General features: G+C 67.7%; 61 protein-coding genes, 3 tRNA genes and 1 riboswitch (2 of these 65 cut by a window edge). Of the genes, 27 read left to right on the top strand and 37 right to left on the bottom strand.

The window, feature by feature from the left end; translation table 11 throughout:
• Positions 1 to 74: the end of a hypothetical protein gene (locus PW734_07880; protein MDE1171109.1), read on the top strand. It extends 382 nt beyond the left edge of the window; the window shows 74 of its 456 coding nt (coding positions 383-456); the start codon falls outside the window, past its left edge; its stop codon occupies positions 72 to 74.
• Between the two features lie 4 nt (positions 75 to 78).
• Here the strand turns inward: PW734_07880 and PW734_07875 are convergent, their stop codons facing one another.
• Genes PW734_07875 through PW734_07860 form a run of 4 tightly spaced genes read right to left on the bottom strand, consistent with a single transcriptional unit; the run spans position 79 to position 3394 of the window.
• A complete protein-coding gene (locus tag PW734_07875; GenBank protein ID MDE1171108.1) occupies positions 79 to 396 on the bottom strand; it encodes a divalent-cation tolerance protein CutA in 318 nt (105 codons plus the stop codon).
• Positions 393 to 1502, bottom strand: a complete 1110-nt coding sequence (gene mnmA, locus PW734_07870) for a tRNA 2-thiouridine(34) synthase MnmA (GenBank protein ID MDE1171107.1) — start codon at positions 1500 to 1502, stop codon at positions 393 to 395. Before mnmA ends, PW734_07875 begins: the two co-directional genes overlap by 4 nt.
• Before the next feature lie 18 nt (positions 1503 to 1520).
• Positions 1521 to 2450 (bottom strand): uracil-DNA glycosylase, encoded by a 930-nt coding sequence (locus PW734_07865; GenBank protein MDE1171106.1) that lies wholly within the window; start codon positions 2448 to 2450, stop codon positions 1521 to 1523.
• Entirely contained in the window at positions 2447 to 3394 is a 948-nt protein-coding gene (locus tag PW734_07860) for an RluA family pseudouridine synthase (protein MDE1171105.1), read from the bottom strand. Before PW734_07860 ends, PW734_07865 begins: the two co-directional genes overlap by 4 nt.
• Positions 3395 to 3483: 89 nt before the next feature.
• Between PW734_07860 and PW734_07855 the strand changes: the two genes are divergently transcribed.
• Positions 3484 to 4437: a protein kinase gene (locus PW734_07855; protein MDE1171104.1), complete on the top strand. Its 954-nt coding sequence runs from the start codon at positions 3484 to 3486 to the stop codon at positions 4435 to 4437.
• A 39-nt stretch (positions 4438 to 4476) separates the two neighbouring features.
• Here PW734_07855 and PW734_07850 read toward each other — a convergent pair whose 3' ends face one another.
• Positions 4477 to 4710: a ferredoxin gene (locus PW734_07850; protein ID MDE1171103.1), complete on the bottom strand. Its 234-nt coding sequence runs from the start codon at positions 4708 to 4710 to the stop codon at positions 4477 to 4479.
• Between the two features lie 104 nt (positions 4711 to 4814).
• Between PW734_07850 and PW734_07845 the strand changes: the two genes are divergently transcribed.
• Positions 4815 to 5867, top strand: a complete 1053-nt coding sequence (locus PW734_07845; protein MDE1171102.1) for a hypothetical protein — start codon at positions 4815 to 4817, stop codon at positions 5865 to 5867.
• A 7-nt stretch (positions 5868 to 5874) separates the two neighbouring features.
• Positions 5875 to 6519: a dethiobiotin synthase gene (bioD, locus tag PW734_07840; GenBank protein ID MDE1171101.1), complete on the top strand. Its 645-nt coding sequence runs from the start codon at positions 5875 to 5877 to the stop codon at positions 6517 to 6519.
• Position 6520: 1 nt separating this feature from the next.
• Here bioD and PW734_07835 read toward each other — a convergent pair whose 3' ends face one another.
• The 4 genes from PW734_07835 to PW734_07820 form a co-directional block, all read right to left on the bottom strand.
• Entirely contained in the window at positions 6521 to 6706 is a 186-nt protein-coding gene (locus PW734_07835) for a hypothetical protein (GenBank protein MDE1171100.1), read from the bottom strand.
• A gap of 93 nt (positions 6707 to 6799) precedes the next feature.
• Positions 6800 to 7837, bottom strand: a complete 1038-nt coding sequence (gene tsaD / locus PW734_07830) for a tRNA (adenosine(37)-N6)-threonylcarbamoyltransferase complex transferase subunit TsaD (GenBank protein MDE1171099.1) — start codon at positions 7835 to 7837, stop codon at positions 6800 to 6802.
• A complete protein-coding gene (locus PW734_07825) occupies positions 7837 to 9630 on the bottom strand; it encodes a S41 family peptidase (protein ID MDE1171098.1) in 1794 nt (597 codons plus the stop codon). Before PW734_07825 ends, tsaD begins: the two co-directional genes overlap by 1 nt.
• 5 nt (positions 9631 to 9635) lie before the next feature.
• Positions 9636 to 10583 (bottom strand): SDR family oxidoreductase, encoded by a 948-nt coding sequence (locus PW734_07820; GenBank protein ID MDE1171097.1) that lies wholly within the window; start codon positions 10581 to 10583, stop codon positions 9636 to 9638.
• A gap of 129 nt (positions 10584 to 10712) precedes the next feature.
• Here PW734_07820 and PW734_07815 point away from each other — a divergent pair.
• Positions 10713 to 10784: transfer RNA gene (locus tag PW734_07815), tRNA-His, on the top strand.
• Positions 10785 to 10797: 13 nt separating this feature from the next.
• Here PW734_07815 and PW734_07810 read toward each other — a convergent pair.
• From PW734_07810 to lysA, 7 genes are read right to left on the bottom strand one after another with little or no spacing between them, the layout of a single operon-like run.
• Positions 10798 to 11076 carry a hypothetical protein gene (locus tag PW734_07810; GenBank protein ID MDE1171096.1) on the bottom strand — a complete coding sequence of 93 codons (279 nt, stop codon included), beginning with the start codon at positions 11074 to 11076 and terminating at the stop codon, positions 10798 to 10800.
• Positions 11077 to 11090: 14 nt separating this feature from the next.
• Complete coding sequence (locus PW734_07805; protein ID MDE1171095.1) at positions 11091 to 11843, bottom strand: superoxide dismutase; 753 nt, start codon at positions 11841 to 11843, stop codon at positions 11091 to 11093.
• Positions 11844 to 11891: 48 nt separating this feature from the next.
• Positions 11892 to 12329, bottom strand: a complete 438-nt coding sequence (locus PW734_07800; GenBank protein MDE1171094.1) for a hypothetical protein — start codon at positions 12327 to 12329, stop codon at positions 11892 to 11894.
• A 43-nt stretch (positions 12330 to 12372) separates the two neighbouring features.
• Entirely contained in the window at positions 12373 to 13089 is a 717-nt protein-coding gene (dapB, locus tag PW734_07795) for a 4-hydroxy-tetrahydrodipicolinate reductase (GenBank protein ID MDE1171093.1), read from the bottom strand.
• Between the two features lies 1 nt (position 13090).
• The gene (gene dapA / locus PW734_07790; protein MDE1171092.1) at positions 13091 to 13975 is read right to left on the bottom strand and encodes a 4-hydroxy-tetrahydrodipicolinate synthase; all 885 of its coding nucleotides are present in this window, start codon (positions 13973 to 13975) and stop codon (positions 13091 to 13093) included.
• Positions 13966 to 14769, bottom strand: coding sequence for a diaminopimelate epimerase (dapF, locus tag PW734_07785; GenBank protein MDE1171091.1), 804 nt, complete (start codon positions 14767 to 14769; stop codon positions 13966 to 13968). The genes dapA and dapF overlap by 10 nt, the downstream gene beginning before the upstream one ends.
• Entirely contained in the window at positions 14766 to 16043 is a 1278-nt protein-coding gene (gene lysA / locus PW734_07780) for a diaminopimelate decarboxylase (protein ID MDE1171090.1), read from the bottom strand. Before lysA ends, dapF begins: the two co-directional genes overlap by 4 nt.
• Before the next feature lie 94 nt (positions 16044 to 16137).
• On the opposite strand from lysA, the gene PW734_07775 reads away from it, so the two are divergent.
• A complete protein-coding gene (locus PW734_07775) occupies positions 16138 to 17460 on the top strand; it encodes an N-acetylmuramoyl-L-alanine amidase (GenBank protein ID MDE1171089.1) in 1323 nt (440 codons plus the stop codon).
• Here PW734_07775 and PW734_07770 read toward each other — a convergent pair.
• Genes PW734_07770 through PW734_07755 form a run of 4 tightly spaced genes read right to left on the bottom strand, consistent with a single transcriptional unit; the run spans position 17403 to position 20355 of the window.
• Positions 17403 to 18563: a hypothetical protein gene (locus tag PW734_07770; protein ID MDE1171088.1), complete on the bottom strand. Its 1161-nt coding sequence runs from the start codon at positions 18561 to 18563 to the stop codon at positions 17403 to 17405. The two genes, PW734_07775 and PW734_07770, sit on opposite strands and share 58 nt — an antisense overlap.
• Positions 18564 to 18570: 7 nt before the next feature.
• On the bottom strand, positions 18571 to 19113 hold the full coding sequence (locus PW734_07765; protein ID MDE1171087.1) for a hypothetical protein: 543 nt from the start codon (positions 19111 to 19113) through the stop codon (positions 18571 to 18573).
• Positions 19114 to 19129: 16 nt separating this feature from the next.
• Complete coding sequence (locus tag PW734_07760; GenBank protein MDE1171086.1) at positions 19130 to 20020, bottom strand: HDOD domain-containing protein; 891 nt, start codon at positions 20018 to 20020, stop codon at positions 19130 to 19132.
• Positions 20017 to 20355, bottom strand: a complete 339-nt coding sequence (locus tag PW734_07755; protein MDE1171085.1) for a hypothetical protein — start codon at positions 20353 to 20355, stop codon at positions 20017 to 20019. The genes PW734_07760 and PW734_07755 overlap by 4 nt, the downstream gene beginning before the upstream one ends.
• 99 nt (positions 20356 to 20454) lie before the next feature.
• A riboswitch (SAM riboswitch) is annotated at positions 20455 to 20581 on the top strand.
• Positions 20582 to 20655: 74 nt separating this feature from the next.
• Between PW734_07755 and thrC the strand changes: the two genes are divergently transcribed.
• Genes thrC through PW734_07740 form a run of 3 tightly spaced genes read left to right on the top strand, consistent with a single transcriptional unit; the run spans position 20656 to position 22445 of the window.
• Positions 20656 to 21906, top strand: a complete 1251-nt coding sequence (gene thrC, locus PW734_07750) for a threonine synthase (protein ID MDE1171084.1) — start codon at positions 20656 to 20658, stop codon at positions 21904 to 21906.
• Positions 21907 to 21918: 12 nt separating this feature from the next.
• Positions 21919 to 22194, top strand: a complete 276-nt coding sequence (locus tag PW734_07745) for a MoaD/ThiS family protein (GenBank protein ID MDE1171083.1) — start codon at positions 21919 to 21921, stop codon at positions 22192 to 22194.
• A gap of 2 nt (positions 22195 to 22196) precedes the next feature.
• The gene (locus tag PW734_07740; GenBank protein ID MDE1171082.1) at positions 22197 to 22445 is read left to right on the top strand and encodes an NIL domain-containing protein; all 249 of its coding nucleotides are present in this window, start codon (positions 22197 to 22199) and stop codon (positions 22443 to 22445) included.
• Positions 22446 to 22449: 4 nt separating this feature from the next.
• Here the strand turns inward: PW734_07740 and cysC are convergent, their stop codons facing one another.
• Positions 22450 to 24390, bottom strand: a complete 1941-nt coding sequence (gene cysC / locus PW734_07735) for an adenylyl-sulfate kinase (protein ID MDE1171081.1) — start codon at positions 24388 to 24390, stop codon at positions 22450 to 22452.
• Positions 24387 to 25190, bottom strand: coding sequence for a sulfate adenylyltransferase subunit 2 (locus tag PW734_07730; protein ID MDE1171080.1), 804 nt, complete (start codon positions 25188 to 25190; stop codon positions 24387 to 24389). Before PW734_07730 ends, cysC begins: the two co-directional genes overlap by 4 nt.
• A gap of 94 nt (positions 25191 to 25284) precedes the next feature.
• On the opposite strand from PW734_07730, the gene PW734_07725 reads away from it, so the two are divergent.
• From PW734_07725 to PW734_07690, 8 genes are read left to right on the top strand one after another with little or no spacing between them, the layout of a single operon-like run.
• The gene (locus PW734_07725) at positions 25285 to 25983 is read left to right on the top strand and encodes a phosphoadenylyl-sulfate reductase (GenBank protein ID MDE1171079.1); all 699 of its coding nucleotides are present in this window, start codon (positions 25285 to 25287) and stop codon (positions 25981 to 25983) included.
• Positions 25984 to 27453, top strand: a complete 1470-nt coding sequence (locus tag PW734_07720; protein ID MDE1171078.1) for a menaquinone biosynthesis decarboxylase — start codon at positions 25984 to 25986, stop codon at positions 27451 to 27453.
• A 21-nt stretch (positions 27454 to 27474) separates the two neighbouring features.
• Entirely contained in the window at positions 27475 to 27867 is a 393-nt protein-coding gene (locus tag PW734_07715) for a hypothetical protein (GenBank protein ID MDE1171077.1), read from the top strand.
• Positions 27868 to 27917: 50 nt separating this feature from the next.
• Positions 27918 to 28934: an NAD-dependent epimerase gene (locus PW734_07710; GenBank protein MDE1171076.1), complete on the top strand. Its 1017-nt coding sequence runs from the start codon at positions 27918 to 27920 to the stop codon at positions 28932 to 28934.
• 41 nt (positions 28935 to 28975) lie between these two features.
• On the top strand, positions 28976 to 29164 hold the full coding sequence (locus PW734_07705) for a hypothetical protein (GenBank protein ID MDE1171075.1): 189 nt from the start codon (positions 28976 to 28978) through the stop codon (positions 29162 to 29164).
• Between the two features lie 15 nt (positions 29165 to 29179).
• Complete coding sequence (locus PW734_07700) at positions 29180 to 29746, top strand: hypothetical protein (protein ID MDE1171074.1); 567 nt, start codon at positions 29180 to 29182, stop codon at positions 29744 to 29746.
• On the top strand, positions 29733 to 30128 hold the full coding sequence (locus tag PW734_07695; GenBank protein MDE1171073.1) for a hypothetical protein: 396 nt from the start codon (positions 29733 to 29735) through the stop codon (positions 30126 to 30128). The genes PW734_07700 and PW734_07695 overlap by 14 nt, the downstream gene beginning before the upstream one ends.
• A gap of 20 nt (positions 30129 to 30148) precedes the next feature.
• The gene (locus PW734_07690) at positions 30149 to 30382 is read left to right on the top strand and encodes a hypothetical protein (GenBank protein MDE1171072.1); all 234 of its coding nucleotides are present in this window, start codon (positions 30149 to 30151) and stop codon (positions 30380 to 30382) included.
• Here PW734_07690 and PW734_07685 read toward each other — a convergent pair.
• The 5 genes from PW734_07685 to PW734_07665 are packed head-to-tail and all read right to left on the bottom strand — an operon-like array spanning position 30379 to position 37001.
• Positions 30379 to 31239: an ABC transporter permease gene (locus tag PW734_07685; GenBank protein MDE1171071.1), complete on the bottom strand. Its 861-nt coding sequence runs from the start codon at positions 31237 to 31239 to the stop codon at positions 30379 to 30381. The genes PW734_07690 and PW734_07685 overlap by 4 nt on opposite strands.
• Complete coding sequence (locus PW734_07680) at positions 31226 to 32155, bottom strand: ABC transporter permease (protein ID MDE1171070.1); 930 nt, start codon at positions 32153 to 32155, stop codon at positions 31226 to 31228. The genes PW734_07685 and PW734_07680 overlap by 14 nt, the downstream gene beginning before the upstream one ends.
• A 1-nt stretch (position 32156) precedes the next feature.
• Positions 32157 to 33788, bottom strand: coding sequence for a peptide ABC transporter substrate-binding protein (locus PW734_07675; protein MDE1171069.1), 1632 nt, complete (start codon positions 33786 to 33788; stop codon positions 32157 to 32159).
• The gene (locus tag PW734_07670) at positions 33785 to 35920 is read right to left on the bottom strand and encodes a prolyl oligopeptidase family serine peptidase (GenBank protein ID MDE1171068.1); all 2136 of its coding nucleotides are present in this window, start codon (positions 35918 to 35920) and stop codon (positions 33785 to 33787) included. The genes PW734_07675 and PW734_07670 overlap by 4 nt, the downstream gene beginning before the upstream one ends.
• Positions 35921 to 35945: 25 nt before the next feature.
• A complete protein-coding gene (locus PW734_07665; GenBank protein ID MDE1171067.1) occupies positions 35946 to 37001 on the bottom strand; it encodes an NAD-dependent epimerase/dehydratase family protein in 1056 nt (351 codons plus the stop codon).
• A gap of 406 nt (positions 37002 to 37407) precedes the next feature.
• Between PW734_07665 and PW734_07660 the strand changes: the two genes are divergently transcribed.
• Positions 37408 to 37647, top strand: coding sequence for a hypothetical protein (locus PW734_07660; GenBank protein MDE1171066.1), 240 nt, complete (start codon positions 37408 to 37410; stop codon positions 37645 to 37647).
• A 348-nt stretch (positions 37648 to 37995) separates the two neighbouring features.
• Here the strand turns inward: PW734_07660 and PW734_07655 are convergent, their stop codons facing one another.
• From PW734_07655 to PW734_07645, 3 genes are all read right to left on the bottom strand, one after another.
• The gene (locus PW734_07655) at positions 37996 to 38163 is read right to left on the bottom strand and encodes a DUF1328 domain-containing protein (GenBank protein ID MDE1171065.1); all 168 of its coding nucleotides are present in this window, start codon (positions 38161 to 38163) and stop codon (positions 37996 to 37998) included.
• 184 nt (positions 38164 to 38347) lie between these two features.
• Positions 38348 to 39646 carry a (Fe-S)-binding protein gene (locus tag PW734_07650; protein MDE1171064.1) on the bottom strand — a complete coding sequence of 433 codons (1299 nt, stop codon included), beginning with the start codon at positions 39644 to 39646 and terminating at the stop codon, positions 38348 to 38350.
• Positions 39643 to 41016, bottom strand: coding sequence for an FAD-linked oxidase C-terminal domain-containing protein (locus PW734_07645; protein ID MDE1171063.1), 1374 nt, complete (start codon positions 41014 to 41016; stop codon positions 39643 to 39645). The genes PW734_07650 and PW734_07645 overlap by 4 nt, the downstream gene beginning before the upstream one ends.
• A gap of 67 nt (positions 41017 to 41083) precedes the next feature.
• Here PW734_07645 and PW734_07640 point away from each other — a divergent pair, with 67 nt between their 5' ends.
• The 3 genes from PW734_07640 (at position 41084) to PW734_07630 (ending at position 43561) form a co-directional block, all read left to right on the top strand.
• Complete coding sequence (locus PW734_07640; protein ID MDE1171062.1) at positions 41084 to 42391, top strand: deoxyguanosinetriphosphate triphosphohydrolase; 1308 nt, start codon at positions 41084 to 41086, stop codon at positions 42389 to 42391.
• The gene (locus PW734_07635; GenBank protein MDE1171061.1) at positions 42388 to 43308 is read left to right on the top strand and encodes a hypothetical protein; all 921 of its coding nucleotides are present in this window, start codon (positions 42388 to 42390) and stop codon (positions 43306 to 43308) included. The genes PW734_07640 and PW734_07635 overlap by 4 nt, the downstream gene beginning before the upstream one ends.
• 124 nt (positions 43309 to 43432) lie before the next feature.
• Positions 43433 to 43561: a hypothetical protein gene (locus PW734_07630; protein ID MDE1171060.1), complete on the top strand. Its 129-nt coding sequence runs from the start codon at positions 43433 to 43435 to the stop codon at positions 43559 to 43561.
• 13 nt (positions 43562 to 43574) lie between these two features.
• Here the strand turns inward: PW734_07630 and PW734_07625 are convergent.
• A tRNA-Leu gene (locus tag PW734_07625) sits at positions 43575 to 43655 on the bottom strand.
• Between the two features lie 98 nt (positions 43656 to 43753).
• Here PW734_07625 and PW734_07620 point away from each other — a divergent pair.
• Positions 43754 to 44698, top strand: a complete 945-nt coding sequence (locus PW734_07620) for a VTT domain-containing protein (protein MDE1171059.1) — start codon at positions 43754 to 43756, stop codon at positions 44696 to 44698.
• 9 nt (positions 44699 to 44707) lie between these two features.
• On the opposite strand, the gene PW734_07615 is transcribed toward PW734_07620, so the two are convergent.
• A tRNA-Arg gene (locus tag PW734_07615) sits at positions 44708 to 44781 on the bottom strand.
• Positions 44782 to 44846: 65 nt separating this feature from the next.
• The gene (locus PW734_07610) at positions 44847 to 45050 is read right to left on the bottom strand and encodes a hypothetical protein (protein ID MDE1171058.1); all 204 of its coding nucleotides are present in this window, start codon (positions 45048 to 45050) and stop codon (positions 44847 to 44849) included.
• 40 nt (positions 45051 to 45090) lie between these two features.
• Between PW734_07610 and PW734_07605 the strand changes: the two genes are divergently transcribed.
• Positions 45091 to 45651, top strand: a complete 561-nt coding sequence (locus PW734_07605) for a hypothetical protein (GenBank protein ID MDE1171057.1) — start codon at positions 45091 to 45093, stop codon at positions 45649 to 45651.
• On the opposite strand, the gene rpiB is transcribed toward PW734_07605, so the two are convergent.
• Both rpiB and PW734_07595 read right to left on the bottom strand, forming a co-directional pair.
• Positions 45644 to 46090, bottom strand: a complete 447-nt coding sequence (gene rpiB / locus PW734_07600) for a ribose 5-phosphate isomerase B (GenBank protein ID MDE1171056.1) — start codon at positions 46088 to 46090, stop codon at positions 45644 to 45646. The genes PW734_07605 and rpiB overlap by 8 nt on opposite strands.
• 27 nt (positions 46091 to 46117) lie before the next feature.
• A complete protein-coding gene (locus PW734_07595; GenBank protein ID MDE1171055.1) occupies positions 46118 to 46633 on the bottom strand; it encodes a hypothetical protein in 516 nt (171 codons plus the stop codon).
• Between the two features lie 60 nt (positions 46634 to 46693).
• Between PW734_07595 and gpmI the strand changes: the two genes are divergently transcribed.
• Together gpmI and PW734_07585 are read left to right on the top strand one after the other, a co-directional pair.
• Positions 46694 to 48262, top strand: coding sequence for a 2,3-bisphosphoglycerate-independent phosphoglycerate mutase (gpmI, locus tag PW734_07590; GenBank protein MDE1171054.1), 1569 nt, complete (start codon positions 46694 to 46696; stop codon positions 48260 to 48262).
• Positions 48263 to 48294: 32 nt separating this feature from the next.
• Positions 48295 to 49245: a hypothetical protein gene (locus tag PW734_07585; protein ID MDE1171053.1), complete on the top strand. Its 951-nt coding sequence runs from the start codon at positions 48295 to 48297 to the stop codon at positions 49243 to 49245.
• A 2-nt stretch (positions 49246 to 49247) separates the two neighbouring features.
• Here PW734_07585 and PW734_07580 read toward each other — a convergent pair whose 3' ends face one another.
• Both PW734_07580 and PW734_07575 read right to left on the bottom strand, forming a co-directional pair.
• Entirely contained in the window at positions 49248 to 49664 is a 417-nt protein-coding gene (locus tag PW734_07580) for a hypothetical protein (GenBank protein ID MDE1171052.1), read from the bottom strand.
• A 12-nt stretch (positions 49665 to 49676) separates the two neighbouring features.
• A complete protein-coding gene (locus PW734_07575) occupies positions 49677 to 50747 on the bottom strand; it encodes an A/G-specific adenine glycosylase (protein MDE1171051.1) in 1071 nt (356 codons plus the stop codon).
• Between PW734_07575 and rnhC the strand changes: the two genes are divergently transcribed.
• Complete coding sequence (gene rnhC / locus PW734_07570; GenBank protein MDE1171050.1) at positions 50719 to 51657, top strand: ribonuclease HIII; 939 nt, start codon at positions 50719 to 50721, stop codon at positions 51655 to 51657. The two genes, PW734_07575 and rnhC, sit on opposite strands and share 29 nt — an antisense overlap.
• A protein-coding gene (gene recG / locus PW734_07565; GenBank protein ID MDE1171049.1) for an ATP-dependent DNA helicase RecG crosses the window boundary here: on the top strand, positions 51654 to 53342 show its 5' portion. 402 nt of this gene lie beyond the right edge of the window; only the first 1689 of its 2091 coding nucleotides appear in the window; its start codon is at positions 51654 to 51656; its stop codon lies off the right edge, out of view. Before rnhC ends, recG begins: the two co-directional genes overlap by 4 nt.

Below are 53342 nucleotides of genomic sequence, written 5' to 3'. Positions count from 1 at the left end.
ACTTCTTAAGCGGGTTCCTCCTCTTTGCCTACGCGGGGAAGATCGCCCGCTGGGCGGTGCGGATCCGGCGCTAGAAAGCTAGAAGCCGAGGCACTCCCGCCACCAGGCGGCGTAGCCTTCCCACGCGCCTTCCGCCTTGAAGGCGACGATCTCCGGCACCTCGTAGGGGTGGCGGGCGCGGATCGCCTCCTGAAGCGGCTCCCATAGTTCCTGGGCGCTCTTGATGACCAGCAGGTGCTCGGCGGCCTGCTGGATTTCTCCCTGCCAGCGGTAGATGGAGGTGATCCCGGGGACGATGCTGGCGCAGGCGGCCAGGCTTTCCTCCACCAGGGCCCGGCCGATGGCCGCGCCCAGGACGGCGTCCGGGACGGTGACGTGGACGACGATCGGCGTCATCCGACAAGGGCGGGCGCGGGGACGGCCACCTCGCTCCGCTCGATCCAGCCGCCGCCGATGACGGTGTCGCCGACGTAGCAGACCGCCGCCTGGCCGGGAGAGACGGAGCGCTGCGGCTCGGCGAAGACGAGGCGGGCCCGGTGGCCGGGGAGCGTCTCGACGCGGGCGGGGACGGCGGCCCAGTTGTAGCGGATTTTCACCGTGATCTCCGTGCCAGGGGCGGGATCGCCGCCGTGCCAGTTCGTCTGGGCGATGGTGCAGTCGGTCCGGATCAGGTCGTCATAGTCGCCGACGATGACGCGCTGGGACTCGGGATCGATGTCGACGACGTAGAGCGGCTTCCCCTGCCCGCCGGGCAGGCCTTTGCGCTGGCCGACGGTGTAAAGCTCGATCCCCTCGTGCTCGCCCAGGCGGGTGCCGTCCCGGTGGTAGATGCCGCCGGGGTGGAAGGCCTTCTCGCCCAGGTGGCTCTTGAGGAATCCGGCGTAGTCGTTGCCGGGGACGAAGCAGATCTCCTGGCTGTCCTCCTTGTCGTAGACTTTCAGGCCGAGCTGCTTGGCCACCGCGCGCACCTCGTGCTTTTCCAGGTGGCCCAGGGGGGTCAGGGACTTGGCCAGCTGGTCCTGGCGGAGGCTGAAGAGGAAGTAGGACTGGTCCTTGCGCGGATCGCGGGCGCGGCGGAGGACGGCTCCCTGCGGCGTGTGGTCGATCTGCGCGTAGTGGCCGGTGGCGACGTGGGTGGCGCCCAGAGCCAGGGCTTTTTGCTGGAGGCGGCCGAATTTGAGCTTCTCGTTGCACATGACGCACGGGTTGGGCGTGCGGCCCTGGCGGTATTCGCTGCTGAAGTAGTCGATGACGACTTTCTCGAACTCGTCGGCCTCGTCGACGACGTAGTGGGGAATGCCGAGGGCGTGGGCGACGCTGCGCGCGTCGGCGACGGCCTGCGGCCCGCAGCACTTGTCCTCCGCGCGGGAAAGGCAGTCCTGGGGCCAGACCTTCATGGTCACGCCGATGACTTCCCACCCCTGCTCTTTGAGCATGTGGGCGGCGACGCTGGAGTCGACCCCCCCGCTCATGCCGAGGAGGACGCGGCCTTTGCTATTCATGAGGGAAGCGTAGCAGGCTCAACGGCCGGCACCGAGGAAAAAGCCCCGCTGCTTCTCGTTGATCGGCATCTTCAGGGTCTCCATGACCTGGAGGAGGTCTTCCCAGACCTTCCGCTTCGTCTCGTTGGTCGGGTTATGGAGGAGGTAGGAAGGGTGGAAGGTGGGCATCATCTGGATGCCGCGGAAATCGACGAATTTCCCCCGCAGCTTGCTGATGGGGAGCTTGGTGTCCAGGAGGGATTCCAGCGCGGTGGCCCCCAGGGCGACGATGACGGTCGGCTCGATGATTTCGATCTGCGCCAGGATGTAGGGCATGCAGGTCTTCATCTCCGCCGGGGTGGGCTTGCGGTTGCCCGGCGCGCCCGCGGGCATGTCCGGGCGGCACTTGAGGATGTTGCCGATGTAGACGTCTTCCCGGGTGAGGCCCATGGCCTCGATCATCTTGTTGAGGAGCTGCCCGGCCCGGCCCACGAAGGGGCGGCCGCTCTTGTCCTCGTCCGCGCCGGGGGCTTCGCCGACGAACATGAGTTTGGCGTCGGGATTCCCCTCCCCGACGACGACGTTCGTCCGGAAGGCGGCCAGGTGCGGGCACCGCTGGCATTCCCGCGCGCGGGCGGAGATGACGGCCAGCCGCTCCGCCTTGCTCCCGGCGGGGACTGGCTCCGGCGCGATCGCCGCGGCGGGGGCGTCCGCCTCCGCGGAAAGGGGCATGGTGACGGCGGCCTTTGGCGCGGAGACGGGGGTGGAGGCCTTCGCGGGGGAAGGTACCGGCCCGCTCTCCCGGACCGGGCGCGGGGCCGGCGCGGCGGCGGGAGCCGGGGCGCGGCGGCGGCCCAGGGCCTGGCGGGCCCGGCGGTCCAGAGGCACCTGGCTCACGCCCTCCCGCTTGAGGATCTCGACGTAGCGGCCCAGGGCCTCGCGGAACCGGATCTTGGAGTCGGGATTCATAGAAAGGCCAAAAGGGAGGAAAAATCCTCGGGAAGCGGGGCCTCGAATTCAATCTCTTTCCCGGTCAGGGGATGCCGCAGGCCCAGCCGGTGGGCGTGGAGCATCTGGCGGCGGGCGATTTGGTTTTTCCACGCGGTGCGGTCCCGCCCGTAGACGATGTCGCCGATGACGGGATGGCCCAAGTGGGCCAGGTGGACGCGGATCTGGTGGGTGCGCCCGGTGTGGAGAAGGCACTCGACGAGGGCGCCCGACTTCCCCTGCTTCAGGACGCGGTATTCCGTGTGGGCTTCCCGCGCGGTGGTGGAGGGCTTCCCCTTGGGGATGACGGCCATCTTTTGCCGCTGGACGGGGTGCCGCCCGATGGAGCCGTGGCAGTGCCCGTTAGGCCGCCGGAAGTGGCCCCGGCAAAGGGCCTGGTAGACCTTCCGCACGGTGCGTGCGGCGAACTGGGAGGCCAGGCGCTCATGGGCCAGGTCGCTCTTGGCCACGACGATGACGCCGCTGGTTTCCTTGTCGAGCCGGTGGACGATGCCGAGGCGCGTCGCCCCGCCCCGGGAGGCCAAGGCCGGGCCGCAGTGGTGGACCAGCGCGTTGACCAGGGTGCCGGAATCGTGGCCCGCCGCCGGATGGACGACCAGGCCGGGCGGCTTGTCCAGGACCAGGAGGGCCTCGTCCTCGAAGAGGATGGAGAGGGGCATCGCTTCCCCCTCCGGCGGCGCCTCGGAAACGGGGCGTTCCAGGGTTTCCTCCCGCACGTCGACGGCGTCCCCCGCCCGCAGGCGGTAGGAGGCCTTCGTCCCGGGGCCCTTGCCCGGGGTGACGGTGACGCCGCCCGCCTCGATGGCGGTCTGGACGGCGGCGCGGGAACGGTTCAGAACCTCGGCCAGAAATTGGTCGAGGCGGCGGTCCCGGTGAGGGATGAGATCTTCGGCGGAAAAATGCATAGAGGCGCCCCCATTGGACCACCGCCGCGCGGCGCGGGCGAGCCTTCTTCTCTTTTGCTTTTCCCGGCCAGTCGATTAGTAATAAATCCATGGACCCTTCCGCCGCCGTCCCCGCCTGCCCCTCCTGCGGGGCGATGTCCGCGGAGGCGGTGCCGCCCGGCACGGAGATGATCTGCCCGCAATGCGGCACTTCCTTTGTCCACCGCGTCCCCTTTGGCCGTTACCTGGTGGAGCAAAAGCTGGGCGCCGGCGGCATGGCCACCGTCTACCTGGCCTTCGACCCGCCCGCCCGGCGCTGGGTGGCGCTGAAGATCATCCACCGCGGCCATCTGAACACCCCCGGCTTCCAGGAAAACCTCCTCCAGGAAGCGGAGACGCTCCTCTCCCTCCACCACCCGAACATCGTGGAATTCCTCGATTCCGGGCAGCACGACTCCCTCGTCTACCTGGCGACGGAGTTCCTCCAGGGCGGCAACCTGGAGCAGCGGATCGCCGCGCACGGGCCGATGGGGGAGGCCGAGGCGCTCGACCTGGGCCGGGGCATCGCCTCCGGGTTGAAAAAGGCCTACGCGCAAGGCCTGGTCCACCGCGACATCAAGCCCGCCAACATTCTCTTCTCCCCCGTCGGCCATCCGAAGCTGGTCGACTTCGGCCTCTGCCTCCCCTCCCTGGCCCCGCAGGAAAACGCCGGGGAGGTCTGGGGCACCGCCGGCTACCTGCCGCCGGAACGGCTGGAACGGGCGCCGGAGGGCTTCGCCAGCGACATCTACAGCCTGGGGGCGACGCTCTTTCACGCCCTGACGGGACGCGCGCCCCATTTGGAGCAGGATTTGGAAAAGGTGGCGCGGCGCTATGAAGAAGGCGGCGAAGGCCCGCCGCCGCCGCTGCGGAGCGTGGCTCCGCACGTCTCGGAAGAGACGGCGGCGATCATCGACCGGGCCCTGCAACGGCGGCCGGAAGACCGCTTCGGCTCCTATGAGGAACTATTGGAGGCGCTGGCGCTGGCGAAGATCGCCTACTGGAAAAAAGCGAAGCCCGAGTAAACACTCGGGCTTCGTCGTTTTACGGGGATGGAAGAAGGCTTAGGCGCCGTCGTCGCCGATGGCCTCGACGGGGCAGCCTTCCTTGGCCTCTTTGCAGGCGGTCTCTTCCTCGGGGGTCGAGGGCTGCTTGTAGACGTAGGAGTAGCCGCCGTCATCCTGGCGGGTGAAATTGCTGGGGGCCGTCTCGCGGCAGAGGTCGCAGTCGATGCACTGGGTGTCGACGTAGTATTTGCCGGCGACGTTCTCGGCGTATTTGTCGGTAAGCGTGGCCATAAATGTGTGAAAGGGTCATTTTCCAAACACGGGCCTTTCGCGCAATGTTTTTTTGTTCGGAATTGCGCTCCGCCCCTGTCCAGGCGCTAAAATAACCCCCTCCCATGCCACGCTACCTTTATCACGCCCCGGACGGACACATGTACGGACCCGTGCCGTATGCAACGCTCCTCCGCTGGCGGGCTGAAGGAAAGCTGGCGGACTCCAGCCGTCTGCGCGTGGAAGGCACCCCGCAGGAGGGGCCTTTCCTCACCTTCGCCGAAGTGCCCGCCCCCGCGCCGGAGCCGCCCGCCGCTCCCGAACCTGAACCGGAATCCGAACCCGCCGCGTGGGAGGAACCGCCGGCGGTGGGCGAGTCCGCCACCTCCCTTCTCTCCCGCGCATGGGAACTCTATCGCCACGGCTTTTGGGCGGTCTGCCCGCTGGCCCTGCTCATGCAGCTGCCGGTTCAGGTCTTCAACCACTTCTTCCCCACCCCCCTGCAAACGAACGGCGAGCCTCCCCCGTGGATGCATTCCGGCAAGGCCTGGGCCCTCGTCGCGCTGGCCGTGGCCGTCCTGGTCGCGGGGGAGGCGGTCCTTACCGCCTACTACGGCGCGCTCGACCGGACGGGCCGGGCCTCCGTGAGGGAAGCCTTCCGCGCCCTGCGCGGGCGGCTGGGCGCCCTTCTCTGGACGCAGTTCCTGCGCGCCTGCGTTCTTTCCTCCTGGATTCTCTTGGTCGGCGTTTTTATCACGTTTGCCAGGGGAAGCATGGGCTGGCTGCGCCCGCTGGCCTTTGCCCTCGCCACGGTCGTGGCCTATCCCGCCCTGCTTCTGGCCGTGCGCTACCTCATTGTCCCGCAGGTGGTAATCTTGGAGAAGTGGAGCGGCCTCTTTGCCCTGCGCCGGGCCGGGGATTTGGTCCGCTTTAGCGGAAAGGATGGCCTCTTTTCCGGCGGAGACCTGCGGTTGGTGGCGGGGATCTTCCCGTGGTTTTTGGCTCTTCTCATCGTGGGGGACGTCGCCCAAATGGCGGAGAAATGGCCGCACGGCACGCTCGTCTCCCAGGCCCTGGTCTATGGCGGCACCGCGCTTTTGGCGCCATTCCTCGTCGCCTACTTCACGCTCTACGTCTTCGACGCGCGGCGGCGGCTGCGGGCCAAGGGCTTGGAATAGGGGCCCCGTGCAGCTCTTCGTCACGGGCACCGGCACCGGCGTGGGGAAGACCCGCTTCACCACCCAATGGGTCCGCCACTGGCGCGCCCGGGGCGTGAGCGCGGTGGGCCTCAAGCCGATCAGCGCGGGCGACCGGGACGACGCCAAAGAGCTCCAAGCCGCCGCGCAGGACGCCCTTTCCCTCGACGCGATCAATCCGTGTGTCTTCGACCTTCCGCTCTCCCCCTGGGTCGCCTCCCTCCAGCCGAAGGAAACGGGCCGGATCGACTACGACGCGATCGGCGCCTCGATCGCCGCCGCGCGGGCGCGCTTTTCCCACGTGGCGGTGGAGGGCGTGGGCGGCTGGCTGGTGCCGCTGGAAAAAAAGCGGACCGTGGCCGATTGGGCCAAGGAACTCGGCCTGCCGGTGGTCATCGTGGGCCACGGCGGCCTGGGGACGCTCAATCACGTCCTGTTGACGATCGAAAGCGTGGGGAAAAGCGGGCTGGACGTGGCGGGCGTGGTGCTGAACCACCACCTTTCGCCGGAGGGGGATCTGGCCGCGCGGACGAACGGCGCGGCGCTGCGGGAGTGGACGGGGCTGCCCGTCGTCGAAATCGCCGCGCACGGAGCGCTCCCGGACCGGGGCGCGCCATGGCTGGCGGGAGAGTGAACTAGCCGAGCGGCCGGAAATGGATGTCCGGGTCGATGCCGGTGGAAACCGTCGGAGCGGGAACGTCCACCTTGGCCCCGGCACGAGGCGTGCCCTTCGGAATTTCGATGAGCTTACGCTGACGAATTTCGTTCAGGCGCAGCTGCTGGCCAATGGCACGATCCGCGGAGGCATTCCAATCGCTCATAGTTTTTTCCTTCGGTAAGTAGTTTTTTCCTACGCTTTATAATTCGCCTATTTCATCCGTTATTCCACGGAAAACCGCCGCGTCATCGAATCGTTACACGGCCCTGGAAGCGAAGAGAGAGAGGTTCGGATCGACGTCGTCCGGCACCCCGTCCGGAACCGCTCCGGCGGCCTGCTTCAAAGCGGCGATTCCGGCAATCATGGCGGCGTTGTCCGTGCAGAGGGAGGCGGGCGCGACGGCGAGGCGCAGACCCGCCTTTTCCACCGCCGCTCCCAGCGCGGCGCGGAGCGCGCCGTTGCAGGCGACGCCCCCCGCCATGGCCACCGCCTTCACACCGCGGGCCCGGGCGGCGCGGACGGCCTTGCGGATCAGCACCTCGACGACGGCCCGCTGAAAGGAGGCGGCCACGTCGGCGACGAAGGCGCGGTCGGCCAGCTTCTCCGGGTGCTTTTCCAGGAAGTAGCGGACGGAGGTCTTCAGCCCGCTGAAGCTGAAGTTGAAGTTGTCCCGCTCCGGGAAGCTCTGCGGGAAGTCATGCGCGAGGGCGTCCCCTTCCCGGGCGATCCCCTCGATCTCCGGTCCGCCGGGATAGCCGAGGCCCAGGAGCCGCGCCACCTTGTCGAAGACTTCCCCCGCCGCGTCGTCCACGGTGCCGCCCAGCCGCACGTAATCGCCCCAGCCGCGCGCCTCGACCAGGAGGGTGTGCCCGCCGCTGACCACCAGGCCGACGAACGGGAAGGCCGCCCCGCCCGCGTCGTCAAAGAACGGGGAGAGGAGGTGGCCTTCCAAATGGTTGATCCCCCGCACGGGCAGGCCCAGCCGCAGGCCGAGGCCGCGCGCGTAGGCATGGCCGACCAGGAGGGAGGTGGCCAGGCCAGGCCCCTGGGTGACGGCGATTCCCTCCAGCGCCTCGGGGGCGATTCCGGCCTCCTCCAGCGCGCTGGGGACCAGGACGGGGAGATTCCGCAGATGTTCCCGCACGGCGACTTCCGGCACCACGCCGCCGTAGGGGCGGTGGCGGGCCACCTGGGAGCCGACCAGGGAGGAGAGGATGCGCAGGGAGCGCCCGGACGCCTCGATGACGGAGGCCGCGCTCTCGTCACAGGAAGTCTCGATGCCGAGCCAGGCCATCAGTCGGAGGAGTCGCCGCCCTGGGGCAGCGGCGGGGCCGCCGGATCGCTGGCCGGGACGGGGGTGGCCTTCAGCGGGGCGACTTCCTGGGGCGCGGGATTCTCCACCGGCACGGCGGCCGGTGCGGCGGCGGGAGGCGCGGCCGACTTGGCGGGCAGGACGATTTCCGGCGACGGGGGCGGCGGCAATGCCGCGCCGTTTGCGGCGGGGGAGTTCGTCCCGGCAGGGGAAGGCGCGGGGGCGGCGGACGCGTCGGCCGGAGGCGTCACGGGAATCGCCGGGAAGACGACTTCCGGCTCCGGCGCGGGGGGAAGGGCCTTGGGGATCGGCGGCGCGGCGTCCTGCGCGGAGCGCGCGTCGTGGAGGAGGACGCCGCGCAGGGCGATGACGGCGCGCTCCAGCTGGGTGTCGCGGAAGTTGGCGATCTCCGTCTTCTGTTCCGGGGTGAGGAGCGAGGGGGAGTGAAGGAGGACCAGGTCCCGCTGCTCCCGCGTGGTGACGGGGACCAGGATGTCCGGCGTGATGCCGCGCTCGTTGATGAGGCGGTGGTTGGGGGTGTAATACTTCGCCGTGGTCAGGCGGATGCCGACGCTGTCCCCCAGGCTGATGACGCTCTGCATCGACCCCTTGCCGAAGGTGGGCTGGCCGACGATGACGGCGCGGCGCAGGTCCTGCAGCGCCCCGGAGACCATTTCCGGCCCGCTGGCGCTGTATTCGTTGACCAGGACGGCCACGGGGTAGGTGGCGGGCGGCCCGGACAGGCGCGCGGCGAACTCGTGCCGGGCGGCGGCGGCCCGGCCGGTGGTGGAGACGATGACGGTGCCCCGCGGCAGGAAGGAGCCCGCGATGTCGACGGCGGCCTGGAGGACGCCGCCGGGATTGTTCCGCAGGTCCAGGACGAGGGCCTGGACGTCCTGGTCTTTGAGGGTCTGGAGGGCCTTGGCGAAGTCGGCGGCGGTGTCCTCCGCGAACTGCTCGATGCGGATGTAGCCGATGCGGGGCTGGTTGGGGCCGGTGGAGGGCAGGACGCGGACTTCCTTCACCGTGTCGACCTGGAGAAGTTCCCGCGTGAGGGTCACGTCGAAGATGTTGAGGGAGGCTTCCGGCGTCTTGTCGCCGCTCTCGTCGGTGGCCTTGGCCAGGAAGGACTGCGGCCGGTAGACGGTAAGGTGGACCTGGTCCCCGCGCTTGCCGCGCAGGGCGCGGATGGCGACGGCGAAGGGCATCTTCTGCGTGGAGACGCCGTTGATGCGCAGGATGTGGTCCCCCGGCAGGAGCCCGGCGCGGGAGGCGGGCGTGTCCTCCAATGCGGAGACGACGACCATCGAGTTGTTCTTGTCCAGGCCCAGGATGAGGCCCAGGCCGGTGAAGAGGCCGTGGGTGTCCCGCTCCATCATGGCGAAGTCCTCTTCCTCCAGGAACTGGCTGTGCGGGTCGAGGGAGCCGAGCATGCCGGCCAGGGCGGCGTAGACGAGCTTGCGGTAGGTGGCCTTGTCCGCGTCGACGTAGTCGCGGCGGACCAGTTCCAGGACCCGGTTGAAGAGCTTCGTGTAGTATTCCTTATCGTCGGAGGGGTGGCCCTCGTTCTCCGGCACGGGCGTGCCGCCGACGCCCAGGCCGCTCTGCGCCGCCGGCGCGGTGAAGACGGGGCTGGAGCTGCCCGGCGGGATGTCCGGGGAAAGCGGCGTGTTGGCCGCGTCCGGGGCGGCCTGCAAAAAACCCACCCCGGCGGCCACAAAGAAAAAGGCCGTCCAAAGGACCGCGCCCGCACGCATGGGAAAGCGCGTCTTCACATCACCTAAGGAACGACCTCCGCAAGGCGGGTTTTGAAGTAGGCGATGGTTTCCCGCAGGCCCGCTTCCAGGTCGACCTTCGGCTCCCAGCCCAGGAGGGTCTTGGCGCGGGTGATGTCCGGGCGGCGCTGCTTGGGATCGTCGGTCGGCAGCGGCTGGTAGGAGATGGCGCTCTTCGTGCCGGTGAGGCGGACGATCCGCTCGGCGAATTCCTTGATGGTCAGCTCCAGCGGATTGCCGATGTTCACCGGCTCGTGGTAGTCGGCCCGGGAGAGGCGGAAGATGCCGTCGATCAGGTCGGAGACGTAGCAGAAGCTGCGGGTCTGGCTCCCGTCGCCGAAGACGGTGAGCGGCTGCCCCTGGAGGGCCTGCCCCAGGAAGGCGGGGACGACGCGGCCGTCCTGCAGGCGCATGCGGGGCCCGTAGGTGTTGAAGATGCGGACGATGTGCGTGTCGACGTGGTGGTAGCGGTGGTAGGCCATCGTCATCGCCTCGGCGAAGCGCTTGGCCTCGTCATAGCAGCCGCGCGGCCCGATGGGGTTGACGTTGCCCCAGTAGTCTTCCGTCTGCGGGTGGACGAGGGGGTCGCCGTAGCACTCGGAGGTGGAGGCCAGGAAGAAGGAAGCCTTCTTCGCCTTGGCCAGGCCCAGGCTGTTGTGGGTGCCCAGGGCGCCGACTTTCAGCGTGGGGATCGGCACCTGGAGGTAATCGATCGGGCTGGCGGGGGAGGCGAAGTGGAAGACGTAATCGACCTGGCCCGGGATCTCGATGAACTCGGTGACGTCCTGCTCCTGGAACTGGAAACGGGGGTCGTTGGCCAGATGGGCCAGGTTGACCGAATTGCCGGTGACGTAATCGTCCAGGCCGATGACGCGATACCCTTCCGCCAGGAGACGGTCGGTTAAATGGCTTCCCAGGAAACCGGCGGCTCCGGTCACGACGGCAACTTTCATTAATTGATATTAAAATCTAAGGTCCTTCCGAAGTAAAACGGAAATAGGTAAGGAGAATTTCTTAGGTGGCCCGTGAAAAGCGCTTTGCGTTTCCAGGGGCGCTCTGGTTAATTAACCGGCCTGCCAATGGCGGCCGTAGAACAATGGTAGTTCACCAGATTGTGATTCTGGCTGTTGCGGGTTCGAGTCCCGTCGGTCGCCCGCTTTTCTCTTTTTAGGCTCTTTTCTTGATGATGAACCAGGAAGGGAGTTCCAGTTCTTCATTTCGGCCAAAAACTCCCGTGGTCAGGATCTTATACCCCTGGCCCTGGGCGAATTCCCGAACCGCGCGCTTCACGCCGATCTCCGCCCCCTCGCCCAGCAGGCCGTTCGCGTTGAGGACTTCGCCCAGGAGTTCCCGGTAGGCGATGACCTCTTCCAACCCTTCCAAGATCTGATACCGGGCGAGGAATTCCGCCGCCTTTTGTAAGACGGGTTTTTGCGGAGATTCCATGAGGAGAAGGCCCGTCAGGCCTTCTTCAAATCGGCGTATTGGCCGGAAACGTAGTCCCAGTTGAGAACCTTCCAGAACGCCGCCGCGTAGTCCGGCCGCTTGTTCTTGTACTTCAGGTAGTAGGCGTGCTCCCAGACGTCGAGGCCGAAGAGCGGGGTCTTCCCCTCCAAAAGCGGGCTGTCCTGGTTCGGCGTCGATTCCAGGGAAAGCTTCTTCGTCAACGGATCGACGATGACCCACGCCCAGCCGCTGCCGAAGACGCCCAGGGCCTCCTTCGTGAAGTCGGCCTGGAACTTTTCCAGGCCGCCCAGGTCGCGGTCGATGGCGGCGGCCAGCTCACCCTTCGGGCCGGAGCCGCCGTTCTTCGCCAGGGTCTTCCAGAAGAGGGAATGGTTGGCATGTCCGCCGCCCTGGTTGCGGACGGCTTTCTTGATGGCGTCCGGCACGGCCTGGAAATCGCGCAGGAGCTCGTCGACCGGTTTTTTTCCCAGTTCCGGGTAGGCGGCGACGGCCTCGTTCAGCTTGGCGACGTAGGCGGCGTGGTGCTTGTCGTGATGGAGGTGCATCGTCTCGGCGTCGACGTACGGCTCCAGCGCGTCGTAGGCGTAGGAGAGCGGCGGCAGGACGTAGGGACCGGCGGGCGCCGGCGCGGCGGCGGGAGCCGGGGCGGCCTGGGCTAGGAAAGGCCGGAAGAGGGAGGTCCCGGCCAGGGAAACGGCGGCGGCGGAGAAGGCGGTGCGGAGGGCTTGGCGGCGCGTGATGCTCATGTCTTTAACATGAGCAGGGAAACTCAAATCTTCAATCCGCCAGGCGGATTAATCGCTTTTCCCGCCCCGTTCGGACGCCCGGCCCTGGATGCCCTTCATGTCGGCCTGTTTGGCCTCGTTCCATATGGAGGCAAAGCGGGGCAGAAGCTCCTTTTTCAGGAGCACGGCGCTGGTCGCCAAGCCCCCCACGCCAAAGGCCACGGCTTCCGCGGGAGAACCGCCGTGGGCCAAGGGGGACGCCGCGCTCACCAAAGGCAGCAGCCCCGTCAGGCCGCTTTCGGCGCCGATGAAGGCGGAATTCGCCAGGCCCATCCGATGAACGACGCGCGGCACCTCCATGGCACGACCGAGAAAACCGGCCTTTTCCTTTCCGAGCGATTGCGCCCGGGCAGCCGCGATTTCCCCCAAAGTCGGCGCGTTGGGATCCTTAGGATAAAGCCATTCGGTGAAGGAATCGGGCTTCCAAAGGTTTTTCAGCTGACTCATGGGTAAGGCGAAGCACCGCGCGTGCCACGCGCTTCCAGAAACCTTAAATCTTCAGGCCCAAGGCGTCTTCCATCCCGTACCAGCCGGGCGGCTTCCCCGCGATCCAGCGGGCGGCGCGCAGCGCGCCCACGGCGAAGGTGTCCCGGGTGGAGGCCTTGTGGGTCAGCTCGATCCGCTCCCCTTCCCCGGCGAAGACGACGGTGTGGTCCCCGATGACGTCTCCTCCCCGCAGGGCGTGGAGACCGATCTCGTCCGCCGTGCGCGCCCCGGTTTCCCCGGAGCGGCCGTCGCGGACCAGCGCGGCGTAGGGCTTCCCCTTCACGGCGCAGAGGACCTCCGCCAGGCGGCGGGCGGTGCCGCTGGGGGCGTCCTTCTTGTGCCGGTGGTGCATCTCGACGATCTCCTGGTCGTAGTCCCGCAGGACTTCGGCGGCCTTTTGCGCCAGGAAGCCCAGGAGGGTGACGCCGACGGAGAAGTTCGGCGCCAGGAGGACGGGGATCTTCGCGGAGGCTTCCCGCAGGCGGGCCAGCTCGGCCTCCGGATGGCCGGTGGTGCCGATGACTAGGCCCCTGCCCGCCGCGAGGGCCGCGTCCACCAGCGCGCCGGTCAGGCTGTGGTGGCTGACGTCGATGACGGCGGAAGCGGCGCGGACGGCGGCGGCCAGGTCGTCGCCGCGGCGGACGGGCGCGGTTTCCTCCCCGCCCAGGCGAACGATGGCGGAACCGAGGCGCCCGGCGGCGCCGACGACGGCGATCTTCATGTCAGCGGGCCTCTCCCAGGGCGGCCAGGGTAACCTCCAGCTTGGCCAGGCTGGCCGCGCTCACCGGAGCCAGCGGGCCGCGCACGTCGGCGGTCATCCACCCTTGGCGGGCCAGGGCGGTCTTCACGGGGACGGGGTTGCTCTCGATAAAGAGGTCGCGGAAGAGCGGGTAGAGGCGGCGGTGGCGCGCCTCCGCCTCGGCAAATTTCCCGGCGCGCCATTCCTGGACGAGGGCGACGACTTCCCGGGGGACGAGGTTGGAGGCGACGCTGATGACGCCGACCGCGCCGACGGAGAGGAACGGGAGGGTCAGCCCGTCGTCCCCGGAGAAGAGGGCGAAGGATTCCGGCACGGCCTGGCGCAGCGCGCTGCCGCGGTCGACGTTGCCGCCCGCCTCCTTCAGCGCGACGATGCGCGGGTGGGCGGCCAGGCGGGCCGCCGTCTCCACGCCGATCTCCACGCCGCAGCGTCCGGGGACGCTGTAGAGGACGAGGGGGATCTTCGTCGCCTCCGCCACGTCGGTGTAGTAGCGGTAGAGGCCTTCCTGGCTCGGCTTGTTGTAATAGGGGGTGACGACGAGGAGGCCGTCGGCCCCCAGGTCCTGCGCGCCTTGGGAGAGCTTGATGGCCTCCGCGGTGCTGTTGGAGCCGGTCCCCGCCAGGACGGCGACGCGGCCCTGCGCCGTCTCCACCGCCAGCTGGATGACGCGGAAGTGCTCGTCATAGTCCAGGGTGGGCGATTCCCCGGTGGTGCCGACCGGCACGATGCCGGTGACGCCTCCGGCGACCTGTTCCTCGACGAGACGGCGGAAAGCGGCTTCGTCGACCTTGCCGTCGCGGAAGGGGGTGACGAGGGCGGTGTAGACGCCGTGCAAAACTAGTTCCATGAGATTTCTCCGGTATAGACGACGAGGGCCGGGCCCTGGAGGGTGACGTTCTGGTAGCCCTCCTGGAAGCCGACGGTGAGGATGGCGCGCCCCTCCACGGTGACGCGGACCGGCGCGGCGACTTTGCCGAGGCGGTGGGCCAGCAGGGCGGAGGCGACGACGCCGGTGCCGCAGGCCAGGGTCTCCCCCTCCACGCCGCGCTCGAAGGTGCGGACGCGCAGGGAATCGGCCCCGGTGACCTGGACGAAGTTGGCGTTGGTCCCCTTCGGCGCGAACGCCGCGTGGCGGCGCAGGGCGGCGCCGAGGGTGGCGACGTCGACCGCCGCCACGTCCGGCACGAAGACGACGGCGTGGGGCACGCCGGTGTTGACAGAGTGGACTTCCAGCGGCCCGGCGGGGGTGTCGAGGGTCTGGGAAAGCTTCCAGTCCTGCGGCGGGGTGAGGGTGAGCTGGATTTCCTCCCCCTCGTAACGGGCCTCGATCCGCCCGGCGGGGGTAAGGAAGGAGGTGGCCTGCCCGGCGGCCGCGCCGAGGTGGCGGACGTATTGGGCGAAGCACCGCGCGCCGTTGCCGCACATCTCGGCCTCGCCGCCGTCGGCGTTGTAGTAGCGCATGCGGAAGTCGGCCCCCTCCGCGCCCGGCTCCACGGCCAGCAGGCCGTCGGCGCCGATGCCGAAGCGGCGGTCGCACAGGGCGGCGATCCGCTCCTTGTCCAGGGGGAAGGAAAGGGCGCGGTTGTCGACCATGACGAAGTCGTTCCCCGCCCCGGTCATCTTGACGAAGGGGAGCTTCACGCGCTTTCCCCCTTCAGCAGGTCGGCCAGCTCCTCCCGGCGGCGGACCAGCCGGGGCTTGCCGCCGTTGACCAGCACCTCGGCGGCGCGGGGACGGGTGTTGTAGTTGGAGGCCATGGTGAAGCCGTAGGCGCCCGCGCTCAAAAGGGCCAGGCGGTCGCCGGAGCGGACGGGGGCCAGCGGGCGGTCGTGGCAGAAGAAGTCGCCCGACTCGCAGACGGGGCCGACGACGTCGCTGCTCAGGGCCTTGCCGCCCCGGGGCTGGAGGGGGACGATCTCGTGGTAGGAGTCGTAGAAGGCGGGGCGGATGAGGTCGTTCATCGCCGCGTCGACGATGACGAAGTTCTTCCGGCCGGTCTTCTTCACGTAGAGCACCTCGGTGAGGAGGACCCCGGCGTTGCCCACCAGGAAGCGGCCCGGCTCCATGAGGATGCGCAGGCCCAGGGGCTTGAGGAGGGGCAGCAGGTGCCGGGCGTAGACGTCCGGCGTCATGGCGGGCTGGCGGCCCTTCCACCACTTCTTCTCGCCGCTTTCCAGGGCGCGGTCGTAGACGATGCCCAGGCCGCCGCCGACGTCGAAGAACTCGATGCCGTAGGCCGCCTTCAGCTCGCGGACCAGGGGAGCCATCTTCTTCACCGCGGCGACGAAGGGCTTCGGCCCGGTGATCTGGGAGCCGATATGCATCTGCACGCCGCGCAAATGCAGGTGCGGCAGGCGGGAGGCGGCGCGGTAGAGGGCGGCGACTTCCTCGAAGGCGATGCCGAACTTGTTCTCGTAGGTGCCGGTGGTGATCTTCTTGTGCGTGCCCGCGTCGACGTTCGGGTTCACGCGGACGGCCACGGGGGCCTTCTTCTTGAGGCGGCCCGCCACCTCGTTGATGAAGCGCAGCTCGGGCTCGCTCTCCACGTTGAAGCAGTAGATGCCGGCGCGCAGCGCCTGCTCGATTTCCGCGCGGGTCTTCCCCACGCCGGCGAAGGTGCAGCGGGCCGGGTCGGCCCCCGCCTGCTGGGCGCGGTAGAGCTCCCCGCCGCTGACGACGTCGAAGCCGCTCCCCTCCTTCGCCAGGAGGCGGAGGACGGCCAGGTTGGAATTGGCCTTCACGGCATAGCAGATCATGGGATCGACCGGCGCCATCGCCTGCCGCAGGCGGCGGAAGTGGTCCAGGATGGTGTTGCCGGAATAGACGTAGAGGGGGGTGCCGTGCTTCTTGGCCAGGGCGTCAAGGGAGACTCCCTCCACGTGCAGGCCGCCGTTCTGAAGATGGAAATGGTGCATGAAAAAGGAAGCTAGGTTTAGCAAACCGGCCCCTGGGTGTAAACAGGCCCGCACGGGTCTTGTCAGCCGGGCGCGGGACGGCATGATGCCGCCGATGTTCGGTGGATTATTTTCCGCCTGGTGCGCCCCCGTCCTGGCCGCCGGGCTTTTTTCGGGGCTCTTCGGCAAGCATGCCGACGTGCCCGTGACCCAGGCCGGGGGCAGCCCTAACCCGTGGTTTTGGATGGCCCGCTATGACGGGGCGCTCACCCGCTCCCAGTTCGAGGCGTCCCTGCGCCTCTTCGACCCCGGCCGCGCGCTGGTTCCCCTGCTGAAGATCGACGACCAGGGCTTCACCCTCTACCCCAGCGGCGCGGAGCGGCGCGTGGAGCAGTTCCACCTGGCCTTCGCCACGGCGGGGAAGGAAAAGGCCCCCTGGCGCTACCGGACGCCCGCCCAGTTCCGCGCCGCCCCGAAGCCGGAGGGCAAGCCGCTCCAGGGCCTGCGCATCGCCATCGACCCCGGCCACATCGGCGGGGACTGGGGGCAGGTGGAGGACCGCTCCACCCTCTATCCCGGCGTGGGCCGCATCCAGGAGGGGGACATGAACCTCATCACCGCCCGCCTTTTGGAAAAGCGGCTGACCGCCCTGGGCGCCACCGTCTTCCCCACCCGCCGGGACACCGACCCCGTCACCGACCTGCGCCCCGCCGACCTGCGGGAGGAGGCGCTGGCCGCGCTCCTGGACTGGAAGCCGCGCTGGAAGGTGATCCCGCCGAGCCAGCGGGAGCGCGTGCTGCGCGGGCACATCGAGGAGATGAGCCACCTCCTCTTCGAGCGCAAATACGAGTTCCTGGCCCGCGGGGCGAAGATCCGCCGCTCCTTCCAGCCGGACGTCACCCTGGTCCTCTACATCAACGCCACTCCTTCCAGCGGCCGCTGCCGCCTGGTCTCCGACAACCGGAACATCTTCTTCGTCGAGGGGGCCTACACGCCGCAGGAGGCCCTGGACCCGGACGAGCAGCTCCGGCTTTTCTACAAGGTCCTGGACCGGGTCACGCCGGTGGAATACGAGGTGGCCGCCTCCATCGCGCGGGCCTTCACCGCCGCCACCCGGCTCAAGCCGGTCGAATACGGCAACACGGCGACGACCCGCCTGGTCGACCCCGGCAACTATTACGTGGTGGCCCGCAATTTGGGCGCCAACCGGCAGTACGACGGCCCGGTGGTGACGACGGAGCCCTATTTCATGAACAACGCCACGGTGGCCCGCCGCCTGGTGGCGGGCGATTACGAGGGGGAACGCCTCTTCCGCGGCCGCTTCTACCCGAGCATCTTCCGCGAATACGCCGACTGCGTGGTGGCCGGACTCCTGGACGCCTACGGCCCGGCGGGGGACAAGGGCGCGGCCTCGAACTCCGTCGCCAGCCTGAAGTAGCCCGCGAAGGGCGATCCAGCCCGGGGCAGCGGCGCGCGCGTCACCTCGAACCAATTGAGGTAGTCGCCGACGCGGCGGGCCAGGTCGGCCGTTTCCCGCTCCCCTTTCCGCGCCAGCGCCAGGCGCTGCGGGAAACGGTCCGCATGACCGCGGACCAGGGCGTCGAGCGCGTCGCGGTAGAGCGCCAAGACCGGCCGCCAGGCAAACTGCGCGCGCATTTCCATGACCTCCATCCGGGCGATCTTCGCCGACGCCGCCGCGCGGAAGCGCGGGTCGTCCCGCAGCTTGGGCAGGTCCTCCCAGGCTGCGCTCTTTTCCGGCAGCTTTCCCTCCGCGGGCAGGACCAGGCCGGTCTCCCGCTCCGCGCGGACGCCCTCCACCGTCTCCTCCCAGGACGCGAGCGGACCGGCGGGCGACGGCTCGCGGGCGAAGGCCTGCCACGCCTTCTCCAGCGCGGGATCGGCCGGGGCGGGCTGCCACCATTTCGCCAGGAAATCGGCGCGGGCCGGATCAGCCGCCAGGAAGGCGCGCGCCCGCCAGGAGAAGGCCTGCCGCCAGGCGGAAAAGAGCGGCTCCTCTCCCGGGCCGGCCCATTGGAAAATCTCCGCCAGCGGCGGCACCTTCCCCCCTTTCCCGGCGCGGCGGACGATCTGCGCCAAGAGAATTTCCTGCCCGCCGACGGCGGCTTGGACCGCGCCTTCCGCCAGCCAGAAGGGGGGGGTCTGGACGCCCTCCGGCAGGCCCGCCTGCGCGGCGTCCCGCAGGAGCCAGCCGGACATCAAGGGGCGGACCCACGCGGCGTCGAGCCGCGCCGGGCCGGAAAAGGTGACCTGCCAATCCTTCCCGCGCCGAGTAAAAATGGCGGGGGCGGGGGCTTGGTCCTCCACGCGGAGGAGAAGCCGCCCGCCCGGCCCCGCGGCGGGAAAGCCCGCCTGCCGCCGGACCTGCTCCGCCAGGGCGGCCAGGTCGTCGCTCAGGACGGGATCGCGCGTCTCGGCCAGGCAGAGGCCGCCCGCGCTTTCGGAGCGGAACCAGCCCTCCGCGCGGAGGAGGGCGGGCAAAAGGAGGACGAGGAAAACGGCCGCGCGGAAAAAAGCCCGCATGCTGGGGCTAGGCCTGCTTCTTAAGCTCGGCCAGGAGCTGGAAGTTTTCCAGCGTGTAGGTCACCCCCAGGAAGATGAGGGAGAGCAGTTCCCGCGCGTGTTCCAGCTGCCGCACCTCATCCGGATGGATGATGCCGACGAACATGCCCAGGGTGCGGCTGCGCGTGGAGAGGCCGTTGAGGAAAAGGGTCTGGCCGGTCCGCTGGTGGTTGACCAGGACGGCGCGGGTCTGCTGAAGCGCCCAGGCGAAGGTGCCGTCCCCGATCTCATCCGCCACGACTTCCTGCAGGGGGCGGGCGGCGGCGGCGGGATAGCAGTGGCCGGGGACGAACTCGAGCCGTTCCGGGTCGACCATCCAGAAGCCGAGCTGGTAGAAGGGCACCAGGCGGCGGACGTGGTCCGCGGTGATCTCGATGACGCGCTCCTGCGTGTCGCACTCGCGCAGCTGGCGCTGGAAGACTTCCAGCGCGGCCAGCTTCTCGATCAGCTTCTCGTAGGGATTCGGCCGGCGGCGGAGATCGGTGTCGTTCAGCGCGGCGGAAGGAAACATGGCCTTGGGTCCTTCCTTAGTTTTTCAGGGAAAGGAAGATGCCGCTCACCTCGGCGAACTGGCGGTCGATCTCCTTCATCGCGCTGTTGAAGACGGTGGGCTCCCGCTTCCAGGCCCCGGAGGCCAGCGGCGGGACATAGTGCTCGCCGCTTTTGCCCAGCTCCATGCCGTGGGCGAAGATGTCGGCCAGGTGGATGATGGCCGCGTCGTTCGGGGAGGCGGTGTTGATGAGGGGGCGGTGGTGGTAGGAGACGGCGTTGACCAGCGGGGCGGGGAGGTCCCACGCCTTCAGGAGGGCGGCGCCCACGTCGGTGTGGTCGTAGCCCATGAACTCCCGCTCCACCTTGTGCAGGGGCTCCTTTTGCTGGCGGGCGCGCTGAAGGATGTTCCGCATCGCCTCCGGCTGGCGGAGGCAGAGGACCAGGCGGCCCACGTCGTGCAGGAGGCCGGCAACGAAGAAGCGCTCCAGGTTCGTCTCCCGCTGATGGGCGGCCAGGACGCGGGCGGCGATGCCGCAGCCGACGCTGTGCATCCAGAAGGGGGTGGTCTCCAGGAGGTCGGCCGGGATGCCGCGGAACATCTCGATGACCTTGGTGCAAAGCGCCAAATCCCGCACCTGCTGAAGGCCGATGACGGAGATCGCCTCGCTGATGGTGTCAATGCGGCGGGGAAAGCCGAAGAAGGCGCTGTTGGCCAGGCGCAGGAGGCGCAGGGTGAGGCTCTGGTCCTTGCTGATGACCTCGCCGATGCGGGAGAGGGAGGAGGCGGGGTTGTTCACCTCCCGCTTGATCTCCAGGTAGCTCATCGGCAGGGACGGCATCTCGTCCAGGTTGTCGATGAGGTCGATGGTGCCGCCGCGGGCGGGCGCCTCGATCGAACTCGAGCTGGGTGAAACGGGCTGGCTCATGAGGAAGGGGCTAGCTTCGCCTTGCGCGCGACGCACTGGCGGTAGATTTCCTGCATGACCGGATCGTCCGCCTGGGCCAGGGAGAAGATTTCCAGCAGGGAGGTCTCCGCCTTGGCCAGGTTCTCCTGGCTGAGCTGCTGGCTGTCGGCCAGCTCCTTGGCGGCGGCGCCGCTGGCGGAGACGGGAACCTGGGTGACGCCCCAGGACCGCAAAAGGGTCAGGTGTCGCTCGGTCAGCGTGGTGCCGGCGGCGACCAACAGCTGGCCATGGCTGTTTTTCACGCTGTCTTCTAGCACGAGGCCCGCTTTGGCCTCCTCCACGCTGATAAATGCCATGTCGGATGGGACTTCCCATCAGAGTGGCAAGGCCCGGCCCCCCCGTCCAGTCCAAAGCATGATTGACATCGGCTTCCCGCCCTTCAATCTATGGGCCGACTCTTATCGAGAGCAGCGGAGGGACTGGCCCGACGATGCTGCGGCAACCGGGAAGGCGGCGACGCCTTTCCGCCAGGTGCCAAACCCAGCTCCGGCCCCCATTTCGGGCGTCCGGGAAGGATGAGAGAGGCGGGCAGCCCGGTCTCCGGCAGCCTCCTCCCCTCTCCGTCTCTCGATCCAGGGCCGAGAAAACGAGAGATTATGGAATTCTTCAGCAACTTGAAATGCCGCGAGTGCGGCCGCCTCTATCCGAAGAAGGCGATCCACGTGTGCGAGTTCGACTTCGGCCCCCTGGAGGCCGATTACGACTACGACGCCATCAAGCAGCATATCAGCCGCAAGGCCGTGGCCTCCCGCCCGGCGGGCATGTGGCGGTATCGGGAGCTTTTGCCCATCGACGGCGACCCGACGGTGGGCCTCCAGGTCGGCTTCACCCCCCTGGTGAAGGCCGACCGCCTGGCCAAGGCCCTGGGCATCCGCGAGCTCTACATCAAGAACGACAGCGTCAACTACCCCACCCTTTCCTTCAAGGACCGCGTCGTCGCCGTGGCCCTTTCCCGCGCGCGGGAACTCGGCTTCGAGGTCGTCGCCTGCGCCTCCACCGGGAACCTGGCCAACAGCGTGGCCGCCAACGCGGCCAGCGCGGGGCTGAAGAGCTACGTCCTGATCCCCGCCGACCTGGAGCAGAGCAAGGTCCTCAACAGCCTCGTCTACGGCACGGAGGTCATCGGCATCCGCGGCCCTTACGACCAGGTGAACCGCCTTTGCTCCGAGATCGCGGGCAAGTACGGCTGGGGCTTCGTCAACGTGAACCTGCGCCCCTACTACGCGGAGGGGTCTAAGACCATGGGCTTCGAGATCCTCGAGCAGCTCGGCTGGAAGATCCCGCGCCACACCGTGGCCCCCATGGCCTCCGGCTCCCTGTTGACCAAGATCACCAAGGCCTACCAGGAAGCCGTGAAAGTCGGCCTGGTGGACGAGGCGCCCTTCTCCGTTTACGGCGCGCAGGCCACCGGGTGCAGCCCCATCGCCGCCGCCTTCAAGGGCGGGACCGACCTCATCAAGCCCGTGCCGAAACCGGACACCATCGCCAAGTCCCTGGCCATCGGCACCCCGGCCGACGGCTACTACGCCGTCCACGCCATGCGGCAGACCGGCGGCGCGGCGGAAGACGCCAGCGACCCGGAAATCATCGACGCCATCAAGCTGCTGGCGGAGACGGAGGGCATCTTCGCCGAGACGGCGGGCGGCGTCACCGTCGCCTGCGCAAAGAAACTCATCGCCACGGGCAAGATCCCCCGGGACGAGGCCGCCGTGCTCTGTATCACGGGCCATGGCCTCAAGACCGCCGAGGCCGTGGCCCAGCACATCGGCGCCCCCCGCGTCATCCAGCCCTCCCTGCGGGAGTTCGACGCCCTCCTCACCGGCGAGGCCGTTCCCGCCGCCGCTTAACCTCAGAATTTTATGTCCATACCCGTCACCATCCCGACCCCGCTCCGCAACCTCACCCAGAACCGCGAGACCGTCGACGCCGAAGGCGACACGATCGGCGACCTCCTCTCCAGCCTGGAGAGCCAGTTCCCCGGCATCGGCGAGCGCCTGCTCGACGCGGAGGGGAACGTCCGCCGCTTCGTGAACATCTACGTCAACGGGGAGGACATCCGCTTCCTCCAGGAAAAGGCGACGGCCGTGAAACCCGGCGACGAGATCAGCATCGTCCCCGCCATCGCCGGAGGTTGATTATGGCCCAGGAAAAACAGCGTTTTTGGCTCACCTTCACCGGCGTCCTCGTGGAGAAGCCGCTCATCTGCCTGATGGGCCGGAAATTCGACGTCATCTTCAGCATCCGCAATTCCAGCGTCACGAAGGACGTCGGGATCATCGCCCTGGAGATCGAGGGGGAGCGCCCCGTCATTCAGGCCGCCGTGAAGTGGCTGGAGAGCGAGGGCGTCCAGGTGGAGCCCGTCGAGATCAACACGATCGAGGGTTAAGGAACTAAATCCCGCCGCCCGGGAGGACCAGCCCCCCCTCGGCGCGGGTCAGGGCGCGCGCCTTGTCCAGGAGCGCGCGGAGGGCGTCCTCCGGCGAAAGCTCCGCCGTCTTCAATTCCAGCTCCGGCTCGGCGGGCGGCTCGTAGGGGGAGTCGATGCCGGTGAAATTCGGGATCTGGCCGGCGCGGGCCTTCTTGTAGAGCCCCTTCGGGTCGCGGGCCTCGCAGGCTTCCAGCGGGGCGTTCACGTAGACCTCCGCGAAGGGGATGCCCGCCTCGTGGCAGAGGTGGCGGACTTTCTGCCGCTCCGTGCGGAAAGGGGAGATGAGGGAGACAACGACGACGAGGCCCGCCTCCGCCATCAGCTTGGCCACCTCCCCGGCGCGGCGGATGTTCTCCGCGCGGTCCTCCTCCGAAAAGCCAAGGTCGGAGGCCAGGCCGTGCCGCAGGTTGTCCCCGTCCAGGACGAAGGCGCCGATCCCTTCCCGGAAAAGGGCCCGCTCCAGCCGGGAGGCCAGGGTCGACTTGCCCGAGCCGGAAAGGCCGGTCAGCCACAGGACCGCGCCCCGATGGCCGAAGTGGAGGCGGCGCGCCTCCGGCGTCACCTCCCCTTCCGTCCAGCCCAGGTTGTCGGCGCGGACGCCGTCCCGGTCCAGGGCGGCGTATTCGCCCCCGTGGATGATCCCGCCGCCGCCGATCCGGTCCCCCTGCAGGAGGACGAAGCGGCCGGTTTCCGTGATCCGGTCGACGTTGTCGAAGGCGATGGGGCGGCGGGTGCGGAAGGTGACCTCCGCCACCTCGTTCTTCCGCACCTGGGCGGCCTCGCCCGGGGAGACTTCCAGCGTGCCGGAGTCGACGACCCGCTCGATCCGCACAATGCGGGCCTCCGCCTCCTGCGTGCCGAGGCGCAGCGGGTAGGAGGCGCCCGCGCGAAGCGGCGCCTCATGCAGCCAGAAAAGGCGGGCGGAGAAGGTCTGCCCCTCGATGGGGCCTTCCTGCGGATGGCTGGCGATCTGCCCCCGCTCCACGAAAATCTGCTCTTCCAAGGTGAAGGCGGTCGACTGCCCCGCGACGGAGCGCTCCGCGCCGGGGCTGCCCCACAGTTCCAGGGACTTGACGCGGCTCCGCTTCCGGTCCGGCCAGAAGACGACCTCGTCCCCCACGGAGAGGGAGCCGGACTCGACGCGGCCCGCGATGATCCGCCGCGCGTCGAAGCGGTAGACGTCCTGCACGGTGACGCGCAGCGGCTGGTCGGCGCGGGAGGCGGGCAGGGCGAAGGCGTCGAGGGCCTGGAGGACGGCGGGGCCCCGGTACCACGGCATCTCGGCGCTGGGGCCGGTGATGTGGTGGCCGTGCTTGGCGGAGACGGGAATGAAATGGGCGGGAACGACGTCCAGCTTCCCCAGGAATTCCCGGTATTCCCGTTCCAGCGCCTCGAAGCGTTCCTGGCTGAAGCCGACCAAGTCCATCTTGTTCACGGCCACGATGACCTGCCGCACGCCCAGGAGGGAAAGGAGGAAGCCGTGGCGGCGGGACTGCTCCTGCACGCCTTCCTTCGCGTCGATGAGGAGGATCGCCGCGTCGGCGCTGGCCGCGCCGGTGATCATGTTCTTCAGGAACTCCTTGTGCCCGGGCGCGTCGATGATGACGTAGGGCCGCCGCTGGGTGCGGAACTGGATCTGCGTCGTGTCGATGGTGATGTTCTGCTCCTGCTCTTCCAGGAGGGCGTCCAGGAGGAAGGCGTATTCGAAGTCCATCCCCTCCGCCTCGCAGGCCTTGCGGATCGCCTCCACCTTCCCGTCCGGCAGGGAATGGGTGTCGAAGAAGAGCCGCCCGATGAGGGTCGACTTGCCGTGGTCGACGTGGCCGACGATGACGATCTTCAGCCGCTGCGCGTCGACGTCGGCCAAAAGGCCGCTTGCGCCGTTTCCGTTCGCGCCGCTCACATGAACCCTTTCGCCCGCAGCTTCTGCATGGCGTTCCGCTCGTGGTGGTCCTGGGCGCGGCCGGCGCGCTCGGAGGTCTTCGTCGTCCGCAGTTCCTCGATGATCTCCGCCACGGTGGCGGCGTGGCTGGGGACGGGGTGGGTGATGGGCCAGCAGCCCAGGGAGCGGTAGCGCTTCCCCTCCCGGGAGAAGTACATCCGCGGCACGGGGATCGACTCCCGCTCGATGTAGCGCCAGATGTCGATCTCCGCCCAGTCCAAGAGCGGCTGGATGCGGACGTGCTCCCCCGGCTGGATGCGGGTGGTGAATTGGTTCCAGAACTCGGGCGGCTGGTCCTTGTAATCCCACTCGAAGTCGGCGTTGCGGGGGGAGAAGTAGCGTTCCTTCGCCCGGGTCGAGTCCTCGTCCCGGCGGATGCCGGTGATGAGGCCGTCCCATTGGTGCTCCGCCATGGCCTGCTGAAGGGCCACGGTCTTCAGCTCGTGGGTGACGGTGATGGGGTCGTGCGTCTCGTAGCCAACGCCCCGGGCGCGGGCCTCCTCGTTGATCTTTACGATGAGGTCGAGGCCGTACTCCTTCGCCGCCCAATCCCGGAAGGCGATCATCTCCGGGAACTCGTAGGTCGTGTCGACGTGGAGGAGCGGAAAAGGGATGTGGCCGCCGAAGGCCTTTTTCGCCAGCCAGATAAGGACGTTTGAGTCCTTGCCCATCGACCAGGGCATGGCAATCTTGCGGAAGGCATGGTAGGCCTCCCGGAAGATGAAGATGCTTTGGGCCTCGAGTTTGTCGAGATGGCTCACAGAGCTACAATGACGGAGCCCGCCTGCCTGGCAACCTGGAATTTTTAATAGCCTATCGGCTAAGTAGACTTTGAGCGTGCCTCTCTTTTCACCCTTGAACCTCGATCTTCCCGCCGCGCAGGAGCGCCTGGCCGGGATGACGGCGGAGGCGCGGACCGCCTGGGCGGTGGAGACGCTCCAGCGGCGGATCGTCCTTTCCTCCAGCTTCGGCGCGCAGGCGGCGGTCTGCCTCCACATGGCGGCGCAGGTCTGGCCGGAGATCCCGGTCGTCTTCCTCGACACGGGCTACCATTTCCCGGAAACGCTCCGCTTCGTGGAGGAGCTGACGGGCCGCCTGAAGCTGAATTTGAAAACCTACCGCGCGCTCCCCTCCCCCGCCGAGCTGGAGGCCCGCCACGGCAAGCTCTGGGAGCAGGGCGTGGAGGGGATCACCCGCTACAACGAGATCGTGAAGGTGGAGCCGATGCGCCGCGCGCTGGAGGAGCTGGGCGCGTGGGGCTGGATCGCCGGGCTGCGGCGGCAGCAGGCCTCGACGCGCCGGGAGCTGGGCTTCCTGGGCGTGCAGGACGGGCGGCTGAAGGTTCATCCCATCCTGGACTGGACCGACCGGGACGTCGGCGCCTATCTCTCCAAACATCAACTTCCCTACCACCCCCTTTGGGAGCAGGGCTACGTCTCCATCGGGGACACGCACAGCACCCGGAAGCTGACGGAGGGCATGACCGAGGAGGAGACCCGCTTCGGCGGGCTCAAGCGGGAATGCGGCCTGCACGTCGGCGTGGAAAAAATCTAAATGGCTTATTCCTCAACCCGCGACTTCATCGCGAAACTCGACGCCGCCGGCGAGCTGCGCCGCATCACGGAACCCGTCCGCACGGAGCTGGAAATCACCGCCCTGGCCGACCGGGAGATGAAATCCCCCGGCGGCGGCAAGGCCCTGCTCATCGAGAAGCCGGTCCTGCCGAACCGGATGGCCTCCCGCTTCCCCGTCCTCATCAACGCCTACGGCTCGGAGAAGCGGATGGCCCTGGCCCTTAGCTCCCCCTCCGTGGACGAGGTGGCGGGCAAGATCGCCTACCTCCTCAAGGCCAAGCCGCCCCGCTCCCTTTCGGAAGGGTGGGAGCTTTTCCGCGCGGGCCTCGACGTCCTCCTCCACGCCAAGCCGACCCGCGTGAAGAGCGGCCCGTGCAAGGACGTCATCCTGCGCGCGGAGGACGGCGGCATCGGCCTGGACGCCCTGCCCGTCCTCACCTGCTGGCCGGAAGACGGCGGCCCCTTCGTCACCCTGCCGAACGTCCACACCCGCGACCCCGACAGCGGGGAGCGGAACATCGGCATGTACCGGATGCAGGTCTTCTCCCCCTGGACGACCGGGATGCACTGGCAGGTCCACAAGGTCGGCGCACGCCACGGGAAACGCTATTACGAGACGGGCACGCGCATGCCCGTGGCCGTCTGCCTGGGGGCCGATCCGGCCCTGACCTTCGCCGCCACCGCGCCGATGCCAGACGGCTTCGACGAGCTGCTCCTGGCCGGGTTCCTGCGCGGCAAGTCGATCGACCTGGTGAAGTGCGAGACGAGCGACCTGGAAGTTCCCGCCGATTCCGACTTCGTCATCGAGGGCTACGTCGACCCCGCCGAGCCCCTCCGGCCGGAGGGCCCCTTTGGCGACCACACCGGCTTCTACACCCCGGTGGACAATTACCCCGCCTTCCACGTCACCTGCATCACCCACCGGAAGGACGCCGTTTACCCCGCCACGATCGTCGGAAAGCCGCCCATGGAAGACTTCTACCTGGGGACGGCCAGCGTCCGCGTCTTCCTGCCGGTCTTCAAGATGAACTTCCCGGAGATCGTCGACATGGCGCTCCCGGCGGAGGGGGTCTTCCACAACCTCGTCTTCGTCAGCATCAAGAAGCAGTACCCCTACCAGGCCTACAAGATCATGCACGCCCTCTGGGGAATGGGGCAGATGATGTTCGCCAAGATCATCGTGGTGGTCGACGAGGACGTGAACGTCCACGACACCAGCGACGTCCTCTTCCACCTCTGCGCCAACATCGACCCGCAGCGGGACAGCCTCTTCACCAAGGGGCCGTGCGACGCCCTGGACCACGCCCCCACCGTGGCGAACATCGGCTCCCACGTCGGCTTCGACGCCACGCGGAAGCTCCCCGGCGAGGGCTACACCCGGGGCTGGCCGGAGGAGTGCAGGCTCCCCGCCGGCCTCCTGGCGGAGATCGAGCGGAAATTCCCCCGCTAAATAGCCGAATTGACAACAACCATGAGCACCCAACCCGTCCCCGAACCCACCCGCACCAAGTGGACCATCCTCAACGACGCCATCGCGGGCCTCCTGGTCGGCGTCTCCATCGCCGGAGGAATCACTGCCGGAATGGAGAACCGGGCACGGACGCGCCATGACGCCGCTCTGGACAAAGCCCTGGCCCCCGTCAAGGATCAGGCCGCTCAGGCCCAGCTAGCCTCCGGGACCCTCACCGTTTCCACGCCCAAGGGCGACGTCACCGTGCGCTGCGCGCCCCTGGCCGACGGAGGCCGGGACTGCGGCGCGGGCGGTAAGTTTTCCAAGGAAGCCTTCGCCCAGGCCGTCCGGGCCGACGCCGGAAGCCGGATCGACCGCCAGTTCGCCCAGGTCTACTCCCTCCCGCAACGCTAACCGCATTTGCCTTTGACCCCGGGGCGGCCCTGCGCTTCGATGGTCAGCCCATGAAGGCTCTCGTCACTGGCGCCGCGGGATTCGTCGGCGCGCACGTCGCCCTCAAGCTGGCGCAGGCCGGGCATGAGGTCGTCGGCGTCGACAACCTGAACGATTACTACAACCCGCGCCTGAAAGAGGCCCGGCTGGCCGAGTTTCCCTTCCCCAAGAACTTCCGCTTCCAAAAGCTCGACCTTTCGGAGAAGGAGCCCACGGCGGCCCTCTTCGCGAAGGAGAAGTTCACCCACATCGCCCACATGGCGGCGCAAGCCGGGGTCCGCTACAGCCTGGAAAACCCCCACGCCTATACCCAGAGCAACATCGAGGGCTTCCTCACCGTCCTGGAGGGCGCCCGCCGCACGGAGGCCCGGCACCTCGTCTACGCCAGTTCCAGCTCCGTCTACGGCCTCAACCGCACCCTCCCCTTCCGCGTCGGCGAAACCGTCGACCACCCCGTTTCCCTTTACGCCGCCACGAAGAAGGCCAACGAGCTGATGGCCCACACCTATTCCCACCTCTACCGCATCCCCACCACGGGGCTGCGCTTCTTCACCGTCTACGGCCCCTGGGGACGGCCGGACATGGCCTACTACAAGTTCACCCGCTCCATCCTGCGGGGGGAACCGATCGAGGTCTACAACGAGGGAAAGATGGAGCGGGACTTCACCTACATCGACGACGTCGTGGAGGGCGTCTGCCGCTCCCTGGAACGGCCCGCCGCGCCCGATCCCGCCTGGGACGCCGCCCGGCCCGATCCGGCCACCAGCAGCGCCCCCTTCCGCCTCTACAACATCGGCAACCACAGCCCCGTGGCCCTGCGCGCCTTCATCGCGGAGATCGAGCGGGCCACCGGCAAAGCGGCCCAGCTCCGCTTCCTCCCCATGCAGCCGGGCGACGTCCCCGCCACCGCCGCCGACGTCGAGGCCCTGGAAAAGGCCACCGGCTTCTCCCCCAACACCCCCCTTTCCTCCGGCATCGACCGCTTCGTGGCCTGGTACCGGGAGCGCGGGGCCGCCCTGGAAAGCTGATTTCCGGGGCATTTCCCCCTCGGATAGCCGAATTATAGGGCATGGAAACTTACCTCGATTACATGTCGGCGCTGGCAAATGTGGCTCGCACGGCCCGTGATTCCGCGAAGGAAACCCCGAAGGCCAAGCTGGAAGCCGGCAGCATGACCGAGGCGCAGCGCTCCGCCCACGCCCGCAAGACCGAATCCCGTCTGCACAGCCTGGAAATCCTGAGCGCGTGCCGTCTTTGAGCCAAGGAGAAGGCCATGCGGAAACCGCCCGCCCTTCTTCTCGGCATCGCCCTGGCCTCCGGCGTCGGCGGCCTCGTCGCCGCCCGGCAACATCTCCTGCCGGGAATCGACGCGGAGCTCCATAAGTCCTCCGCGCCCGAACCGACCTTCCAACGCCTCCCCGATCCGCCGCCGAAGGATGCCGCCACCCTGGCCCGCGAGCACGCCGCCGACCGGGGCGGGAAAATCGACCTGACCACCACGGCCCCGCGCATTCCCCTGACCGCCACCTGCGCGCCCGATCCCGCTCCTCTCAGCACCGTGGAGCATTGCACGGCCCCGGTTTCCCGGCGCAACGTGGCCGACACCGGGGAATACGCCCCTTTCGTGAAGGAAGACCTGGCCAAGCCCGCTTTCCCGCTGGAGATCGAATACTACATGCCGGTCGAAGCCGCCTGCTCCCCGGCCCGGAAAGGCTGGACCTGCTCCTTCGAACTGGAGCGGGAAGATCTGCAAGGAGCCGCGCGCGCCCAGGCCGACGCGCGGGCCTACCTGGAAAAACAAGGCCTCACCCCCACCCGCAATCCCTATGAGCTTCCTTAAGAACCAAGCCGAAACCTTCCGCTTCCTCTCCGCCCAGCGCCATGAAAAGGGCTGGAGCATCGGCCAGTGCCTAGACGAATACGCAGTCAACCGCCATCCCGCCGTCGGCATGCCCGCCCTCCTGCTGGCCGTGACCGCGCTCGGCGCCTCCACGCTGGGCGGCTTGGCGAAGGGAGCCGCCTACCTGGATGCCCGGGATGCCAGGACGCAGCCCGTGCTCCACGTCGAAAGCGCCGGGAAGCCCTTGGCTCTAAACTGCCATTCCTTTAGCAAGGGGGAAACCTGCACCGTGGCCCTGGGCAAGGACGACTTCAAGGCCCTCCAGCGCAGCGGCGCCGTCACCATCGGGCGCGCGCCGGAAGGCGCGGCCCCGCAACGTTAATCCCGCATCCCACCCCATCCATGAAAAAGACCGACCTCCTTCTTTGGACCGCCGTGACCGCCGGATCCGCCGCCCTTGCCGCCGCCGTCTGGCAGGGAGAAAAAGCCATCGCCCGGTTTGACGCGCAACGCGCCTGCGCGGGCGAGCCCGTTTACTTCCCGCCCAAGCTCACCGGGAAAGGCCTGGAAGAGGCCAAACGCAGCGGCACCCCTTGCCGCACCGGCTCTCCCGACTCCAAGGCCCCGGTCCGCTAACGTCCGGACGAGCGGGGATCAAGGGCGTCCCGCAGGCCGTCGCCCAGGAAGTTGAAGGCCAGAAGCGTCCCCGCGAAGGCCACGCAGGGGAAGACGATCAGCCACGGGTATTCCTCCATGCCGTGGATGCCCGCGTTGATCAGCGATCCCCAGGAACTCATCGGCGGCTGCACGCCCAGGCCGATAAAGCTTAAGAACGCCTCCGCCATCATGACCGACGGGATCATCAGCGCCGTGTAGGCGATGACCGGCCCCAGCGTGTTGGGGATCAGATGGCGGGAGACGATCCGCCAGGGAGAAGCCCCCAGGCTCCGCGCCGCCGCCACGAATTCCTGGTTCCGCAGCGCCTGCACCTGCCCGCGGACGATGCGCGCCATGGTCAGCCAGGAGACGCCGCCGATGGCGACGAAGAGGAGGATGAAGTCCCGCCCAAAGAAGCTCCGCAGCAGGATCAGGAAGACGGTGAAGGGCAGGATGGAGAGGATGTCGACCACGCGCATCATGCCGGAGTCGATCCACCGGCCGTAATACCCTGCCACCGCGCCGTAGGCGACGCCGATCACCAGCGCCACGGAGGCCGCCAAGGCCGCCACGGCGAAGGAAATCCGCCCGCCGTAGAGGAGCCGCACGAGCAGGTCGCGCCCCAACATGTCGGTCCCCAGCCAGTGATGAACGGTGGGGCCGTGCGCGCCGAGCTTCAGGTCGTTCACCGCGTAGGTGTAGGGGGAGAGCCACGGGCCGACGACGACCAGCAGGAGCATCGCCGCCAGGAACCAGAGGGAGGCGACCGCCAGCCGGTTCGCCCGGAAGCGGACGCGGAAGAGCTGCCAGGGGGTCAGGTGACTACCGCTGCTCATTTTTCAGGCGGGGGTTGAGGGCGACGAGCACCAGGTCGAAGACCAAATTGAAGAGGAGAAGCAGGAGGGCGTAGAAGAGGGTCGAGCCCATCACCATGGTGTAATCCCGGTTGAAGGCGGCGTTGACGAAGAGCCGCCCCAGGCCGGGAATCTGGAAGATCATCTCGACGGCGAAGGAGCCGGTGAGGACGTCGGCCAGGACCGGCCCCATGGCGGCCAGCACGGGCGTCATGCCGCTGGGCAGGGCGTGGCGGAAGACGACGGCCCATTCGGAAGCCCCCTTCGCCCGCGCGGAGCGGATGAAGTCCTGGGAGAGGACCTCCATCATGCTGTTGCGCGTCAACCGCGCCAGGCCCGCCGCGCCGCCGATGCCCAGGGTGAGGACGGGGAGGACACGGTCGCTCCAGGAATACCACCCCGCCGCGTCGAGCCACCCCAGCCCGATGGCGAAGAGGACGATGAGGAGCGGCCCGACGACGAAGGCCGGGATGCTCATCCCCAGCAGGGCCAGGCCCATGGGAACGTAGTCGTAGCGGGTGCTCGGCCGCAGCGCGGAAAGGAGGCCGATGGGGAGCCCCAGGAAGATGGCCAGCGCCAGGCCCCACAATCCCAGCTCGGCGGAGACGGGAAAGGCCTGGGCGATCAGCTCGTTGACCGTGCGCGTGGGGTATTTGTAGGAAGGGCCCAGGTCCCCTTTCAGGAAGTGGCCCAGGTAGAGGAGGTATTGCTTCCAGACCGGCTGGTCCAGGGCGTAGTGGTGCTCGATGTGGGCCAGGACCTCCTTCGGGATGGTCCGGTTCTGCGCGGCGGAGAACGGCCCGCCGGGCACGAAGTGGATGAGGAAGAAGGTGAGCGTGGCGACGATGAAGAGGACCGGCACGATCTCAAGCAGGCGGCGGAAGACGTAGCGCGTCATGTCAGTGGCCGATGCGGGCGGGACCGGCGGTGGCCGGGTCGAGCCAGACGTATTTCAGGGGATGGGCGCCGAGGACGTTGGAATACCAGCCCTTCACGTCGGGCCGCCACAGGGTGCGGCCCACGGAGAAGAAGAGCGGGATCATCGGCATCTGGGAGACGAGGATCGCCTCGCTCTTTTGCAAAAGCTCCCGCCGCGCGGCGGGGTCGAGGGTGCGGTTGGCCTCGGCCAGCGCCTTGTCGTAGGCGGGATCGGCCCAGCCGGTCTGGTTGTTCCCCCCGTTGGTGACGAAGATGTCGAGGAAGGTGTTCGGGTCGACGTAGTCGCCGATCCAGCCGTAGAAGCAGATCTGGTATTTGAGGTTGCGGAGCCATTCCTCGTAGACCTTCCCCTCCTGGTTCACGATCGCCACGTCGATGCCCAGGTTCTTCCGCCACATCTGCTGAATGGCCTCCGCCAAAAGGCCGCCCGCCCCCGCGCCGGGCATGAGCAGCTCCAGCCGCGGGAAGCCCTTGCCGCCGGGATAGCCCGCCTTCGCCATCAACGCGCGGGCCTCCGCCACGCTCTCGTCGAAATGGGCGCGGCCGGTGTAGCCCGCCATGTCGGGCGGGGTCAGCCGGAAGGCGGGGACCTGATCCCCCTTCAGCACGGTGCGGACGATGGACTCCCGGTCGATCGCCATGGCCAGGGCGCGGCGGACTTCCGGCTTGTCCAGGGGCGGCTTGGTCACGTTGACCTTCAGGAAGGTGGTGGCCATCTGCGGGAAGGCATGGAGGTATTGGGGATACTTCTTCCGGTAGAGGTCGAGCTTCGCCACCGGCACGGCGGAGACGTGGAGCTGGCCGGAGCGGAAGGCCCGCTCCTCCGCGTCGCCGTCGTCGTAGGGGAGGAAGCGGACGGCCCGGAGCCGGACGCGCGCGGCGTCCCAGTAGTAGGGGTTCTTCTCCACCTCGACCAATTCGTTGACCTTCCACGCCTTGAGGCGGAAGGGCCCGTTGCCGACCATGTTTCCCGGCAGGACCCAGCGGGTGCCGCGCTCGTCCATCGCGCCGAATTTCTCGATGCACGCCCGGTGGACCGGGATCCAGGTGTGGTGGGTGATGAGGGAGGGGAAGTAGGGCACCGGATGCTCCAGCCGGACGCGGAAGGTGTAGGGGTCCGGCGCCTCGTAGCCGACCTGGGAAAAGTCGGCGATCTTCCCGGCGTTGTAGGCCTCCGCGTTCTTCACCATGAAGTGCATGTAGGCGTACTCGGAGCCCAGGGCCGGGGAAAGGATCCGGCGGCAGGAGTAGAGGAAGTCGGCGGAGGTGACGGGATCGCCGTTGGACCAGCGGGCGTCGTGCCGCAGGTGGAAGGTGTAGGTGAGGCCGTCCGGCGTCACCTCCCACCGCTCCGCCACGCCCGGCACGGGAGCCAGGGTCTGCGGGTCGACGGTGAGGAGCCCCTCGAAGAGGGTGAAGTCGATGTTCGCGTCCGACTGGCCGGTGACGAGGTGGGGATCGAGCTGGGAGGGCTCGCCGCCGTTGCCCAGGAGGAGGACGCCGTCCCCGTCGCCGCGCTGGACGGGGGTTTCCCGCCCCTTGCAGCCCGCCAGGAGGAGGGCCGCGCCCAGGATGACGGCGGCGATCCTCATCGCTTCGGGTCGATCCCCAGCTCCGCGCAGAGGAAGGCGTACATGTCGGCCTTCTGCTCGACGGCGGAGCGGACCAGGTCGGCCCCGCCGTGGCCCGCGTTCTTCTCGATGCGCAGCAGGATCGGGGCGGGCCCCGCCTGGTCCGCCTGAAGGGCGGCCACCATCTTCCGCGCGTGCATCGGGTCGACGCGGTCGTCGCTGTCCGCGGAAAGCATCAGGACGGCGGGATAGGCGGTACCCGGTTTCACGTGGTGGTAAGGGGAATAGGCGCGCAGGGCCTGGTAGTCCTGCGGGTCGCGCGGATCGCCGTATTCCTCGATCCAGGTGCGGCCGCTGCCGAAGAGGGGATAGCGGAGCATGTCCAGGAGGGGCACGGCGCAGACGACGGCCCGGTAGAGGTCGGGCCGCTGGGTCAGGGCCGCGCCGACCAGGAGCCCGCCATTCGACCCGCCCAGGATGGCCAGGCGGTCCGGGGCGGTGTATTTTTCCGCCACCAGGTATTCGGCGGCGGCGATGAAATCGTCGAAGACGTTCTGCTTCCGGCGGCCCATGCCCGCCTGGTGCCACGATTCCCCGTATTCGCCCCCGCCGCGCAGGTTCGGCACGGCGTAGGCGCCGCCCGCCTCCAGCCACGCGTAAAGGCTGGCGGAAAAGCCCGGCTCCATGCTGACGGAGAAGCCTCCGTAGCCGGTCAAGAGGAGCGGCTGCCTCCCGTCGCGCGGCGCGTCCTTCCGCCGGACGATGAACATGGGGACGCGCGTGCCGTCCTTGGATTGGAAGAAGACCTGGCTCACCTCATAGGGCGCGGCGTCGACGGGGGCCCGCACCTGGTCCCATAGCTCCTGCCCGCCGGTGGCGGCGTCCAGGCGGAAGATCTCCAGCGGCTGGGTGAAGGAGGTGAAGCCGTAGAAGACCTCAGGATCGGCGGCGCGGCCGGAGAGGCCGCCGCAGCTCCCCACGCCGGGGAGCGGGACGGGGCGCGGATTCTTCCCGTCCAGATCGCGCAATTCCAGGTAGCTGGCCGCGTCGCGCACGTAGGCCAGGACCCAGCGCCCGCCGAGGAGCTGGGCCGCGTGGAGTGTCCCCTCCCCCTCCGGCACGATGCATTCCCAGTTCTTCCGCTCCGGCCGGGCGGCGGGTACGCGGTAGAGCGCGCCCCGCATATGAGGCGAGCCGTCCGCCGTCTGGATGTAGAAGACGTCCCTCCACGCGGTGACGCCGGTCTGACCGCGCAGGCCCTTGGCCAGCGTTTTCCAATCGCCCTTGGGATCGGCCAGGTCGCGGTAGAAAAGGTCGACGCTGTTCCAGCCATGGCTGACGCTGACGAAGAGCCAGCGCCCCTCCTCCGCCAGCTCGACGCCCAGGAAGGTCTTGGGATCGCCCGTGGCCGGGTGGATGAGCGGGTCCTGCCCGGGATCGGTGCCCAGCTTGTGAAAGCGGATCTCCGCGCGGCCCGGGCGGTCGGCGACGGGGATCGCGGGATCGACGGGGAGGCGCGTGTAGTAGAATCCGTCGCCGGAAGGGGTCCAGGAGGGGTGGGCGTATTTGGCCCCCGCGATCTCCTCCCCCTCCCGCGTGCGGCCCGTGGCGACGTCGAGCAGATGGAGCGTCGCCTCGTCCGAGTTGTTGCGGCGGAGGGCGTAGGCGACCCACTTTCCGTCGTAGCTGGGCGCCCAGACGCCCAGGGAGACGCTGCCGTCCGGGCTCAGGGCGGCGGGATCAAGAAGGACGCGCTCCGCTCCGTGCAGGCCCTGGCGGCAGACCTGGACGTATTTTTCCTGATGGGCTTCCTTCCGCTCGTAGAAGTAGGTGTCGCCCCCCTTTTCCGGCACGGTCAGGGCCGGGGTGTAGAGCAATTCCTTGAGCCGCTTTTCCAGGCGGGGCCGCGCGGGCAGGCCGTGGAGCCAGCGGCGGGCCAGCACGTCTTGCTCCCGCATCCAGTCCCGCACGCGCGGGTCGCGCACGTTTTCCAGCCACTGGTAGGGGTCGGCGATCGTCTCTCCGAAGTAGGCTTCGGAGACCGGCTCCTTCGGCGTGGCGGGATATTTCAACGGAGCCTCCAGGTCGGTGGAACGGCCGCAGGCGGCCAGGAGCAGGGGAAGGAACAGGAGGAGAAGGAACCGAGGCGGCACGCTTCCACAATTAGAAGAGCGGGCTCTAAAGCGCAACGGGAACCGGCGCTTCCGCGGAGGCCTCGCGCACGGGGCGCACGCCGTCCTGGAACCAGGCGATGGCCTCCCGCACGGTTTCCCGCAGCGGGCGGACGGGCTCCCAGCCCAGCTCGCGGGCCGCCTTCTCGCAGGAGAAGAACTGGACGCGGCGGGAGTGGTAGGCCGTTTCCAGGCAGATGCGGATGTCGCGCCGGTCGCCGCCGGGCAGGAAGCCCTGGAGGAAATCGACCGCCTCGCCCCCGGCGCCCGCGGCCCAGATCACGCCGCCGGGCAGGGTGAAACGCGGCGCCTTCAGGCCGGTTTCTTCCTGGAGAATGTGAAGGAAATCCCGCAGCCACATGTTCTCGTGGCCAAAGAGGTAGCGTTCCCCGGAGCGGCCATGGCGGGCGGCCAGCTGAAGGCCCGCGCTCAGGTCGTCGACGCTGACGAAGTTGAGGCCCGCCCGGCAGGAGAAGGGGAAATTGCCGTCCAGGAAGTCCCGGATGATCCGGCCCGTGGGCGTCGGCATCTCATCCTCGGCCCCGATGGGGCAGGTGGGGCTGGCGATGGTGACGTGCAGGCCCCGGCGCGCCCATTCCAGGACACGGCGCTCCGCTTCCCACTTGGAAAGCTTGTAGGAGGAAAAGGGCGGCGGGGTGGCCGGAAAATCGGTTTCGTCCATCAGGGGCTTCCGCCGGTCGGAACGGCGCAGGATGCCGCCGGAGCCGATGTAGACGACTTTCTCCACGCCCGCGCGGAAAGTCGCCTGGAGAAGGTTTTCCGTCCCGTCGACGTTGACGCGCCAGACTTCCTTCCGGTGGCGAAGGCCGAAACGGTAGGCCCCCGCGATATGATAGACCAGGGAGGCGCCGGTACAGGCCCGGGCCAGGAGGGCGGCATCGGACAGGTCGCCGGTAAAGATCTCCACCTGGTCGCCGAACAGCTGAAAGGCCTTTTCCGGACGGCGAGCCAGCACGCGGACGGTATGCCCCGCCGCGCACAGCTCCCGCGTCAGGGAGCGGCCAATAAAGCCGGTCGCACCGGTGATGAAGATCACTGCCATCGAAGGGTTAATATATCGAAAGAATGGCGTCCGTAAACTTACTTAGCTCATTTTTGAAATTCTTTTCGTGCAAGGAGATGCCGCGATTTCTTCATTTTGCACAGATTCGCCGTTCCCCTTACTCACAGGCTCTGCGGGAAAACCAATTTTCCTCGTTGATGGGCAAGCGCCTAGGAAAAAGCGTCCAGGCCATGGCATCGAATATGCATTTCTTTTTCAGCCCGTTTATTTTATGCCCTTCCACATCCAAGAAGCGGACCCCCATTCCGGACCCATTCTTCGGAAGCTTTCGGCGGCGCTTCCTTCCCGGGCTGCGGCGCAAAAGGCGGTAAAGGCACTCCGCAAAGCGGGCTATCCGGCCCGAAGCATCCGCGTTATCCATGGGCCGCCGCCGGGGAGCGGAGCCTTGCAGGAGGAGCTTCCCTACTCCCTCATTTCCAAGTTCATCCGCCACCTGGGGGACTCCGGCCATGTCCAAATCGGCGTGACCCATCATGACATCACCACCGCCTCTTTGATCTTTCACGAGATGGGGATCGAGACCGAAGTAAACCATTTCTTCCACCAAAACATGGCCCAACCGCCCGACATGAAGGGAGAGAAAAACGGCAACGGCCAGCTCCCCTCCCGCATCTGGACGGAGTGAGGTCTCTTTCTTTTTCGCTTTTTCTCTGAAACGCAAGAGGGGCGGCCCTTTCGGGACCGCCCCTCAAATTTTTTATCCCTCAACACTCAGGCCATCGCCATGGCGCCGGAAATCTTCCGCTTCCGCGCCTTGGGGGCGGGACGCTTGGACTCCGGCTGCAACCAAGCGCGGAGATTCTTCCGATCGGATGCGGGAGCGCGGGCAATGATCAGGTTAGTCAGGAACGAGTCGAGTTCGTCGAAAAGGCCGGAGTTTTTCATTGTCGGAGTAGGGGTTGGTTGCGGTCCCGCCGGGAAAGGACACCCCGTCCTTCCCGCCCGGGACCTAAAGGAGAATCTCAGTCGCTTCTCAGACGGACGGGCGGCGCCCACCAAACAGCAGGGAGACGACAAAGAGCACGAGGAAGACGAAGAAACAAATCTTGGCGATGCCCGCCGCAGTACCGGCGATACCGCCGAATCCGAGGGCTGCCGCGATGAGGGCGATGACGAGGAAGGTGACCGTAAGACTCAGCATAAAAACTCCTGGTTAAGTTAAGAATGAAGGTGCACCCCCCATGCCAAGGCATTATTAAACACCCGTTAATTACTTAACCGGAGCGACTTATAAAATTTTACACCTTTGCACCCCCAAAAAATAGCCCTCCGTGCAAATTGCAAAATGCATGCTTAACACATGCGAATCGTGCGTTTGCGCCTGCTTACTGCACTTCCCGCCGGGCTTCCGCCCATAACGTGACGGGATGGACGACGCGCAAGGAGAGCCCCGCCTCCCGAGCGCCGTTTTCCAGCTGGAGAAGGCAGCCCGGATTGCCCGTGGCGACGATCTCCGCCCCGCTGGCGCGCAAATGGGCGATCTTCCGGTCCAGGAGCCGCTGGGCGGTCTCCGGGTGGGTCAAATTATAAATGCCCGCGCTGCCGCAACACCACGTCGACTCCGGGATTTCGACGACGGCCACGCCCGGCACCGCGCGGAGGACGGCGCGGGGCGCCGCGTCGATCTTCTGCCCGTGGCAGAGGTGGCAGGAGGCGTGGTAGGCCACGGCCCGGCGGGGCACGCAGCCGCCCGGCGTGGCGGGCTCGATGCCGACTTCCGCCATCCATTCATGGATGTCCCGGACCTTAGCCGCCCACGCGGCCGCGCGGGCGGCGTAGGCGGGATCGTCGGCCAAAAGGCGGCCATATTGCTTCAAATGGGAGCCGCAGCCGCCCGCGTTGGTGATGAAGGCGTCGAACTGGTCCGGGGGAAAGAGGTCGATCATCCGGCGGGCCAGATCCGCCGCGGCGGCGGGCTCCCCGTTGTGGGCCAGGAGGGAGCCGCAACAAGGCTGGACGGGCGGCGTGTGGACCTGGCAGCCGTGCGCGCGGAGCGCGTCGGCGGTGTCCCGGTTCACCTGCGGATAGATCAGGTCCTGGACGCAGCCGGTGAGGAGGCCGACGCGGAAGCGGGCCTCCGCTCCGCCCTCCACCGGCGCGATGAGCTGGTGGGAGAAGCGCCGGGAAACGCGCGGCGTCTGGCGCTCCAGCTTCCGCAGGCGGGCGGGGAGGAGCGCGGTGAGGCGCAGCGCGCGGGCCAGGCGGTCCAGGCCCAGGCGCTGCCAGAGTTCCAGCAGGCGCCCGGCCAGGCGCAGGAGCCGGGGCCGCATGAAGAGGCCGCGCAGGAGGAAGGCGCGCAGGACCTTCCGCCCCGGGGAGCGGGCGGCAAAGGCGGGGGAAGCCTCCGCCTCCGCACGGGCGGTTTCAAACAGCGTGGCGTAGTCGACCCCCGCCGGGCAGGCCGTCTGGCAGGCCAGGCAGCCCAGACAATAATACATCTCGTCGCCGAAGGCCGCGCCCGCCTCCAGCTCCCCGTCCGCGATGGCGCGCATGAGGGAGATGCGCCCGCGCGGGCTGTTCCGCTCCGCCTTGGTGATGTCGTAGGTGGGGCAGGTCGGCAGGCAAAGGCCGCAGTGGATGCACTGCTGAAGGACGGAGTAGTCGAGCTCGCGCAGGCTTTTCATGCGGGGTCGAAGATTTTCCCGGGGTTGAGGATGCCCTGGGGGTCGAAAGCGGCTTTCAGCGCGCGCATGACGCGGACGTTCCCCTCCCCGACGGCGCGGGCCAGGTAGGGCTTCTTCGCCAGGCCGACGCCGTGCTCCCCCGTGATCGTGCCGCCCAGGGCCAGGGCCTCCGCGAAGATTTCCTCCATGGCGGCCTCCACGCGGGCCATTTCTTCCGTGTTCCTCTCGTCCGTCAGGAAGGTGGGGTGAAGGTTGCCGTCCCCCATGTGGCCGAAGGTGCCCACTTTAAGGCGGTGGCGCGCGGCGATCTCCGCGATCTTGGCCACCATGACGGCCAGCGCGCTGCGGGGGACGGTGGCGTCCTCCAGGAGGGTGGTGGGGGAAACCCGCGCCAGGGCGGAAAAGGCGGAGCGCCGGGCGGAGGCCAGGGCGGCGGCCTCCGCCTCGTCCCGGGCGCGGCGGACGGAGAGCGCCCCATGGGCCTGGGCCAGGGCGGCCATGGCGTCCGCCTCCTCCGCCACGGCGGCGGGGTGGCCGTCCGTTTCCATCAGGAGGAGCGCGGCGGCCCCGCGCGGCAGGCCCACGGCGGTGAAGTCCTCCACGCAGTTGAGGGTGACGTTGTCGAGGAACTCGAGGGTGCAGGGAATGATCTTCGCCGCGATGATGGCGGACACCGTCTCCGCCGCGGCCTCCATGGAGGCGTATTCCGCCAGGACAGTGGCGCGTGCGGCGGGTTTTGGCACCAGCTTCAGCAGCACCTCCGTGACCACGCCCAGGGTCCCTTCCGAGCCGATGAAGAGGTCCTTCAAGGGATAGCCGGCGACGTCCTTCACGCACTTGTTGCCCGTTTCGATCACCGTGCCGTCCGCCAGGACGGCGCGCAGGCCCATGACGTAGTCCCGCGTCACCCCGTATTTGAGGCCGCGCAGGCCGCCGCTGTTCTCCGCCACGTTGCCGCCCAGGGTGGAGATCTTCATGGAGCCGGGATCGGGCGGGTAGAAGAGGCCCTCCTTCTCCGCCGCCGCCGCGACGGCCTGGGTGACGGCGCCCGCCTCGCACCGCAGGGTCAGGTTCCGCGCGTCGAGTTCCAGGATGCGGTTCATCCGGGTCAGACAAAGGACGACGGAGCCGGGCGTGGGCACGCTGCCGCCGCTCAGCCCCGTGCCGGAGCCGCGCGTCACCACCGCCGTGCGGGTGGCGGAGGCCCAGCGGAGCAGAGCGGCGACCTCCTCCGCCGACTCCGGCAGGACGACGGCGGCGGGCATCCGCCGCAGGGCAGCCGTGCCGTCAAAGGAATAAGGGATCAGATCTTCCGGCGCGGTGAGGACCCGCCCCGCGGGGAGAGTCTGAAGCAGGCCGGAAAGGGGCATCGCCCCCCAGCCTAAAACATAGAACTGGTTTCACAAGCCGGAGCGTGGCAGCTTTCCGTCCCTGCATATGAGCAAGATGGAATGGCCCCGCCTCCTCTCCGCCAAGCGCCTGGGGAAAGACAAGGAGCCCGTTTACGATCCCTCCCGTTCCCCCTTCCAACAGGACTTCGACCGCATTATCTTCTCCACCGCCTTCCGGCGCCTCCAGGACAAGACGCAGGTCTTTCCCCTGGCGGATAATGACTTCGTCCACACCCGGTTGACCCACAGCCTGGAGACCTCCTGCGTGGGCCGCAGCCTAGGCACCGCCGTGGGCCACGCCCTGAAGGACCGTATCGGCAGCGTCCACCCCTCCGACATCGGCGCGATCGTCGCCGCCGCCTGCCTGGCCCACGACATCGGCAACCCACCCTTCGGCCACTCCGGAGAGGACGCCATCCGCCATTGGTTCCAAGGCTGGCAGGAAAAGGCATCCTTCCTCACTCCGGCACAAAAAGAGGATATTTCCCGCTACGAAGGCAATGCTCAAGGCTTCCGCCTTCTCACCCGGCTCCAGATGGTGATCGACAAGGGCGGCCTCCAACTAACCCACGCCACCCTGGGCGCCTTCACGAAATATCCGGGCGTCTCTCTGCCGGAGAATAAGGGACCGTGGTCGAAGAAGTTCGGTTATTTCCAAGCGGAGGCCCCTTTCTTTGACGAAATCGCCGCGAACCTGGGTCTCCTGAAGCGCGACGGCAATTGGTGCCGCCATCCACTGGTCTTCCTTGTGGAGGCCGCCGACGACCTGTGCTACGGCCTAGTCGATCTCGAGGACGGCTTCCGCCTTAATTACGTAACCCATCAGGAGACGTTCGATCTCCTCTCGGCCACTATCGGCAATCCGAAAACCACCGACAACGCTCTCAAAATCGAGGATAAAAAGAACCGGATCGAGTTTCTCCGTGCCAAGGCCATCAGCGCCGTCATCGATCAAGTCCGCGACCGCTTTCTGGAAGCGGAAGATGAAATCCTGACCGGGACGCTCACCCAGGCACTCACTAAGCAAATTCCCGCTCAAAGCGCTCTCAAGGAAATTCAAAATATTTCCTCCTCCCAGATCTATCGCGCGAGGGACGTTATCGAGATCGAAGCCGCTGGCTTCGAGGTTCTTGGCGGCTTGCTCAACGCCTTTGCTGCCGCTGCGCTTACTCCTCCAACCGACAAGAAGGATCACAACACAAAGCTTCTTCAGCTCGTTCCCAAGCAGTTCCTCGACAAAGCCACGCCCTACGAGCAGCTCCTCTCCATCCTCGACTTCGTCTCCGGCATGACGGACAGCTACGCCGTCGGCCTCTACAAGAAAATCAAAGGAATCTCCCTCCCCGGATCATGAGCAAACCCACCGTTCCCTTCCACGGCATCGACGCCATCGAACTGCGCCGCGGCGCCGACCGCGCCCGGCTGGCCCCGCAATACGGCGGCCTCCTCCTGGACTGGCACGTCGGCGGCCAGGAAGTGGTCCGCTGGCCCGCCGGGCCGACGGACTGGGAGAAGGTGACGAAGGTCCGGGGCGGCAACCCGGTCCTCTTCCCCTTCATCGCCCGCCACTTCGTGGACGGGGTGCTGGGACGCTGGAAGGATGAAAAGGGCGTCGTCCGCGACCTGCCCATGCACGGCTTCGCCCGCAAGATGGCCTACCAGGTCCTGCCCGAAGGGGGCGAGGACAGCGTGCGGCTGCGGATCGAGTCGACCCCGGAGACTCTGGAGATGTATCCCTTTCCGTTCGTCTTCGAGGTCGCCTACCGCCTGGCGGGGGATGGCGTTCTGGAAGTGGAACTGGCGACGACCAATACCGGCTCCGCTCCCCTTCCCTACTACGCCGGGCACCACTTTTACCTGAATATCCCCCACGCGGAGCGGCCCGCCTGGACGCTGGAATTCCCCTTTGAAAAGACCGGCATGCGGAAAAGCGAGGAAGGCGGCGAGGTCGTCTTCGGCCCCGCGCCGGAGGCCTCCTCCACCCTGGACAACCCGGCCCTTATCGACCGCTTCCAGATCGGCCCCAAGCGGAACCGCTTCTCCCTGCGCCACCAGGACGGCCGGACGATCGAATTCGACCTGGCCCCGCGCGAGACGGTCCCCTGGCACACGGTGACGACCTGGAGCGAGACGCCGACCTCCGACTTTTACTGCGTGGAGCCGTGGCTGGGCCTGCCCGACGCGATCCACCACGAGGGCTACGGCTTGCGCCACGTGGCTCCCGGAGCCACGGAACGCGCGGTCTGCGCCCTGCGCTACCGCGCGGCCTGATTCCGGGCAAATCGCCCGGACGGCGGCCTGCCTCTTTCAAAGGGCGCGCCGCCGGATTTCATTCTGCCTAAAGGGTTAAAAGCCCGACGCTTCGCGGCTGGCATCCTTCCCGCAGGGTGAAGGAATGAGAGCCTTCTTCACCGACGATGAACAGAAACAACGCGGCGGGACGCTGACCTACGTCCTGCTCTGGCTGCTGGGCATCCCTTTGCCGATCCTGCTGGTGGTCGCCCTCCTGCGCGGCTGCAAGTAAGGGAGGGAAGGAGTGCCGGCGGTCGGACTCGAACCGACATGGATTTCTCCGGATGATTTTGAGTCAACTGCGTCTGCCATTTCGCCACGCCGGCGGCGTCCCATCCTTGTAAAGGATGGTACGGAAGGCGGCAAGGGTGGATATGATCCGGCCGGGCGTCTATATTGGGCGCAGGCGATCAGCCTGCCCTCTATGGACCCAGCCTCCCTGCTTTCCAACGTCACATACGCCGGACTCTTCTTTTGGGTGCTGGCGGAACAAGGGGGCCTGCCCATCCCCTGCTTCCCGATCCTCCTGGCGACCGGCACCTTCATTTCCTCCGGCCGCATGGGGCTGCTGCCATCCCTTTTGGCAATCGTGGCCGGATCATTGATCGCCGACTTCCTCTGGTTTGCCGTGGGGCGCTCTCACGGAGTGCATATCCTTCACTTCCTGGCGCGCCTTTCCTGGAAGCCGAACACCTGCGTGGCGAAGACGAAGGCGATGTTCAGCCGCCACGGGGCGCAGGTGCTTCTCTTCGCCAAATTCGTGCCGGGCCTCAACACGCTGGCTCCGCCTCTCGCGGGGGCGGCGGGACTGCCGGCGCGGCGCTTCATCGCCTTCGACATCGGCGGCATTTGCCTATGGTGCGCGGCGCCCCTCCTGGCGGGAATGGGCCTATGGAAGACGCTGCCGGACCGCTCTCTCTGGTTCGGCTTTCTGCGGGAGCACTTCGCGCTGATTTTCGCGGGGCTGGCCGTCCTTTTCCTGCTCTGGCGCTTCGTGCGGCGCCGGATCTACCTGCGCGACCTCCACAGGGAGATCCAGCGGAGCATCACGCCGCGGGAGCTGAAGTCCATGATCGAGCGGGGGGAAGACGTCGCGATTCTCGATATCCGGCACTCCCTGAACTTTCAGCGGCATCCGGTCCTGATCCCGGGGGCGCGCCACGTCCCCCACGATTTGCTGGAGCAGTACCTGGCCGAGGTGCCCCTGGAGCACGACGTGATCGTCTACTGCGACTGTCCCGGAAGCCAGGCCGCCTTTCACGCGGTGCGGCTGCTGCGCCAGCTGGGCGTCAAATCGCTGCGCGGGATGCGGGGCGGCCTGGAAGGATGGGAGGCGGAAGGATTCGAGACCGTGCCCGCCCAGGCATGAAGGGAAGAGTGCACCCGTTGGGATTTGAACCCAAAACCCCTGCCTTCGGAGGGCAGTACTCTATCCAATTGAGCTACGGGTGCGAGGGGAGGAGGGACTATCGCGACGGAAGCGCCGCACCGCAAGCAAGATCGCGCGGCCCCGCGGCCTAGCGGCGGAAGGCGTCGCTGGTGTCGACCCCTTCGTAAAGGGCCTCGCCCTTGGCCGTTTCCTGGGCGGGCGCGCCGCTGCGCCGGAAGGCCTGGCCACGGAGGCTCTCCATGAGTTCGGAGGCGTCCGCCGGGCTCAACTCGCCGTTTTTAACGAGGTCGGCGGCGTATCCTTCCAGTTTCTCGAAGGTCTCGGGCTTCATAGCATTGCCCTTTTACATCAAGAGGCTAAGGAAAGACACCATGTTCTCCCCGCCCCCCATCGATTTCTGGATGATCGCCGGGATGGTGATCCTGCTGCTGGGGCGGCAGGTGTTCTGGATTTTCATCTGCGGCCTGTGGGCGATAGCGGGGGCGGAGCTGGGCGCCGTGGCCTTCGCGGAACAGCCGGGCTGGCTCCAGGTGGGGGCGATTCTCATCGGCGCGATGACGGGGGCGCTTTTGGCGCTCTTCATCCAGCCGTTTGCCGCCGCCATCGCCGGGTTCTTCGCGGGCGGGTCGGTGTGCTACGCCATCGCGCAGCATTACCATTACGTCCCCGGCGCTTCCTACGCCTGGATTCCTTTCACGACGGGGGGGATCCTGGGGGCCCTGCTGATGCTGATCTTTTTCGACTGGGCGCTGATCGCGCTTTCCGCGGGCTACGGGGCGATGCTCATCGTCCAGCAGCTCCATCCCCGGCCCGATTTCACGCCGAATTTCACCGTCCCTCCCACGGCGGACGTGCCTCTCTTCGTCGGCCTGGCCGTGCTGGGAATGCTCTTCCAGGCGCTGATTTACAAGCGCGGCCTGGTGGTTAAATAGCGGGCTCGATCTGGGCGACGCGACGGGCATGGCGGCCGCCCTGGAAGACGGCGGCGAGCCAGGTGTCGACGATTTCCAAGGCCAGCTCGACGGAGACGGTCCGCTCCCCGATGGAGATGCAGTTGGCGTCGTTGTGTTCCTTTGCCCAGCGGGCGGTGTCCAGGGAGAAGCAGACGGCGCAGCGGATGCCGCGCACTTTGTTGGCGACGATGGCCTCCCCGTTGCCGGAGCCTCCCAGGACGATGCCCAGCTGCGCCTCCCCGCGGGCCACGGCCTCCGCCGTGGGGCGGATGAACACGGGATAGTCGCACGCCTCCTCGGAGTGGGTGCCAAAGTCGCGCACGGCATAGCCCTTGGCGGCCAGGTGGGCGCGGATCGCCTCCTTGTATTTGAATCCGGCGTGGTCGGAGCCGATGGCGAGGGTGGGAAGCGTCGACATAAGGACCCCGATATACGGGCCGCTTCCTTAGGGGGAAAGTTTATATTGCGCGCCCACGCGGGAAAGGACCTCGTCCGCGGCGTGGACGGAGCTTTCCTGCGGCGCGGCCTCCGCGGCGGCCGCGCGGGTGGAATAGACGCGGATGTACAGCTCCGTGTAGCGGGCGGGCGCGGCGTAGCTCTCCGGGATGCCGGAATACCAGCCGGGCTGGGAGGTCCAGGAAGTGCGGGGGCCGGCCACGTAGGGATTGGGGTAGAAGACGGGCGGCTCCGGCGCGCCGACCTGGAGGCGGCGGGTGGTGCCCTCGTTCCGCCGGACGACGACGAACCACGCTTTCCCGTGATCCCGGCAAACCTGGGCCGCACGGTAAAGGGCCAGGTCCCGCACTTCCTCATCCTTCATACCGCCGGAGTCGGTGAAGGCGACGCGGTAGAGGTTCTTTTCCACTGGGCCGTCCTGGTAGCCGCCGTAGCCGGTGTCCCGGCTGTACGGCGTCGCGCAGGCGGCAAGGAGCAAGGCGGCCAACAGGGTCAAGAGGCGCATATCCCTTAAGATATAAGAGTACCTTGCCATGCCAAACCGGAATCTTTACGGATGAAGGGGATGAAACGTCTCGTTGCCTTGATTATCCGCGACGGGTGGGGCGTCAGCCCGACCTCCCCGGACCGTTCCGAACCCCGCTTCCTGGAAGCCGCCCAGAAGGAGGGGAATTCCACCCTCCTGGCCAAGACCCCTTTCCACGACCAGCTTTACGCCACCTATCCCCAGAGCCGCCTTTCCGCCTGCGGACTGGACGTGGGCCTGCCGGAAGGGCAGATGGGCAATAGCGAGGTGGGCCACCTGAACCTGGGCGCGGGCCGGATCGTCTTCCAGGACCTGACCCGGATCAACCAGTCGATCAAGAAGGGGGACTTCTTCCAGAACGGCGTTCTGGTCCCCTTCCTGGAGAGCCTCCGCAAGGGGGGCAAGGCCCTCCACCTCTGCGGCCTTCTTTCCAACGGCGGCGTCCACTCCCACCAGGAGCACCTCCACGCGCTGCTCCGCGCGGCGAAGGAGCAGGGCCTCTCCCGCGTCTACCTCCACCTCTTCATGGACGGCCGGGACACCTCCCCCACCGCCGGCGCGGGCTACGTGGAAAAGCTCCAAGCGGAGATCGGCAAAATCGGCGTGGGCGCCATCGCCACGGTGGTGGGCCGCTACTACGCCATGGACCGGGACCACCGCTGGGAGCGGACCCAGCTGGCCTACGACCTGATGTTCTCCGGCGTCGGCAAGCCGGTGGACGACCCCGTCGCCGCGCTGAAGGAATGCTACGCGGAGGGAAAGACCGACGAGTTCATCCCCGCCCTGGTGGTGGCGAAGGAGCCGCGCCCGCTCATCGCCGACGGGGACGGCCTCCTCTTTTTCAACTTCCGCTCCGACCGCGCCCGGCAGCTCTCCCAGGCGGTCCTGGAAAAGGACTTCAAGGGCTTCCCCCGCACTGTCCATCCGGCGGTCACCTACATCACCCTGACCGAGTATGACGCGACCTACGGCGTCCCCACCCTCTTCCCTCCCCAGGGGATGACGAAGATCCTGGGCGAGGTGGTCAGCGCCGCGGGCAAGACCCAGGTCCGCATGGCGGAGACGGAGAAATACCCCCACGTCACCTACTTCTTCAACGGCGGCGTCGAGACGCCTTACCCGGGCGAGGACCGGGAAGTGGTCCCCTCCCCGAAGGTGGCCACCTACGACCTCCAGCCGCAGATGAGCGCGCCGGAGCTGACGGAGAAGGCCCTGGCCCGCATCCAGTCCGGCAACTACGACCTGATGATCCTCAACTTCGCCAACACCGACATGGTGGGCCACACCGGCATCCTCTCCGCGGCGGTGGAGGCGGTGGAGACGATCGACCGCTGCGTCCACCGCCTGCTGGAGGCGATCCTGGCCCAGGGCGGCTGCGCCCTGGTCACCGCCGACCACGGCAATTGCGAGCGGATGATCGCGGAGGACGGCACCCCCCACACCGCCCACACCACCAATCTGGTCCACTTCCTCTACGTGGGGGCCGATCACGACAAGGTCCGGCTGAAGGACGGCATCCTGGCCGACGTGGCCCCGACCCTCCTGGACCTGCTGGGCGTCCCCCAGCCGCCGGAAATGACCGGCCACAGCCTCGTCGAGCGGGTTTGACCCTGCCGCCCCGGGGCGGTATCCTTTAGGTAGTGAAGAAAGGCGCCCTTCCCCGCGCCGCGCGCTTCGTGCGCGCCGGGACGGCCTGTGCCGTTTTCGGCCTTTCCATTCTGACCGGACGGGCGGAAGAGGCCGCCCCCGCGCCCCAGGCTGCCCCGCCTCCGCCCAGCTCCCTCCAGCCGCCGTCAATGCCGACGCTGCTCCTGCCCGCGCCGGAGAGCGCCCCGGATATCCAGGCCCCCGCTGCCGCCGCCGCGCCGGAACAACCCGCCAAGGCGATGTCCAAAGACAACGACAAGAACTGGCTCCTCAAAGGCGTCCAGACCCAGCAGGCGCAGGAAAAGGCGGCGGCCGACCAGCTCCAGACCAACGCGGCGACCGCCGAGGCGGCGGGGCGCCTACGCGAGCCGGGCAAGTCCATCGACCCCCTGGCCCCCGTCACGCCGGGCGACGCCGCCACGAAAACGAACGCCGCCTCCAAGACCGGCTACAAGCCGCTCATCACCGGCCTGAACAGCGACACCTCCAAGCCCCTGCAGGAGAAAGACGGCCAGGCCAAGGCCGCCTTGAAGAAGGAGTCCGCGGCGCCCAAGGGAATCAATCCCGACCTGATCCGGCCGATCGATTTCGGCGAATTGGAAAAGCCGTCCATGGCGGCCAACGACATCACCGCCCCGAGCCCCTCGGCGGCGGGAACAAGAACTCTCGGCTCCGTGGCGATCAAGGTGCCGGAGGGCTCCATCGCCAATCCAGCCCTGCCCGCCATTCCCGCCCTGGCGGGATCGGCGGCGCCCACCGCTCCCGCGGTGCCCCAGGCGCCCACGGCCCGGACTTTATCGGGAACGACGCTCACCACCCCCCGCCCCATCGCGATGCCCGCGCCGGTCAAACCGATCACCCGCCCGGCGGCGCCGGCCCTACCCTCGATCCCGAGCCAGCCGCGGCTGGCCGACCCGAACGACGAGTGGTTCCACCGCCGCTAGGGCTAGGGCTCGACCTCGCCCGCATAGGGCTTCAGCGCGATGACCTGGAGCGGGATGCGGGCCACCATGGAATCGTCCATCATCACGTCCAGGGAGTATTGGCCCGGCGAGGCGAAGGGAAGCCCTTGGAGGTTGAGGATCAGGTTCCGGGAAAGGAAATAGAGCTCCTCCGGCAAGCGCACGTCCATTTCCATCCGCATTTCCGGGATGGAGGCGGCGCCGTCCGAATCGATCAGGCGGACGCAGAAGACGTGCCGCCCCTCGTCCGGAGCGCGGAAGAGGAGGCGGAGGGCCACGGCGCAGTGCGGATGGGCCACGGGGAACTGGTGCGCCATCAGGGTGTCAAACGCGCCCAGGACGCAGAGCTTGCCCTGGTAATCTTCCGCCGCGTCGCAGACCAATGCCGAGAGAACTTCCATGAGGGCCGTACGCTACGCGTCCGGCAGGAGGTCCCGCAAGCGCCGATGGGCGCTGGGCATGGAAAGGGCCTCCATCTCCGCACGGGAACACCACCGGCCCGGCGGAAGCGCCGCCCCTTTCTGGAAGGAGGCCTCCCAGGCGGTCAGGGTGACGCGGTATTTGGTGATCGAATAGAGGAAGGACGCCAGCTGCTTCCCCCGCGCCATGGTAGCGGCATCCCAATGGGGGAAGCGCCAGAAGCCGCCCAGGCGGCCCTTTTCCGGGGCCTGCTCGCACCACCACTTCCCTTTTTGGGCGATGACGGCGATCTCTTCCTCCCGCCGCTCCACGGCGCGCGGCGCCTTGTTCGGCAGGCGGCTGCCGGGAACCCGGCAGACCTTCCGCAGGGGGCAAAGGAGGCAGGAAGGGTTCTGCGGCGCGCAGACCAGCGCGCCCAGCTCCATGAGGGAGGAGTTGTGGTCGGCGCAGCGGGCGGCCTCCGGCAGGAGCGCCTCGGCGATGGCCCACATCCGCAGCTGCACGTCGCGGCGGCCCACTTCCTCCTCGATCCCGAAGACGCGGGCGAAGACCCGGATGACGTTCCCGTCCAAAAGGGCCGCCCGCTTCCCCAAGGCCAGGCTGGCAACCGCCCCCGCCGTGTAGGGCCCGATGCCGGGCAGCGCGCGCAATCCCTCCACTGTTTCCGGCAACCGGGCTCCCGGCAAGGCGGCGACGGCTTGGGCCAGCTTTTGCAGGTTGCGGGCCCGCTGGTAGTAGCCCAGGCCCTCCCATTGCTTGATGACTTTTTCCGGCGCGGCGGCGGCCAGGGCCCGCCAGTCCGGGAAGGCGCGGAGCCACCGCTCGTAATAGGGGATGACGGTGGCCACCTGGGTCTGCTGGAGCATGAACTCGGAGACGGTGATGGCGTAGGGATCGGCCGTACGGCGCCAGGGCAGGTCCCGCCGGACGCAGGCGTACCAGGCCGCCAGGTCCCGGTGAAAGGCGCGGACGACCTCCGGCGGCAAAGTGCTGGCAGCCGGGGAAGCGGGACGCTTTAATTTGCGGGAAACCGGCATGACGACGCCCAGCAGCTTCACCTTCACCCTCGATCCGGGTCAAGTCGCGAAGCTGCGCGAACGGCTGGAGGAACAGGGCTTCGCCTTTTCCGAGCTCCCCTACGGCCACTTCCGCGCCGAGCGGAAGGAGAAGAAAGTCGGCGTCCAGGCCTACCTCTCCGGCAAGCTCCTGGTCCAGGGGAAGGGCGCGGCGGAGCTGGTCGAGTTCCTCATCGAGCCGGAGATCGTCGGCGAGGCCCGCCTGGGCTACGACGCCGTCCACCACCCGGAGCATTTCGAGCCCCACCTGGGCATCGACGAGAGCGGCAAGGGGGACTTCTTCGGCCCCCTGGTCGTCGCCGGGGTCTACACGGACGGGGAGACCGCCCGGCGGCTCCTGGAGGCCGGGATCAAGGACAGCAAGCTCATCGGCAGCGACAAGCGGGCCAAGGAACTGGCCGAGGCGGTGCGGGAGATCGTCGGCCCCCGCTGCACCGTCATCACGATGAACCCGGAGAAATACAACGAGCTGCACGGGAAGTTCCGCAACCTGAACCGCCTGCTGGCCTGGGGCCACGCCACGACGATCGAAAACCTGCTGACCGCCATCCCGCACTGCCCGCGCGCCGTTTCCGACCAGTTCGCCAACCCGGCCATCCTCCAGCGCGCGCTGAAGGAGCGGGGGAAGAAGATCGAGCTGGTGCAGCGGACGAAGGCCGAGTCCGACGTCGCCGTGGCCGCCGCCTCCATCCTGGCCCGGGCCGAGTTCCTCCTGCGCCTGGAAAAGCTGGGAGACCAGATCGGCCGCGCCTTGCCGAAGGGGGCCTCCGCCGCCGTCCTGGCGCTGGCCAAGGAAATCCACGCCAAACAGGGGGAAGAGGCCCTGGCCCGCGTGGCCAAGCGCCATTTCCGCACCTTCGCCCAGGCCTGCGGCCATCCCCTCCCCGAGGCCGAATGAACGGCTCCAGCGACGACACCCCCCTGGCCGCCGTCTACGGCATCGGTCCGCAGCGGGCCGACCTTTTCGCCCACCTGGGTCTCCACACCCAGCGAGACCTTCTTTTCTACGTCCCCCGCCGCTACGAGGACCGGGCCCATTCCGTCCCCCTGGCCATGGCGGCGGAAGGGGAGGCGGTCACCATCCAGGGGCGAATCCTCCAGGCCCGGCAGAGCCGTTGGCGCGGCGGGCGGACGGTTTTTGAGGTGGTTCTCTCCCCCAGCGGGTCCTCCGTCATCCGGCCGGAGGATGCCCTCCACGCCATGTGGTTCAACGTCCACTACCTGCAAAAGCTGCTCGTTGCCGACAGGGAGGTGGTCTTCCACGGAAAGCTCAAGAAGGGAAAGAAGCACTGGACCATGGTCCACCCGGAATTCGAAATCGTGGAGCGGGACGACGAGGAATACATCCATCTAAGCCGGATCACCCCCATCTACGGCCTGACGGAGGGCCTCTCCCAGCGCGTCCTGCGCCGCATCCTCTACTACGCCACGCAGAAGGCCCCCCTGGACCTGCCCGATCCCTTCCCCGTCCCGGCGGAGCTGATGGGCCTGCCGGAGGCGGTGCGGGAGATCCACTTCCCCACCAGCTGGGAAAAGCAGCACCAGGCCCGCCAGCGGCTGGTCTACGACGAGTTCTTCCTCCAGCAGTGCGTCCTTTCCCGCCGCCGGATGAGCCGGGAGAAGGTCCGCCGGGAGCGCCAGGCCCCGTCCTCCGCGCTGGCCGCCGCCTTCGTCCAGAGCCTCCCCTTTTCCCCCACCGGGGCGCAGCAGCGGGTGATGGGGGAATTGGCGCGCGACCTGGCCCTGCCCACGCCGATGAACCGGATGCTCCAGGGGGACGTCGGCTCCGGGAAGACGATGGTGGCCGTCTACGCCATGCTCTGCGCGGTGGAGCGCGGGGAACACGCCGCCCTCATGGCGCCGACGGAAATCCTGGCCGAGCAGCATTTCCTCAACCTGCGCCGCTGGCTGGAGCCGCTGGGCGTCTCCGTGGGCCTCCATACCGGCTCCAAGAAGAAGGGGGACCGCTCCCCCCTGGACAGCGCGCCGATGCTGGAGAGCCTCTTCGGCGGCAAGGGGGCGATCACCGTGGGCACCCACGCGCTGCTCTACGATTCCTTCGCCGCCGACAGGCTGGGACTCATCGTCATCGACGAGCAGCACAAATTCGGCGTCATGCAGCGGCTTTCGCTGGCGCAGAAAGGGCGGCACCCGGACATCCTGGTCATGACCGCCACGCCGATCCCCCGCACGCTGGCTATGACGGTCTACGGGGACCTGGACGTTTCCATCCTGGACGAGCTGCCGCCCGGCCGGGGCCGGATCATCACCGCCTGCCGCTCGGAAAAGGACCTGCCGAAGGTCTGGAAATTCGTCCGGGAGGAGGTGGCGGCCGGCCGCCAGACCTACGTGGTCTACCCCCTGATCGACGAATCGGAGCGGGTGGAGGCCAAGGCGGTGCAGAAGGAGTTCGAACATCTCCAGGCGGAGCTTTCCCCCGCCGTCGTCGGCCTCATGCACGGGCGGCTCAAGCCGGAGGAAAAGGAGCGGGTCATGGCCCGCTTCCGCGCGGGGGAGATCCAGGTGCTGGTCAGCACGCCGGTCATCGAGGTGGGTGTCGACGTCCCCAACGCCACCATCATG

The sequence above is a fragment of the Verrucomicrobium sp. genome (assembly GCA_028283855.1).
Taxonomy (GTDB): Bacteria; Verrucomicrobiota; Verrucomicrobiia; order Methylacidiphilales; family GAS474; genus GAS474.
Note: the sequence above shows the minus strand (reverse complement) of the source record. Positions and strands in the feature narration are given on the sequence as shown.

Excerpts from the sequence above, each read along its gene's own strand:
- dapA (MDE1171092.1), bottom strand. The coding sequence starts at position 13,975 with ATGGAACTAGTTTTGCACGGCGTCTACACCGCCCTCGTCACCCCCTTC.
- PW734_07620 (MDE1171059.1), top strand. The coding sequence starts at position 43,754 with ATGGACCCAGCCTCCCTGCTTTCCAACGTCACATACGCCGGACTCTTC.
- PW734_07605 (MDE1171057.1), top strand. The coding sequence starts at position 45,091 with ATGTTCTCCCCGCCCCCCATCGATTTCTGGATGATCGCCGGGATGGTG.
- PW734_07875 (MDE1171108.1), bottom strand. The coding sequence starts at position 396 with ATGACGCCGATCGTCGTCCACGTCACCGTCCCGGACGCCGTCCTGGGC.
- dapB (MDE1171093.1), bottom strand. The coding sequence starts at position 13,089 with ATGAAGATCGCCGTCGTCGGCGCCGCCGGGCGCCTCGGTTCCGCCATC.
- PW734_07690 (MDE1171072.1), top strand. The coding sequence starts at position 30,149 with ATGAAAAAGACCGACCTCCTTCTTTGGACCGCCGTGACCGCCGGATCC.
- thrC (MDE1171084.1), top strand. The coding sequence starts at position 20,656 with ATGGAATTCTTCAGCAACTTGAAATGCCGCGAGTGCGGCCGCCTCTAT.
- PW734_07860 (MDE1171105.1), bottom strand. The coding sequence starts at position 3,394 with ATGCATTTTTCCGCCGAAGATCTCATCCCTCACCGGGACCGCCGCCTC.
- PW734_07805 (MDE1171095.1), bottom strand. The coding sequence starts at position 11,843 with ATGAGCATCACGCGCCGCCAAGCCCTCCGCACCGCCTTCTCCGCCGCC.
- tsaD (MDE1171099.1), bottom strand. The coding sequence starts at position 7,837 with ATGGCCTGGCTCGGCATCGAGACTTCCTGTGACGAGAGCGCGGCCTCC.
- PW734_07675 (MDE1171069.1), bottom strand. The coding sequence starts at position 33,788 with ATGAGGATCGCCGCCGTCATCCTGGGCGCGGCCCTCCTCCTGGCGGGC.
- PW734_07820 (MDE1171097.1), bottom strand. The coding sequence starts at position 10,583 with ATGAAAGTTGCCGTCGTGACCGGAGCCGCCGGTTTCCTGGGAAGCCAT.
- PW734_07710 (MDE1171076.1), top strand. The coding sequence starts at position 27,918 with ATGAAGGCTCTCGTCACTGGCGCCGCGGGATTCGTCGGCGCGCACGTC.
- PW734_07720 (MDE1171078.1), top strand. The coding sequence starts at position 25,984 with ATGGCTTATTCCTCAACCCGCGACTTCATCGCGAAACTCGACGCCGCC.
- PW734_07630 (MDE1171060.1), top strand. The coding sequence starts at position 43,433 with ATGAGAGCCTTCTTCACCGACGATGAACAGAAACAACGCGGCGGGACG.
- rpiB (MDE1171056.1), bottom strand. The coding sequence starts at position 46,090 with ATGTCGACGCTTCCCACCCTCGCCATCGGCTCCGACCACGCCGGATTC.
- lysA (MDE1171090.1), bottom strand. The coding sequence starts at position 16,043 with ATGCACCATTTCCATCTTCAGAACGGCGGCCTGCACGTGGAGGGAGTC.
- PW734_07810 (MDE1171096.1), bottom strand. The coding sequence starts at position 11,076 with ATGGAATCTCCGCAAAAACCCGTCTTACAAAAGGCGGCGGAATTCCTC.
- PW734_07680 (MDE1171070.1), bottom strand. The coding sequence starts at position 32,155 with ATGACGCGCTACGTCTTCCGCCGCCTGCTTGAGATCGTGCCGGTCCTC.
- PW734_07755 (MDE1171085.1), bottom strand. The coding sequence starts at position 20,355 with ATGGCATTTATCAGCGTGGAGGAGGCCAAAGCGGGCCTCGTGCTAGAA.
- PW734_07715 (MDE1171077.1), top strand. The coding sequence starts at position 27,475 with ATGAGCACCCAACCCGTCCCCGAACCCACCCGCACCAAGTGGACCATC.
- rnhC (MDE1171050.1), top strand. The coding sequence starts at position 50,719 with ATGACGACGCCCAGCAGCTTCACCTTCACCCTCGATCCGGGTCAAGTC.
- PW734_07595 (MDE1171055.1), bottom strand. The coding sequence starts at position 46,633 with ATGCGCCTCTTGACCCTGTTGGCCGCCTTGCTCCTTGCCGCCTGCGCG.
- PW734_07655 (MDE1171065.1), bottom strand. The coding sequence starts at position 38,163 with ATGCTGAGTCTTACGGTCACCTTCCTCGTCATCGCCCTCATCGCGGCA.
- PW734_07695 (MDE1171073.1), top strand. The coding sequence starts at position 29,733 with ATGAGCTTCCTTAAGAACCAAGCCGAAACCTTCCGCTTCCTCTCCGCC.
- PW734_07775 (MDE1171089.1), top strand. The coding sequence starts at position 16,138 with ATGTTCGGTGGATTATTTTCCGCCTGGTGCGCCCCCGTCCTGGCCGCC.
- PW734_07700 (MDE1171074.1), top strand. The coding sequence starts at position 29,180 with ATGCGGAAACCGCCCGCCCTTCTTCTCGGCATCGCCCTGGCCTCCGGC.
- PW734_07650 (MDE1171064.1), bottom strand. The coding sequence starts at position 39,646 with ATGAAAAGCCTGCGCGAGCTCGACTACTCCGTCCTTCAGCAGTGCATC.
- PW734_07745 (MDE1171083.1), top strand. The coding sequence starts at position 21,919 with ATGTCCATACCCGTCACCATCCCGACCCCGCTCCGCAACCTCACCCAG.
- gpmI (MDE1171054.1), top strand. The coding sequence starts at position 46,694 with ATGAAACGTCTCGTTGCCTTGATTATCCGCGACGGGTGGGGCGTCAGC.
- PW734_07765 (MDE1171087.1), bottom strand. The coding sequence starts at position 19,113 with ATGTTTCCTTCCGCCGCGCTGAACGACACCGATCTCCGCCGCCGGCCG.
- PW734_07645 (MDE1171063.1), bottom strand. The coding sequence starts at position 41,016 with ATGCCCCTTTCCGGCCTGCTTCAGACTCTCCCCGCGGGGCGGGTCCTC.
- PW734_07865 (MDE1171106.1), bottom strand. The coding sequence starts at position 2,450 with ATGAATCCCGACTCCAAGATCCGGTTCCGCGAGGCCCTGGGCCGCTAC.
- PW734_07740 (MDE1171082.1), top strand. The coding sequence starts at position 22,197 with ATGGCCCAGGAAAAACAGCGTTTTTGGCTCACCTTCACCGGCGTCCTC.
- PW734_07855 (MDE1171104.1), top strand. The coding sequence starts at position 3,484 with ATGGACCCTTCCGCCGCCGTCCCCGCCTGCCCCTCCTGCGGGGCGATG.
- PW734_07640 (MDE1171062.1), top strand. The coding sequence starts at position 41,084 with ATGAGCAAGATGGAATGGCCCCGCCTCCTCTCCGCCAAGCGCCTGGGG.
- mnmA (MDE1171107.1), bottom strand. The coding sequence starts at position 1,502 with ATGAATAGCAAAGGCCGCGTCCTCCTCGGCATGAGCGGGGGGGTCGAC.
- PW734_07610 (MDE1171058.1), bottom strand. The coding sequence starts at position 45,050 with ATGAAGCCCGAGACCTTCGAGAAACTGGAAGGATACGCCGCCGACCTC.
- PW734_07665 (MDE1171067.1), bottom strand. The coding sequence starts at position 37,001 with ATGGCAGTGATCTTCATCACCGGTGCGACCGGCTTTATTGGCCGCTCC.
- PW734_07635 (MDE1171061.1), top strand. The coding sequence starts at position 42,388 with ATGAGCAAACCCACCGTTCCCTTCCACGGCATCGACGCCATCGAACTG.
- PW734_07845 (MDE1171102.1), top strand. The coding sequence starts at position 4,815 with ATGCCACGCTACCTTTATCACGCCCCGGACGGACACATGTACGGACCC.
- PW734_07770 (MDE1171088.1), bottom strand. The coding sequence starts at position 18,563 with ATGCGGGCTTTTTTCCGCGCGGCCGTTTTCCTCGTCCTCCTTTTGCCC.
- PW734_07705 (MDE1171075.1), top strand. The coding sequence starts at position 28,976 with ATGGAAACTTACCTCGATTACATGTCGGCGCTGGCAAATGTGGCTCGC.
- PW734_07760 (MDE1171086.1), bottom strand. The coding sequence starts at position 20,020 with ATGAGCCAGCCCGTTTCACCCAGCTCGAGTTCGATCGAGGCGCCCGCC.
- PW734_07835 (MDE1171100.1), bottom strand. The coding sequence starts at position 6,706 with ATGAGCGATTGGAATGCCTCCGCGGATCGTGCCATTGGCCAGCAGCTG.
- PW734_07685 (MDE1171071.1), bottom strand. The coding sequence starts at position 31,239 with ATGAGCAGCGGTAGTCACCTGACCCCCTGGCAGCTCTTCCGCGTCCGC.
- PW734_07800 (MDE1171094.1), bottom strand. The coding sequence starts at position 12,329 with ATGAGTCAGCTGAAAAACCTTTGGAAGCCCGATTCCTTCACCGAATGG.
- PW734_07850 (MDE1171103.1), bottom strand. The coding sequence starts at position 4,710 with ATGGCCACGCTTACCGACAAATACGCCGAGAACGTCGCCGGCAAATAC.
- PW734_07580 (MDE1171052.1), bottom strand. The coding sequence starts at position 49,664 with ATGGAAGTTCTCTCGGCATTGGTCTGCGACGCGGCGGAAGATTACCAG.